Source organism: Prochlorococcus sp. G4PB17, from assembly GCF_059772445.1.
Genome location: NZ_CM186288.1, coordinates 653,231 through 710,901 on the forward strand (window position 1 = coordinate 653,231; position 57,671 = coordinate 710,901).

The 57,671-nt window shown below is 35.0% G+C and carries 59 protein-coding genes and 1 tRNA gene (1 of these 60 cut by a window edge); 36 read left to right on the forward strand and 24 right to left on the reverse strand.

What is annotated here, in order from left to right:
- The first annotated feature begins 440 nt into the window (after window positions 1-440).
- Window positions 441-1,436 (forward strand): ribose-phosphate pyrophosphokinase, encoded by a 996-nt coding sequence (locus tag AC6EJB_RS04205; RefSeq protein WP_498492460.1) that lies wholly within the window; start codon window positions 441-443, stop codon window positions 1,434-1,436.
- 1 nt (window position 1,437) lies between these two features.
- On the opposite strand, the gene pepN is transcribed toward AC6EJB_RS04205, so the two are convergent.
- The 3 genes from pepN to AC6EJB_RS04220 all read right to left on the reverse strand — a co-directional run bounded on the left by pepN (window position 1,438) and on the right by AC6EJB_RS04220 (window position 5,227).
- Window positions 1,438-4,059, reverse strand: coding sequence for an aminopeptidase N (gene pepN / locus AC6EJB_RS04210; RefSeq protein ID WP_498492461.1), 2,622 nt, complete (start codon window positions 4,057-4,059; stop codon window positions 1,438-1,440).
- 33 nt (window positions 4,060-4,092) lie between these two features.
- The gene (locus AC6EJB_RS04215; RefSeq protein ID WP_498492462.1) at window positions 4,093-4,545 is read right to left on the reverse strand and encodes a DUF8650 domain-containing protein; all 453 of its coding nucleotides are present in this window, start codon (window positions 4,543-4,545) and stop codon (window positions 4,093-4,095) included.
- Between the two features lie 124 nt (window positions 4,546-4,669).
- Window positions 4,670-5,227 (reverse strand): hypothetical protein, encoded by a 558-nt coding sequence (locus AC6EJB_RS04220; protein WP_498492463.1) that lies wholly within the window; start codon window positions 5,225-5,227, stop codon window positions 4,670-4,672.
- Window positions 5,228-5,334: 107 nt separating this feature from the next.
- Here AC6EJB_RS04220 and AC6EJB_RS04225 point away from each other — a divergent pair, with 107 nt between their 5' ends.
- The 6 genes from AC6EJB_RS04225 (at window position 5,335) to AC6EJB_RS04250 (ending at window position 12,528) form a co-directional block, all read left to right on the forward strand.
- Entirely contained in the window at window positions 5,335-6,480 is a 1,146-nt protein-coding gene (locus AC6EJB_RS04225; protein ID WP_498492464.1) for a histidine kinase, read from the forward strand.
- 46 nt (window positions 6,481-6,526) lie between these two features.
- Window positions 6,527-6,599: transfer RNA gene (locus tag AC6EJB_RS04230), tRNA-Glu, on the forward strand.
- Window positions 6,600-6,933: 334 nt separating this feature from the next.
- Window positions 6,934-8,112, forward strand: a complete 1,179-nt coding sequence (locus tag AC6EJB_RS04235) for an FAD-binding oxidoreductase (RefSeq protein ID WP_498492465.1) — start codon at window positions 6,934-6,936, stop codon at window positions 8,110-8,112.
- A gap of 171 nt (window positions 8,113-8,283) precedes the next feature.
- On the forward strand, window positions 8,284-9,807 hold the full coding sequence (gene zwf / locus AC6EJB_RS04240) for a glucose-6-phosphate dehydrogenase (protein ID WP_498492466.1): 1,524 nt from the start codon (window positions 8,284-8,286) through the stop codon (window positions 9,805-9,807).
- A gap of 44 nt (window positions 9,808-9,851) precedes the next feature.
- Window positions 9,852-11,159 carry a glucose-6-phosphate dehydrogenase assembly protein OpcA gene (locus AC6EJB_RS04245; protein ID WP_498492467.1) on the forward strand — a complete coding sequence of 436 codons (1,308 nt, stop codon included), beginning with the start codon at window positions 9,852-9,854 and terminating at the stop codon, window positions 11,157-11,159.
- Between the two features lie 13 nt (window positions 11,160-11,172).
- Window positions 11,173-12,528, forward strand: a complete 1,356-nt coding sequence (locus tag AC6EJB_RS04250; RefSeq protein ID WP_498492468.1) for a cobyrinic acid a,c-diamide synthase CobB — start codon at window positions 11,173-11,175, stop codon at window positions 12,526-12,528.
- A gap of 33 nt (window positions 12,529-12,561) precedes the next feature.
- On the opposite strand, the gene AC6EJB_RS04255 is transcribed toward AC6EJB_RS04250, so the two are convergent.
- Genes AC6EJB_RS04255 through folD form a run of 4 tightly spaced genes read right to left on the reverse strand, consistent with a single transcriptional unit; the run spans window position 12,562 to window position 16,384 of the window.
- Window positions 12,562-14,022 (reverse strand): ATP-dependent DNA helicase, encoded by a 1,461-nt coding sequence (locus AC6EJB_RS04255; protein ID WP_498492469.1) that lies wholly within the window; start codon window positions 14,020-14,022, stop codon window positions 12,562-12,564.
- Complete coding sequence (locus AC6EJB_RS04260; protein ID WP_498492470.1) at window positions 14,019-14,534, reverse strand: divergent PAP2 family protein; 516 nt, start codon at window positions 14,532-14,534, stop codon at window positions 14,019-14,021. Before AC6EJB_RS04260 ends, AC6EJB_RS04255 begins: the two co-directional genes overlap by 4 nt.
- On the reverse strand, window positions 14,531-15,430 hold the full coding sequence (crtE, locus tag AC6EJB_RS04265; protein ID WP_498492471.1) for a geranylgeranyl diphosphate synthase CrtE: 900 nt from the start codon (window positions 15,428-15,430) through the stop codon (window positions 14,531-14,533). The genes AC6EJB_RS04260 and crtE overlap by 4 nt, the downstream gene beginning before the upstream one ends.
- A 42-nt stretch (window positions 15,431-15,472) precedes the next feature.
- Window positions 15,473-16,384: a bifunctional methylenetetrahydrofolate dehydrogenase/methenyltetrahydrofolate cyclohydrolase FolD gene (folD, locus tag AC6EJB_RS04270; protein ID WP_498492472.1), complete on the reverse strand. Its 912-nt coding sequence runs from the start codon at window positions 16,382-16,384 to the stop codon at window positions 15,473-15,475.
- Window positions 16,385-16,453: 69 nt separating this feature from the next.
- Between folD and AC6EJB_RS04275 the strand changes: the two genes are divergently transcribed.
- Window positions 16,454-18,541, forward strand: coding sequence for an HDIG domain-containing metalloprotein (locus AC6EJB_RS04275; protein WP_498492473.1), 2,088 nt, complete (start codon window positions 16,454-16,456; stop codon window positions 18,539-18,541).
- Between the two features lie 24 nt (window positions 18,542-18,565).
- Here AC6EJB_RS04275 and AC6EJB_RS04280 read toward each other — a convergent pair whose 3' ends face one another.
- From AC6EJB_RS04280 to AC6EJB_RS04290, 3 genes are all read right to left on the reverse strand, one after another.
- Window positions 18,566-18,955: a hypothetical protein gene (locus AC6EJB_RS04280; protein ID WP_498492474.1), complete on the reverse strand. Its 390-nt coding sequence runs from the start codon at window positions 18,953-18,955 to the stop codon at window positions 18,566-18,568.
- A gap of 56 nt (window positions 18,956-19,011) precedes the next feature.
- Window positions 19,012-19,251 (reverse strand): hypothetical protein, encoded by a 240-nt coding sequence (locus tag AC6EJB_RS04285; RefSeq protein ID WP_498492475.1) that lies wholly within the window; start codon window positions 19,249-19,251, stop codon window positions 19,012-19,014.
- A gap of 88 nt (window positions 19,252-19,339) precedes the next feature.
- Entirely contained in the window at window positions 19,340-20,959 is a 1,620-nt protein-coding gene (locus AC6EJB_RS04290; protein WP_498492476.1) for a 2-isopropylmalate synthase, read from the reverse strand.
- 326 nt (window positions 20,960-21,285) lie between these two features.
- Here AC6EJB_RS04290 and AC6EJB_RS04295 point away from each other — a divergent pair, with 326 nt between their 5' ends.
- Window positions 21,286-22,851: a glycoside hydrolase family 57 protein gene (locus AC6EJB_RS04295; protein WP_498492477.1), complete on the forward strand. Its 1,566-nt coding sequence runs from the start codon at window positions 21,286-21,288 to the stop codon at window positions 22,849-22,851.
- Between the two features lie 3 nt (window positions 22,852-22,854).
- Here AC6EJB_RS04295 and crtL read toward each other — a convergent pair whose 3' ends face one another.
- Together crtL and gyrA are read right to left on the reverse strand one after the other, a co-directional pair.
- Entirely contained in the window at window positions 22,855-24,093 is a 1,239-nt protein-coding gene (gene crtL, locus AC6EJB_RS04300) for a lycopene beta cyclase (protein WP_498492478.1), read from the reverse strand.
- Window positions 24,090-26,708 carry a DNA gyrase subunit A gene (gene gyrA, locus AC6EJB_RS04305; protein ID WP_498492479.1) on the reverse strand — a complete coding sequence of 873 codons (2,619 nt, stop codon included), beginning with the start codon at window positions 26,706-26,708 and terminating at the stop codon, window positions 24,090-24,092. Before gyrA ends, crtL begins: the two co-directional genes overlap by 4 nt.
- Before the next feature lie 252 nt (window positions 26,709-26,960).
- On the opposite strand from gyrA, the gene AC6EJB_RS04310 reads away from it, so the two are divergent.
- The 4 genes from AC6EJB_RS04310 (at window position 26,961) to AC6EJB_RS04325 (ending at window position 29,987) form a co-directional block, all read left to right on the forward strand.
- Window positions 26,961-28,124 carry a GuaB3 family IMP dehydrogenase-related protein gene (locus AC6EJB_RS04310; protein ID WP_498492480.1) on the forward strand — a complete coding sequence of 388 codons (1,164 nt, stop codon included), beginning with the start codon at window positions 26,961-26,963 and terminating at the stop codon, window positions 28,122-28,124.
- Window positions 28,125-28,339: 215 nt separating this feature from the next.
- Window positions 28,340-28,663, forward strand: a complete 324-nt coding sequence (gene trxA, locus AC6EJB_RS04315; protein ID WP_038653576.1) for a thioredoxin — start codon at window positions 28,340-28,342, stop codon at window positions 28,661-28,663.
- Window positions 28,664-28,720: 57 nt separating this feature from the next.
- Window positions 28,721-29,350: an imidazole glycerol phosphate synthase subunit HisH gene (gene hisH / locus AC6EJB_RS04320; RefSeq protein ID WP_498492481.1), complete on the forward strand. Its 630-nt coding sequence runs from the start codon at window positions 28,721-28,723 to the stop codon at window positions 29,348-29,350.
- Between the two features lies 1 nt (window position 29,351).
- Window positions 29,352-29,987, forward strand: coding sequence for an RsmD family RNA methyltransferase (locus tag AC6EJB_RS04325; protein WP_498492482.1), 636 nt, complete (start codon window positions 29,352-29,354; stop codon window positions 29,985-29,987).
- On the opposite strand, the gene petG is transcribed toward AC6EJB_RS04325, so the two are convergent.
- Window positions 29,935-30,054, reverse strand: coding sequence for a cytochrome b6-f complex subunit V (petG, locus tag AC6EJB_RS04330; protein WP_498492483.1), 120 nt, complete (start codon window positions 30,052-30,054; stop codon window positions 29,935-29,937). The genes AC6EJB_RS04325 and petG overlap by 53 nt on opposite strands.
- A gap of 56 nt (window positions 30,055-30,110) precedes the next feature.
- Between petG and AC6EJB_RS04335 the strand changes: the two genes are divergently transcribed.
- From AC6EJB_RS04335 to AC6EJB_RS04385, 11 genes are all read left to right on the forward strand, one after another.
- Entirely contained in the window at window positions 30,111-30,500 is a 390-nt protein-coding gene (locus tag AC6EJB_RS04335) for a c-type cytochrome (protein WP_498492484.1), read from the forward strand.
- The gene (locus AC6EJB_RS04340) at window positions 30,500-31,231 is read left to right on the forward strand and encodes an RNA methyltransferase (protein WP_498492485.1); all 732 of its coding nucleotides are present in this window, start codon (window positions 30,500-30,502) and stop codon (window positions 31,229-31,231) included. The genes AC6EJB_RS04335 and AC6EJB_RS04340 overlap by 1 nt, the downstream gene beginning before the upstream one ends.
- 55 nt (window positions 31,232-31,286) lie before the next feature.
- Entirely contained in the window at window positions 31,287-32,360 is a 1,074-nt protein-coding gene (locus AC6EJB_RS04345) for a serine hydrolase (protein WP_498492486.1), read from the forward strand.
- A 111-nt stretch (window positions 32,361-32,471) separates the two neighbouring features.
- Window positions 32,472-33,560, forward strand: a complete 1,089-nt coding sequence (gene bchI, locus AC6EJB_RS04350) for a magnesium chelatase ATPase subunit I (protein ID WP_498492487.1) — start codon at window positions 32,472-32,474, stop codon at window positions 33,558-33,560.
- Window positions 33,561-34,025 (forward strand): crossover junction endodeoxyribonuclease RuvC, encoded by a 465-nt coding sequence (ruvC, locus tag AC6EJB_RS04355; RefSeq protein ID WP_498492488.1) that lies wholly within the window; start codon window positions 33,561-33,563, stop codon window positions 34,023-34,025.
- Between the two features lie 35 nt (window positions 34,026-34,060).
- Window positions 34,061-34,648: a 5-formyltetrahydrofolate cyclo-ligase gene (locus AC6EJB_RS04360; RefSeq protein ID WP_498492489.1), complete on the forward strand. Its 588-nt coding sequence runs from the start codon at window positions 34,061-34,063 to the stop codon at window positions 34,646-34,648.
- A gap of 42 nt (window positions 34,649-34,690) precedes the next feature.
- A complete protein-coding gene (locus AC6EJB_RS04365; protein WP_498492490.1) occupies window positions 34,691-35,155 on the forward strand; it encodes a SufE family protein in 465 nt (154 codons plus the stop codon).
- A 34-nt stretch (window positions 35,156-35,189) separates the two neighbouring features.
- On the forward strand, window positions 35,190-36,506 hold the full coding sequence (locus AC6EJB_RS04370; RefSeq protein ID WP_498492491.1) for a homoserine dehydrogenase: 1,317 nt from the start codon (window positions 35,190-35,192) through the stop codon (window positions 36,504-36,506).
- Between the two features lie 93 nt (window positions 36,507-36,599).
- A complete protein-coding gene (locus AC6EJB_RS04375; RefSeq protein ID WP_498492492.1) occupies window positions 36,600-36,818 on the forward strand; it encodes a DUF8657 domain-containing function in 219 nt (72 codons plus the stop codon).
- Window positions 36,819-36,860: 42 nt separating this feature from the next.
- Window positions 36,861-38,438: an ABC transporter substrate-binding protein gene (locus AC6EJB_RS04380; protein WP_498492493.1), complete on the forward strand. Its 1,578-nt coding sequence runs from the start codon at window positions 36,861-36,863 to the stop codon at window positions 38,436-38,438.
- Window positions 38,439-38,440: 2 nt separating this feature from the next.
- Window positions 38,441-39,463, forward strand: a complete 1,023-nt coding sequence (locus AC6EJB_RS04385; RefSeq protein WP_498492494.1) for an ABC transporter permease — start codon at window positions 38,441-38,443, stop codon at window positions 39,461-39,463.
- Here AC6EJB_RS04385 and AC6EJB_RS04390 read toward each other — a convergent pair.
- Entirely contained in the window at window positions 39,457-41,052 is a 1,596-nt protein-coding gene (locus tag AC6EJB_RS04390) for an alpha/beta hydrolase (protein ID WP_498492495.1), read from the reverse strand. The genes AC6EJB_RS04385 and AC6EJB_RS04390 overlap by 7 nt on opposite strands.
- Between AC6EJB_RS04390 and AC6EJB_RS04395 the strand changes: the two genes are divergently transcribed.
- Complete coding sequence (locus AC6EJB_RS04395) at window positions 41,037-42,275, forward strand: MFS transporter (RefSeq protein WP_498492496.1); 1,239 nt, start codon at window positions 41,037-41,039, stop codon at window positions 42,273-42,275. The two genes, AC6EJB_RS04390 and AC6EJB_RS04395, sit on opposite strands and share 16 nt — an antisense overlap.
- A gap of 6 nt (window positions 42,276-42,281) precedes the next feature.
- Here the strand turns inward: AC6EJB_RS04395 and AC6EJB_RS04400 are convergent, their stop codons facing one another.
- A complete protein-coding gene (locus AC6EJB_RS04400; protein WP_498492497.1) occupies window positions 42,282-42,650 on the reverse strand; it encodes a DUF2834 domain-containing protein in 369 nt (122 codons plus the stop codon).
- Between the two features lie 133 nt (window positions 42,651-42,783).
- On the opposite strand from AC6EJB_RS04400, the gene AC6EJB_RS04405 reads away from it, so the two are divergent.
- Window positions 42,784-43,626, forward strand: coding sequence for a PfkB family carbohydrate kinase (locus tag AC6EJB_RS04405; RefSeq protein WP_498492498.1), 843 nt, complete (start codon window positions 42,784-42,786; stop codon window positions 43,624-43,626).
- 302 nt (window positions 43,627-43,928) lie between these two features.
- Window positions 43,929-44,291 (forward strand): hypothetical protein, encoded by a 363-nt coding sequence (locus AC6EJB_RS04410; RefSeq protein WP_498492499.1) that lies wholly within the window; start codon window positions 43,929-43,931, stop codon window positions 44,289-44,291.
- A 247-nt stretch (window positions 44,292-44,538) separates the two neighbouring features.
- Here AC6EJB_RS04410 and AC6EJB_RS04415 read toward each other — a convergent pair whose 3' ends face one another.
- The 3 genes from AC6EJB_RS04415 to AC6EJB_RS04425 form a co-directional block, all read right to left on the reverse strand.
- Complete coding sequence (locus AC6EJB_RS04415) at window positions 44,539-44,802, reverse strand: hypothetical protein (RefSeq protein ID WP_498492500.1); 264 nt, start codon at window positions 44,800-44,802, stop codon at window positions 44,539-44,541.
- Between the two features lie 71 nt (window positions 44,803-44,873).
- Window positions 44,874-45,440 carry a pentapeptide repeat-containing protein gene (locus tag AC6EJB_RS04420; RefSeq protein ID WP_498492501.1) on the reverse strand — a complete coding sequence of 189 codons (567 nt, stop codon included), beginning with the start codon at window positions 45,438-45,440 and terminating at the stop codon, window positions 44,874-44,876.
- Window positions 45,441-45,543: 103 nt separating this feature from the next.
- Window positions 45,544-45,723: a hypothetical protein gene (locus tag AC6EJB_RS04425; protein WP_498492502.1), complete on the reverse strand. Its 180-nt coding sequence runs from the start codon at window positions 45,721-45,723 to the stop codon at window positions 45,544-45,546.
- Between the two features lie 205 nt (window positions 45,724-45,928).
- Here AC6EJB_RS04425 and AC6EJB_RS04430 point away from each other — a divergent pair, with 205 nt between their 5' ends.
- Window positions 45,929-46,270 (forward strand): phenylpyruvate tautomerase MIF-related protein, encoded by a 342-nt coding sequence (locus AC6EJB_RS04430; RefSeq protein WP_498492503.1) that lies wholly within the window; start codon window positions 45,929-45,931, stop codon window positions 46,268-46,270.
- Window positions 46,271-46,337: 67 nt separating this feature from the next.
- On the opposite strand, the gene AC6EJB_RS04435 is transcribed toward AC6EJB_RS04430, so the two are convergent.
- Entirely contained in the window at window positions 46,338-46,739 is a 402-nt protein-coding gene (locus AC6EJB_RS04435; protein ID WP_498492504.1) for a thiol-disulfide oxidoreductase DCC family protein, read from the reverse strand.
- A gap of 128 nt (window positions 46,740-46,867) precedes the next feature.
- Between AC6EJB_RS04435 and AC6EJB_RS04440 the strand changes: the two genes are divergently transcribed.
- Window positions 46,868-47,563, forward strand: coding sequence for a hypothetical protein (locus tag AC6EJB_RS04440; protein ID WP_498492505.1), 696 nt, complete (start codon window positions 46,868-46,870; stop codon window positions 47,561-47,563).
- A gap of 82 nt (window positions 47,564-47,645) precedes the next feature.
- Here the strand turns inward: AC6EJB_RS04440 and AC6EJB_RS04445 are convergent, their stop codons facing one another.
- The 3 genes from AC6EJB_RS04445 to AC6EJB_RS04455 form a co-directional block, all read right to left on the reverse strand.
- Window positions 47,646-48,701 (reverse strand): chlorophyll a/b binding light-harvesting protein, encoded by a 1,056-nt coding sequence (locus tag AC6EJB_RS04445; protein WP_498492506.1) that lies wholly within the window; start codon window positions 48,699-48,701, stop codon window positions 47,646-47,648.
- A 179-nt stretch (window positions 48,702-48,880) separates the two neighbouring features.
- Window positions 48,881-49,993, reverse strand: coding sequence for a chlorophyll a/b binding light-harvesting protein (locus AC6EJB_RS04450; RefSeq protein ID WP_498492507.1), 1,113 nt, complete (start codon window positions 49,991-49,993; stop codon window positions 48,881-48,883).
- A 257-nt stretch (window positions 49,994-50,250) separates the two neighbouring features.
- Window positions 50,251-51,297 carry a chlorophyll a/b binding light-harvesting protein gene (locus AC6EJB_RS04455; protein WP_498492508.1) on the reverse strand — a complete coding sequence of 349 codons (1,047 nt, stop codon included), beginning with the start codon at window positions 51,295-51,297 and terminating at the stop codon, window positions 50,251-50,253.
- Between the two features lie 177 nt (window positions 51,298-51,474).
- Here AC6EJB_RS04455 and AC6EJB_RS04460 point away from each other — a divergent pair, with 177 nt between their 5' ends.
- Entirely contained in the window at window positions 51,475-51,669 is a 195-nt protein-coding gene (locus AC6EJB_RS04460; RefSeq protein ID WP_498492509.1) for an LPXTG cell wall anchor domain-containing protein, read from the forward strand.
- A gap of 115 nt (window positions 51,670-51,784) precedes the next feature.
- Window positions 51,785-51,991, forward strand: coding sequence for a hypothetical protein (locus tag AC6EJB_RS04465; RefSeq protein WP_498492510.1), 207 nt, complete (start codon window positions 51,785-51,787; stop codon window positions 51,989-51,991).
- 88 nt (window positions 51,992-52,079) lie between these two features.
- Here the strand turns inward: AC6EJB_RS04465 and AC6EJB_RS04470 are convergent, their stop codons facing one another.
- A complete protein-coding gene (locus tag AC6EJB_RS04470; RefSeq protein WP_498492511.1) occupies window positions 52,080-53,168 on the reverse strand; it encodes a chlorophyll a/b binding light-harvesting protein in 1,089 nt (362 codons plus the stop codon).
- A 252-nt stretch (window positions 53,169-53,420) separates the two neighbouring features.
- On the reverse strand, window positions 53,421-54,485 hold the full coding sequence (locus AC6EJB_RS04475; RefSeq protein WP_498492512.1) for a chlorophyll a/b binding light-harvesting protein: 1,065 nt from the start codon (window positions 54,483-54,485) through the stop codon (window positions 53,421-53,423).
- 475 nt (window positions 54,486-54,960) lie between these two features.
- Here AC6EJB_RS04475 and AC6EJB_RS04480 point away from each other — a divergent pair, with 475 nt between their 5' ends.
- The 5 genes from AC6EJB_RS04480 to AC6EJB_RS04500 form a co-directional block, all read left to right on the forward strand.
- A complete protein-coding gene (locus AC6EJB_RS04480) occupies window positions 54,961-55,206 on the forward strand; it encodes a TIGR03643 family protein (RefSeq protein ID WP_498492964.1) in 246 nt (81 codons plus the stop codon).
- Window positions 55,203-55,334, forward strand: a complete 132-nt coding sequence (locus AC6EJB_RS04485; RefSeq protein WP_498492513.1) for a DUF2256 domain-containing protein — start codon at window positions 55,203-55,205, stop codon at window positions 55,332-55,334. Before AC6EJB_RS04480 ends, AC6EJB_RS04485 begins: the two co-directional genes overlap by 4 nt.
- A gap of 100 nt (window positions 55,335-55,434) precedes the next feature.
- Window positions 55,435-56,925, forward strand: coding sequence for a cryptochrome/photolyase family protein (locus AC6EJB_RS04490; protein ID WP_498492514.1), 1,491 nt, complete (start codon window positions 55,435-55,437; stop codon window positions 56,923-56,925).
- 130 nt (window positions 56,926-57,055) lie between these two features.
- Window positions 57,056-57,499, forward strand: coding sequence for a peroxiredoxin (locus AC6EJB_RS04495; RefSeq protein ID WP_498492965.1), 444 nt, complete (start codon window positions 57,056-57,058; stop codon window positions 57,497-57,499).
- Between the two features lie 14 nt (window positions 57,500-57,513).
- Window positions 57,514-57,671, forward strand: the 5' portion of a protein-coding gene (locus tag AC6EJB_RS04500; RefSeq protein WP_498492515.1) for an FAD-binding domain-containing protein. The gene runs 958 nt beyond the window's last position; only the first 158 of its 1,116 coding nucleotides appear in the window; it begins with the start codon at window positions 57,514-57,516; its stop codon lies off the right edge, out of view.

Sequence of the window (57,671 nt, forward strand, 5' to 3'; positions counted from 1 at the left end):
ATTTTTCTCACTCTTCATTTCCTCTCCCCTTTAAAGCACCCTTTTTTAGGGTGGGCATTCTTATTATGATTTCTTATAATCAAAACCAATCTATGTTTTTCTAATAAGGTAAATTTATTTAACCGAAATCACTCAGAGATTGAGGTCTATCTCCAAATACTTCAAGAAAACTCTTTAAGCCTGTGTATTTTGGAGCAAAATGCTCCTACAAAAGGGTTAATTTAATACAAGAAAAAATATGATTAAAGTTTTCAAAAGGAAACTCTTCAGAATAAAATTCTTCTCATCTGATACCCAAAAAAGCAGACAGGGAAAGGTTTCCTTCTTCTTTTCTCAAAAAATGAGCCCACTTGAGAAATAAGTAAAAAAAGCTTTTTCATGATCATGTAACGAACATAACTGTAGATTGGTAAATATAATTTCTTGCTTGCGGTGGAACCGTGACCAGTTTTATCACTGCAGCACATCCTGAAAATACTAGTCTCACCCATGACACTAATAGGCTCAGATTAATAAGTGGGACATCTAATACTGAGCTAGCAAAAGAGATTGCTTCTTACATGGGCATTACAAATGTCCCTCTTGTGTCCAAAAAGTTTGCAGATGGAGAGTTATATGTCCAAATTCAACAATCAATAAGAGGATGCGATGTTTTCCTAATCCAACCAACTTGCGCTCCAGTTAATGATAGTTTAATGGAGCTGATGATTATGGTTGATGCTTGCAAAAGAGCCTCTGCCAGACAAATTACAGCAGTAATTCCTTACTTTGGTTATGCCAGAGCAGACAGAAAGACGGCAGGTAGAGAGTCAATAACAGCAAAACTAACCGCAAATATTTTAGTTAAATCAGGGGTTGATCGTGTTCTCGCGATGGACTTACATTCAGCTCAAATACAAGGTTATTTTGACATCCCTTGTGACCACATATACGGTTCTCCTGTTTTAGTGGATCATCTATCAACAATGGAGTTTGAAGAGATCGTAGTCGTCTCTCCTGATGTGGGAGGAGTTGCCAGAGCAAGGGCTTTTGCTAAACAAATGAAAGATTCACCTTTGGCCATTATTGATAAAAGGCGATCAGGTCATAATGTTGCTGAGAGCCTCACGGTTATTGGAGAAGTCTCTGGAAAAACTGCAATATTAATCGATGACATGATTGATACGGGTGGAACTATTTGCGCAGGAGCTGAATTACTAAGAAAAGAAGGAGCAAAAAAAGTCATCGCATGTGCATCTCATGCTGTATTTTCTCCACCTTCTTATGAGAGACTTTCAAAACAAGGTTTATTTGAACAAGTTATCGTAACTAATAGTATTCCAGTACCCAAGGAACTCCATTTCTCCCAATTGAAGGTTTTATCAGTCGCTAATATGCTAGGTGAAGCTATTTGGAGAATTCACGAAGAAAGTTCTGTCAGCTCAATGTTCAGATAAATCACTTCAATATAAGTTCAACAACTTCTCTAGTGTTTGAGGATAAATTTGCTTTATTTATTTCTAAAATTGCTTTATGCATTCCTACCTTATTTTGCTCTATGTAAGTTTTCCATTTACTGAAGACTTTAACCATTCTAGAAGCAGTAATGGGATTAATTTTATCTACCTCTATTAATTTTTTAGCCATAAATAAATAACCTTCTCCGTCCTTAGAATGAAAAGATTGAATATTTTTAGCAAAACCTCCTAAAACAGCTCGTATTGCATTTGGAGCTTTCCAATCAAATTTAGAATGAGATAATAATTTTTCAATAGCAAAAATTCCATTCTTGCTCGGTCTTGAGGCTTCATAACCAAACCACGAGTCTAAAACGACAGGATTATCTTGCCAAAGTTCATAAAACAAATTAGAAGCTTCTTCGGTCTCAGAGCTATCAAGTGGCTTTAACGCTTCGAGGGCAGATCTTGCTATGGTCATTGAGGAATTACAAATTGAGTTAACGCAATTTCTTCTTACTTTTTCATCTCCAGTAAGCGTTAAATAAGACCATATAGTTCCTAATAATTTTCTTTCTCCTTTACCCATTGGCCATTCTTGATCAATATTTAAAACTAAATTCTCACACAATATACTTAAATCCTGAAGAGTGTTCGAAGCAATTGCAATTTTAAAGTTTAAAGACTCCTTGTAGACCGATATTGGATTTACTTTCGCAAACAAAGACTCCAATTCTGACAAGCCGGGTAATGTTAAAAGAGTTGCCAAGAAGAAAGGATCATTTATTTCTAAATATTTTATAGACTTTTTAAACGCATCTATAAACTTAACTTCTAATTCATTATTAGCCTGCTTATTGATCCTAAGTTTAATAATTTCACGCATCAAAAATTGACCAGAGTCCCACCTTGTAAAATAATCATTATCATTTCGCAAAAGAAATAAATAGTCATCAATAGATAGATCAGATTGCCAAATAACAGGAGAGGAGAACCCTCGAAAAAATGATACAATAGGGGGGGTTTTACCACTAGATAAAACTTTGATTTTCAAATTATCTTTATTCTTATCTAAGACAAATAATTTATCTTCAATAAATGGTTTTTCCACGTTCTCACTACTATAACAAGAATAAAGAATTGGGATAACCATTTCAACATTTTCATTAGTATTATTACTATCTAATTGCTGCTCAAAAGAAATATCTAAGATCGAATTATTTGGATCCCAGTTTTGATTTATATAAACTTTAGGTGTACCTGATTTATAATACCAATTCTGAAATTTATCAACATCAAAACTAGAATATTTTTTATCAAGACAAGCCCCTTTGATTATTGAATTGATGAAATCTTCCGTGGTTGCCGCTTTGCCATCAAAGGTATTAATATAAACATTAATACCTTTCATAAATTTTTCTTTACCCAATATTAATTGAAGCATTCTTATTAATTCAGCACCTTTCTCATAGATAGTAGTAGTATAAAAATTATCAATAGATACATATTCTTTAGGTTTAACAGCGTGTGAGGTAGGTCCTTTATCCTCAGTGAATTGAAAATTCCTCAAAAATGAAACATCCTCTATTCTTTTTAATCCATAACCATGGAGATCTGAGGTGAAAGATTGATCTCTAAAAACAGTCAAACCTTCTTTCAAAGAAAGCTGAAACCAATCTCGACATGTAATTCTATTTCCAGTCCAGTTATGAAAATACTCATGTGCTATTACACTTTCAATTCTCTCCAATTCTAAATCGGTTGCTGTCTTCGAATCAGCCAAGACTAACTTTGAGTTAAAAATATTTAGTCCCTTATTTTCCATTGCACCCATATTAAAATGTCTTACAGCAACAATTTTATATTCATCTAAATCATATTCAAGTCCATATTTATCTTCATCCCATTTCATTGCTTTCTTTAAAGAATTTATAGCATGTTTTGTATATTTTTCATCGCCACATTCAACGTATATGTTAATATCAATTGATCGACCAGTATTTGTAATATATTTATCAGATACTTGATTAAGTTTACCAGCTACTAAAGCAAATAAATAACAAGGCTTAGGAAAAGGATCTTCCCATATAATCTCATGTCTATTGCTATTATTTTTTACTTTACCTGAGAATTTCTTATTACCATTTGATAATAATATTGGATATAAATGTAAATCAGCCTCTATCCTTACTGTATACTTACTAAGGACATCTGGCCTATCAGGATGATAACAGATATTTCTAAATCCCTCGGCTTCACATTGTGTCGTTAACATTCCAGAACTTAAATATAATCCTTCTAAAGATGTATTATTAAAAGGATCTATTTGAGATTTTATTTTTAATTGAAATTCTGAAAATGGGTAGCTATAAATCACTAATTCATTTTCAGTAAGTTTATATTCATCTGCTTTCAATTCATTTTCGTTTATTGATATTGATAATAATTTAATTTTATTGCCCTTCAGAAAAAGTTTAGAGGGTTCTTTTAACTTAGGTTTGATTATCATTGAAGATTGTACAACAACATATTGCTTGCAAATATTAATATCTAAATATATACTAGAAATAAGAAAAGGATATTCAACATAGTCTGATAGTTTAATAAGTTTTTGAGTAGACATATCAAACAATTTTTGTATTAACTAAAATGAAATTTATTTCTTTTTATTTAATTGTTCTACAGCTTTTAAGAATTTATCCTTATCTTTCTGAGGTACTTGGTCCGGACAAAGTTGAATAGCACCTTCAATGAGTTGTAGATAAGATCCTTGATAAATTTGCTCATTTGTTAATTTTTCATCTCCTATTTCTTTTATTAGACCACCATGCTTTTTTGAAATTATTAATGCAAAATTATTTGAAGCTATTGAAATTGATTTAGGAAAGTCAACTTTAGCTTGCCTTGCAAGACAGAAATAACTGATACCTATTTGCCTGTAAAAATTCATTTCTTCTCCACTTGCAGGAATGAACTTAATCTCATTTTTATTAGAGCTTATTTCACTTGGATTAGATTCTGACTTTATAGAACTATTGCAACTTGACAAAAGTATTGAAGCAAGAAAAATAAACATTGCAAAGAATTTTCTACTTGGAGATTTTGTCATTTTTCTCAAGTGATTTTAGTCCGTAAACATTTGATGCAGTAAAAAATCTATTAAAAATTTAGTACTTGCAAATTTTAAACATAATATTCTATTAAAGAGCATTCTAATAAATTTATTAAGCACTTCAGTTGGGATTCTTAATCCTTATCTCATGATGATTTTCAACTATCTTTAAATTATCTTTGAACCAACTATAAATAGTTCTTGATCTTAGTTTATCCTGATCTATTAAGCGTGTATGTTCTAAAATATGCCAGTCATCATAATTAGACTCAAAAATCAGTTCGTGCTCATCAACTTGTCTTATATTTGATATCCCTGAAGAATCAGATAAATAAGAACAATCTCGAATTAGTTGATGACCTTGAAGATGAGCAGTAATTTCTCCTTCGCTTTTATAAGTTGGTCTTTTAACAAAAAAATCTTTTTCATCTTCACACCACCAATTAAATCGATAGCTTTCAAATTCAGAATCTCTTTTAATTAATTTAGATACATTGATATACATTTCCAAATTAATAGCCTTTTCTTTATCAAAAAAGTATTGTCTTCTAGAATGCCACAAGCCAATATTTCGAGCAAACCATCGCCTCAAATTACTATCATAGTCAATTCTAAGTCTATCAATACCAACGGAAGAGTTTACAGCTCTTTCCCTACCAGATGAATAAGAAACAGCCATTTACCTGGAACGGATAGATTTAAAAGTATTCACTTAATTATTAGCTAATACCTAAAATGAGTCTCATTACCTTAAGGTATGCGTAATTATTTAGATTGCTCGACACTGTGAATAGTGCCGAAGCTAACGATAGACGGCAGTTAAAACTGTTGCTTTTGGCCTCTCGCCAACATCTCTCAAGGGGAGATGTTCGTTCGTTAATTGATTACTTAGAAAGTGAAGATTGTGGGTTTATTGTGACTCTTGAATTATCAGACCCTACTGAAAACCCTGAACTACTAGAGTTATACAGATTAGTTGCAATTCCTGCTTTAATAAAATTAGAACCATCACCTCAACAAATTTTTGCGGGAAGTTCAATTCTTGAACAAGTTAAAACTTGGCTTCCAAGATGGCAGCATGAGGGATTAATAAAAGGTATTGGTGTAAGCCTTAGACCTAAAACATTTGAATCAAAACAAACACAAAAAGAACTTCTCCTAGAGGATGACCTTCTAGTACTGCGACAAGAAAACGAAACACTTACTAATAAAATACATTCTCAAGAAAGTCTCCTAAGAATGGTTGCTCATGAATTGAGAACCCCTTTAACAGCGGCTGGTTTAGCTCTTCAAAGCCAAAAACTAGGTCAAATAAGTATGAGCAAATTTCAAGAAGTACTTAAGAGAAGGCTAGAAGAAATTGAATTACTTTCTAAGGACTTATTAGAAGTCGGGAGTACTCGTTGGGAAACTTTGTTCAATCCTCAAAAAATTGATCTTGCAAATATTGCTGCAGAAGCAATTCTCGAGCTTGAGAAACTTTGGCTTAATCAAAAAATAAAAATCAATACAGATATCCCCTCAGATTTACCTTCTGTTTTCGCAGATCAAAGAAGAATGATGCAAGTTTTATTAAACCTCATAGAAAATGCTTTGAAATTTTCAGAAGACGAAGGTGAAATTTTTATAACAATGCTTCACAGAACAAATCAATGGGTTGAAGTAATTGTTCGCGATAATGGGCCTGGGATTCCACCAGAAGAACAACAAAGAATATTTGTGGATAGAGTGAGACTTCCACAAACTTCTCAGGAGACAATAGGCTTTGGCATTGGTCTTTCAGTTTGTAGAAGAATTGTTGAAGTACATGGAGGAAAGATCTGGGTCGTTTCCAAACCAGGAGAAGGTGCCTGTTTCTATTTCACCGTTCCTGTGTGGCGAGGTCAAAAGAAGGATCAAGAAGTCTTGACGAGTGGCAAGGCGGACCCGTAACTTTCATTTGTGATTGATCAACTATTAGTGATTGATCACCTTATCTGGCCCCATCGTCTAGAGGCCTAGGACACCTCCCTTTCACGGAGGCGACAGGGGTTCGAATCCCCTTGGGGCTATAAAAAATATTTAATTAATTTTTTAAAAATTTTTCAAACAAGATCAATATTGTTTTTTTAGTAACTTTTATATAACTTTTATTGAAAATTATTGAAAATAAAATTTTTTAAAGTTTTTTTTGAAGCCTTACACAAAAATCATAAAGAAGAAGAAAAATAATATTCAGACAACACAAAGCATTTAATTCTTTAAAAACTAGTGAAATAAATCGATTTAGGAGTGCAAATGATCATGTGACGGTCTCAAAAGGTGAACCAACAAATTAGTAATATCATAATAAAACAGCTAAAAGTAACCTCTTCTTGGTAATCTCAGCTTCTAATTTAAGTTTTTATGGCTTACTCAGAGACAAAGGTAGTTCTTGGTGGTCTTGCACATATTCCTATCATCATTGGTTTTTTCTATTTAATACGTAGGCAATATTCATTTGGTGCGATTTTGCGAACTGGTAAAAACGCTTTAAGCGAAAAAGTTCAAGCTAGTCCCGCTGCAAAAGCCGCCCCTGCAAAAGCTGCCCCTGCAAAAGCTGCCCCTGCAAAAGCTGCCCCTGCAAAAGCTGCCCCTGCAAAAGCTGCCCCTGCAAAAGCTGCCCCTGCAAAAGCCGCTCCTGCAAATAAACCTCATGCAGATGTACCAGTAAATACTTATAAGCCAAAGGCACCTTTTACAGGAATAGTGACTGAAAACTATTCAGTACTTAAAGAAGGAGCCATAGGAAAAGTTCAACACATAACTTTTGATCTATCTGGGGGTGATCCAGAATTCAAATATGTTGAAGGTCAAAGTTGTGGAATACTTGCGGCAGGTGAAGATGCTAAGGGGAAGCCTCACAGAGCAAGACTTTATTCAATTGCAAGTACAAGATATGGTGACAACTTCGCAGGAAATACACTCTCATTATGCGTTCGCCAACTTCAATATGAAAAAGATGGTGAAACAATTAATGGAGTTTGCTCAACATATTTATGCAACTTATCACCTGGGGACAAAGTAAAAATTAGCGGGCCTGTAGGGAAGGAAATGCTCCTTCCAGAAGAAGAAGATTCAAACATCATAATGCTAGCCACCGGCACTGGCATCGCACCAATGAGAGCTTATTTAAGAAGGATGTTCGAACCCACTGAAATAGAAAAACATAAGTGGAATTTCAAAGGTAAAGCTTGGTTATTTATGGGAGCACCTAAAACAGCAAACTTGCTTTATGATGCTGATTTTGAGCACTACAAATCAAAATTCCCTGAAAATCTTAGATATACAAAAGCAATTAGTAGAGAACAGCAAAATACAAAAGGAGGCAGAATGTATATTCAAGACAGAGTCCTTGAACATGCTGAAGAAATTTTCAATATGATTGAGAATCCAAAAACTCATATTTACCTATGTGGATTAAAAGGAATGGAGCCAGGAATAGATGAGGCAATGACTACCGCAGCGGCTGCAAAGGGATTAGATTGGTCCGAACTTAGACCTAAACTTAGAAAAGCTGGTAGATGGCATGCTGAGACCTACTAAACAAATAAAAAAGTCTGGAAAGCCATAATTATTAATTACATTTAGTAATTTTTTTCTATATTCAATCAATAAAATCAATTTAACTTTTAATCATTCCACTACTAAAAATGGTGAAATGATTAATGGCTATTTGATTCAATATTTCTCACTTGATTGTCAAGGAAAGTATTAATGAGCATACCAGTAACAAACCCATTAAGAATTGGACTACGGCAAGAGCGAGTAGTACCTCCTCAATGTCTTATTATTTTCGGGGCATCAGGGGATCTAACACATAGAAAACTTGTGCCTGCGTTATTTGAACTCTTTAAACAAAGAAGATTACCCAGCGAGTTTGCAGTTTTAGGCTGCGCAAGAAGACCTTGGACTGATGAAATATTTAAAACAAAAATGGAAGATGCTCTTTCATCTCAGATAAAAGAAAGTCCAAAAGAATGGGAATTATTCTCGCAAAATCTTTTCTATGAACCGGTAGATCTCCAACAACCAGATCACCTAGTAAAACTTGGAGAAAGACTGGAAATAATAGATAAATTGCAAGCAACTCACGGCAACCGAACTTTTTACCTTTCAGTATCTCCCAAGTTCTATGGAAGTGGTTGCAGAGCTTTAGCTGCTGCAGGATTATTGAAAGATCCTAAAAGAAGTAGAGTAGTAATTGAAAAACCTTTTGGAAGAGACTTCAATAGTGCACAGTCACTTAATTCTCTCGTTCAAGGCTGTGCGCAAGAAAGTCAGATATTTCGGATAGATCATTATCTAGGCAAAGAAACAGTCCAAAACATTCTTGTTCTTAGATTTGCTAACACAATTTTTGAACCTATCTGGAATAGAAATTACATTTCCAGCGTTCAAATTACTAGTTCCGAAACAGTTGGAGTCGAAGATCGAGCTGGCTATTACGAATCTTCAGGAGCCCTCAGAGACATGGTTCAAAACCATCTTACTCAGATGCTTGCTCTAACAGCAATGGAACCACCTGGACATTTTGATCCAGAAGCAATAAGGAATGAAAAAGCAAAAGTACTTCAAGCTGCCAAGCTCGCTAATGAAGAGAAACCATGGGAATGCTGTGTTAGAGGACAATATTCAAAGGGAGGTAGTAGTGAATATCCACTACGTGGATATAGAGAAGAACCAGGAGTAAATCCAAATAGCACAACCGAAACATATGTAGCCATGAAGCTCTTCATAGATAATTGGAGATGGCAAGGAGTCCCTTTTTATGTAAGGACAGGTAAACGGTTGGCCAAAAGACTTAGTGAAGTAGTTTTAACTTTCAGAGAAGCTCCAGTTCATCTTTTTGATGCAGCAGGAGGATGTCCAACTTCTAACCAACTAATTCTCAGGATTCAACCCAACGAGGGAGCTGAATTTAGTTTTGAGGTGAAATCACCAGGTTCTGGCATGAGAAGTAGACCTGTAAATATGGAATTTTCCTATGACGAATCCTTTGGTGAGCCTTCAGATGAAGGTTATGTAAGACTTCTTGCAGATGCAATGCTTGGAGATCCAACATTGTTTACTAGAAGTGATGAAGTCGAGGCTGCTTGGCGTTTATATACTCCTCTCCTAGAAATGATTGAAGACTCTCCATGGGAATTACCTGTTTACCCATATGAATCAAGAACATGGGGTCCAACTGAATCAGATTTACTTATTGGTAGAGATCAACTTCTGTGGAGACGACCCTAAAGAAATTAAATCTTAATCTTAGTCCTTAATTTAAATCTAATTAGATGTCTCCTCAATTAACATTACAAACACCTCTTCAACTCCCACCAGCTGAAATCCCCACTTACCTAGATCAACTCTGGTCGCATGATCAGAGAGGAGATAAAGGAGCTAATACATTTTGTTTAATTATCTGGCAACCAGCATGGATTGAACAAAAACTAGTTAGAAGTGGAAAGTTATCAGGACCAATAATTGGAAGTCAACGAATTGATCTTATAGAAGCTGCAAGAAAAATTATTTTAGAAGGAGATCTTCCTAATAGCACTTCACCACTAGATTTTAAAGTTCAATCTTTAATAAGTAACGAAGAATCAACTTGTGAGGTTGAAGACCTTAGGGGGCAACACATCGACACCTCAATTAGTAATCTACAACCACGAAGATTAATAACAATTGCACCAACAATTGAAAAAGAAAAAAATTTAGAAACTTTAGTAGCTGCATATTGCCCTATTCCTGAAGAAGGCGGAGGGAAAACAGCATGTGGCGACGTTATTGTTTTGAGAGGAAATAAAACTGCAATAAATGATGGACTTGAAATAGTAGAGACTCTTGTACCTGATGAACTTCCATCTTGGCTATGGTGGAATGGAAAAATTGACGAGGCTCCGGAATTTCTTCAGGCTCTTGCTTTACCAAATCGACGACTAATTATTGACACTGCATTAGGGGAGCCAAAAGATTGCTTAAATTTATTACTTCAAAGGATTAAATCTGGACAAGCCGTAAACGATCTAAATTGGCTTCGTTTAAGAGGATGGAGAGAGACATTAGCGATGGTATTTGACCCACTGCAAAGAAGAAGTGCTCTTGAGAATTTAGAAAAAATAGATATCGATATTGAAGGATCTCAATCAGTTCAGGGGCTATTGCTTGCTGCATGGATTGCCGATCGACTCAACTGGAAACTTCATAACTGTGTATCTTCAAAAAAAGAACTTTTAAAAGTAAATTTTATTCGTCCTGACAAGACATTTGTTGAGGTTACTTTAACTTCTCTTCCAATAGGAAAGCCAAGTATTAATCCAGGTCAAATAGTAGGTCTAAGATTAATTGCAAGAGCTAATAAAAAACAAAAAAACGATATTTGTGTAATTCTCGCCTCAGAATCTGGGGAATGTATGAGATTAGAAGCCGGGGGCATGGCAAGAATGGAACTTATAGAGCAAGTAGTTCCTATTCAAAAAAGTTCTCTGGAGAATGATGTTGCTCGTTTACTCTCAAGCAGCAGAGGGAGTACAAGTCCTTTGCTTGCAAGTGCAACACCAATAGCGAATAAAATGCTTAATTTAATTAATCAATCCGAATAAAGACCTTCTCTAAATGGCATGCATAATTTCTGCTACTTCGAGTAATAGTGGAAAAACACTTTTAAGTCTTCTTTTAATTTCATGGTTAAAAAGTATAAGCAAAACAGTTCAAACCTTTAAAGTTGGTCCTGATTATTTAGATCCTCAACAACTTTCTGCCGTTTCAGAAAAAGCTTGTAGAAATCTTGATTTAATCCTCTCCGGTGAAAAATGGGTACAAGAAAGTTTTAATCACTTTGGAGGATTAACTGATTTTTCTTTAGTTGAAGGAGTAATGGGATTATTTGATGGTATTGGTAGTAGCTCAAAAGGCAGCACAGCTGATTTGGCAAAAGTTTTAAGCTTGCCAATAGTTCTTATTATTGATGCCAGGGGGAAGGCTGCTTCATTGGCAGCATTGCTAAAAGGTTTTAAAGAACATGATAAGAAATTAAATATTGCAGGAGTTGTTCTAAATAATGTTCAAACTACTAGACATGAAAAAATTTTATTAGAAGTTCTAAATCAAATAAATATAAAATCATTAGGGTGTCTACCTGAATGCAAAGACTTGAATCTTCCAACTAGACATCTTGGGTTGGCGCCAGTTCATGAGATCCTAGATCTAGAACTTAAAATAAAAAAGTGGGCATCAATAGCGAAAAATCATTTAGATATTGAAAGTTTTCAAAAGCTTTTATTATCACCTAAATCCATAGAAACTAAAATTAATTTTTCACCAAAGCACGAGTCAGGTTTTCTTCACCCCATTGCAATAGCTGAAGATGAAGCTTTCCATTTTAGGTATCAGGAAACGAAAGAATTATTAGAAAGTAATGGAATGCCAACTATTACTTGGAAACCTCTTCAGAACGAAAACATCCCAAAGGAAGCAAAGGGATTAATAATCCCAGGTGGTTTTCCTGAGCAACATGCAAAACAATTGAGTAATTCAAAAATCAGCTTAAAATCAGTAAAGGTTTTTGCAAAAAATTTTCCAATATATGCTGAATGCGGAGGAATGATGCTTTTAGGAAAAAGTATATTTGATTTAGAAGGAAGGGAGCATAAAATGTCTGGTGTACTGCCCTTTAAGGCTAAAAAAGGCAATTTAAAGATAGGTTATAGAAAAGCTATAAGTAAAAATAAAAGTCCTATTACATCTCCTGGGAATATACTAATAGGACATGAATTTCATCGTTGGGAAATAATTACTGAAAAATATAATTCAGGAATTAATCCATTATGGGATCTAAGTGGATGGAATATAAAAATAAAAAATGAAGGTTTTTGTAATCATTTAATTCATGCAAGCTGGGTTCATCTTCATTGGGCAAGTTCACCTAAAATTCTAGATAATTGGAAAAGAAGTATCATAGAATATGCTTAAAAAAATTAGTTAATAAAAATGGATTTATAGAACCTACTCTATTAATAATTTATTTAATAGATCTTTATTTTCTTTATTTTTACTATCACCAACAATCCATACTCCTCTACTTGCTCGGCTTACTGCAACGTAAACAAGCCTTCTTCTAAATTCAAGGTCTCTAGGCCAAAAAACATCTGAAGATATGAAAACTTCTCCAAAAGTACTTCCTTGACTTCTATGAATTGTAAGAACAGAAGCAGGACCTAAAGAAGCAAATGAATCCCTAATAAAAAAGAAAAGTTTCCATATTGAAGAATTATTTTTCTTTCCTTTCTCTCTTGCCTGATTACTAAGTTGATTCAAAATAAGGTCTAAATCAATACGAGATTTAGATCCTATTTTAGGTTGTAATCTCAAAGAAAATTCTTTTTGGTCGCATGTAACTTTGGCTATCTGAGACTCAATAATAGGTAAAGAATATTCAAAGTCTTGTTGATTTCCTAAAGAAGCTAAATCAAAACTATTTGGAATTACATCATTCACAATCATTTCTCTGTTAGAACTAATCAAAATATCTGGTTCTTCGCCTATCTCATTTTCATTTAATGATGCATTAGCCATTACAGCCTTACGACTAATCAAGATCTCACCGGGTAAGACTTGATATTGATCGGCCATATCACCATGAATAGCTCTTCTTGCATGAGGAACTAAGTTATCAACAATTCGATTGGTGTAACATAAAAATCTAGCTCTATCATGATCATCTTCCAATGAAGATAAACGTAATGATGACTTTGCTTTTTCCAGCCAATTATTTCTATCTAATATTCCTACACTTCCTTTCTTAGTATTAATAATTGGTATTATTGGTGGTTGATAACAAGGTATTTGTCCTTCTCTAATAATCTTTGCCAATTTGAGAACAGGGCCCTGATGGCGAACAACTTCCTTAAGTTCGGTATTTACAGATCTTTTCATCAGAAAAACTGAGCTATGACTCTCTCCAACTGGTGGAAGTTGAGCTGGATCTCCGACAAAAACTAAACGAGTCGAATTACATCTAGCGCATTCAAGTGTTATCTCCAATAATTTGGAATCAATCATTGAGGCTTCATCAATTAAGACAAGTCCTAAATTCTCCAGAGAGTTCTCGGTTTGATCTGTTTTTTCGCATATTTCAACATCCGCCTGTCTTTTTAACTTAAGTCGAAGCAAACGATGAATAGTTGAGGGGAACCAGGTGGGTTGAATAGATTCATTCCTCAACCCCTCTCTTAAAACTCCTACAGCTTTATGAGTAGGGGCAACTACAGTCCAACAGAGTCTAGCTTCATCAACCTTTTTTAAAAATTTCATCGATAAATATGTTTTTCCGCTACCTGCAAAACCATTCAATACAAAAGGTTTAAAAGAATATGGAGTATTCAACCATTCACAAAATAATTCAAGAGATTTTTCTTGATCACTAGTTAAAACACAACTATCTTCATTAGTTTTTAGTTCTTTCACACAGATACTAATCCCATTATTTGCAAAAGATGCAAAGGAGATCCAAAAAATAAAATTCCTGGCAAAGCGACAGTAGGGCCAAGAAGACTTCCTACTAAAACTTCTATTTTTGTATGCCCCAAAGTTTCCTTTAAAGTAGACTCGGAAGATGATTTATTAGAATCTTTTTTTGAAATCTGATTAACTTTTGCTGCTGTTAAACCTGCCGATCTTCTTATTCCAGAAGCGTCATACATCACAATAAATGCGATTGTTGAAGCCAAAGCAAATAAAGGATCATCAAAACCATTCTGCAGTCCGACTCCTGCCGCTGTTCCTGTTACTAAGGCAGAATGGCTTGAAGGCATCCCCCCTGTTTCTACAAGCACAGATGGACGCCACCTTTGCTTAACAATTAATTCAAATAATAGTTTAGAAAATTGAGCAAGGCCGCATGCAATTAAAGCCCACGCCAACACAGCATTATCAAGAATGTAAACAAAATGAGTCTCAGAAATTTGATTAATATTCATCTATCTCTATTGGTAATGTAATCAGCCAAAGCAAGTAAAGGTTTTGATTTCTCAGGCCAAGGAACAAGGGCATTTTTTGCTTGAGCAACTAAATTATCTGCTCTTTTTCTTGATTCATCCAGACCTAGTAATTTTGGATATGTAGTTTTATCTGCAATTAGATCTTTTCCTGCAGTTTTTCCTAGTATTTCGCTGCTTGCAGTGACATCAAGAATATCATCAATTATTTGAAAAGCTAATCCAATTCCTTTTGCGTAGACAGACAATGCATCCAAAAGCTTTTCATCAGCTCCACCAATTAATGCTCCGCAAGTGACACATGCCTTTAAAAGAGCTCCTGTTTTGTGAAGATGAATATATTCTAAAGTTTCTAAATCAACCTCTTTTCCCTCACAATCAAGATCAACAACTTGGCCACCTACCAATCCAGGTGCTCCTGCAACTAATGAAAGTTCACCAACTACTTTCAAAAGTCTTTCTGATGGCACTCCCTCTGAGCGAATTGATACCATCTCAAAAGCTCTGGTCAAGAGTGCGTCTCCAGCAAGTATTGCTACAGCCTCACCGTAAACTTTATGGTTCGTAGGCCTTCCTCTACGAAGATCGTCATTATCCATTGAAGGCAAGTCATCATGGATAAGAGACATTGTGTGAATCATTTCGATAGCCACTGCTGTAGGTAGGGCTTTTTTGACCTCACCTCCAGCAAGTTCGCAAGCAGCTAAACAAAGTATCGGCCTTAATCTTTTTCCCCCAGCCAAAAGGGAATAGCGCATAGATTCTCTTAATTTCTCTGGCTTTTCAGGGCCCAAAGACGCATCTAGCGCATCTTCAACGAGAGTTCTAGATTTCTCTAGATACTCCGCGAAGTTAAAAGAAGCGATTGCTTCCTGCATGCATAAAATCGATTCTTCTCAATTCTCTCAGGACATTGTGATTCATGGAAGTAAATGACTAATAGTTAAAGGTAATCCACAATGTTTCTGCCACCTATCAACCGTATTTGCTAGAAGCATCGTTACTGTCATAGGGCCTACACCGCCAGGAACTGGAGAAAAAGCCGCAACTTTGTCTTCGATTTCAAATATCTTTACATCTCCACAAAGTTTAGTTTTTGTACTGCCTTGAAAATTTTGCCGCTCATTGGGCAATCTATGTATGCCAACATCGACAACAACACAATTATCGCTAACGTGATTTTTTCCTATTAAATGAGGCTTTCCAGCTGCTACTACAAGTACGTCGGCCTCTCTAGTCAAAGAAGATAAATCTTTAGTTCTCGAATGAGCAACCGTAACAGTAGCATTTGCAGCTTCAAGCATTAAAGCCATTGGCTTGCCAACAAGGATGCTCCTTCCAACTACTACTGCTCTTTTACCTTCGATTTTAATTTGATTGCGCTTTAGCAAAGCCATCACTCCAGCTGGTGTACATGATCTTGGTCCCTTTTCACCTTTTATCAATTTTCCAAGATTCAAAGGGTGTAATCCGTCCGCATCTTTATCAGGATCAATACTGCTAAGCAAGGAAGCTTCATCAAGATGCGACGGTAATGGAAGTTGTAATAAAATCCCATCAACATTCTTTTCCAGATTCAAATTTTTGATTATTTCTACAAGTTCTTCCGATGAAATATCTTCTTTTAAGTGCTTTGCAAAACTTCTAACACCTATTCGATCGCATGCTTTTTCTTTGTAATTGACATAAACTCCACTGGCAGGATCGTTCCCGACCCTTATGACAGCGAGTCCAGGCGAACGTTTCGCAATTTTCAATCCAGATTCGATAGTCTGTTGAAGTATGTGCTCAATTTCTTGAGCAAGTTTTTTCCCATCTAAAATGTTCGTCATAAATAAAATGAGTTCAATTTCAATTTTTGAAATTTTCAAACACAGCGTTAGGCATAGGTGAAAAAGTCTGTGGCTAAATTACCCAGTCCAAAAAGAATTTGGAGAATTTGGTTGGGTAGTCAATCTCCCAGGCGTCCAATACTTCGCTGGTCATCAACTGACAAGTTAGGTCTGCTAATGGTCTGTCTATTAGTAGCAATATTTTCAAGTTATAAGTTACTTGCTGTTCCCGATCTTAAACCGGGAGATCTTGCACCATTTAACGTAATAGCACCGAGAAACGCGACAGTAATAGATACACAGGCTTTAAAGGAAAAGGAAAAAGGACTAAAAGAAGTTTTTGTTCAAGTTATTGATAAAAATCAATCAGATAATTTAGAAAGATTAGTCATACAACAAATCAAACAATTACAAACTTCAAAAGATCCTAGCCTGAGAGAAAGCTTAGATACGATAAAACTAACAATCTCAGAAAGAGACTGGCTAATCAAAACTTCCGATAGTGAATGGAAAGCTTGGGAGAAAGAAGTAAAAAAAGCTTCAAGAAAAATGCTTGCTCAAGGAATTATTAGTACACTTGCACTTGATCAACTAAATGAAGCATCATCACAACAATTAATAGATTTAGGATCAAAAGATTCTCCTAATAGAACATTAGGTACAAAAGTTTTAGCTACTAGTTTTTATCAAAAAAATAATTTAAAAGTTGATTTATCAAAAACAAATATTTTAGTTGAGAATTTAATTAATCAAGAGAATATTAATAAAATAAAAGTCAAGAAAGGAAGCCAAATCACAAAAAAAGGACAGTTAATAAGTTCTCAAGAGTTTGATATTTTAGAGCATTTCAACAAAGTCAGTAGAAGTCCCAGACCAATAAAATGGCTGATAACTTTTTCTGAGGCTTTGGGATGTTGTGGTTTACTTCTTATGATCATGAGAAGAGAAAAACCAAGGCTTGAAGCTAGACATGGTTTGCTTTCTTTAACTTTATTATTTGTAGTTCAATTATCTAAAGATTGGCTGGGGCCACTAGCAAGTCCATTGCAATTAATATTACCTCCTACACTACTTCTGTCTCAAGGTATAGGTACAACGACATCATTAGCCTGGATGGCCGCGGCAAGTCTAATTTGGCCAACATCTCTTGATTTATTTGGTGATATTAGATTAATAATTGCTTGTATAGCTGGTTCTTTTGTTGCATTTTTAGGCAGAAAGATGAGAAGCAGAGCTCAAGTTCTTCAAATAGCTATTTTTATACCTTTTGGGGCTTTATTAGGACAATGGTTTATCTTTAATCAAATAATAAATGAAAAAAATATAGAATTTAATGGCTTACCTTATGACCCTAATTTTCTTTTTAATGAAGCACTTATAATAAGTACAATGCTAATGGTAACAATACTAATTATTCCTATTTTGGAGAATACATTTGGTTTACTTACTAGAGCAAGATTAATGGAGCTGGCTGATCAAGAGCGTCCTTTACTTAGACGTTTATCTAGAGAAGCACCAGGTACCTTTGAGCATACTTTAACAATTCTAAGTCTCGCAGAGGAAGGTGCAAGAGTAATAGGAGCCGATGTTGACTTAATAAGAACTGGAGCTCTTTACCATGACGTAGGAAAACTACATGCCCCAAATTGGTTTATTGAAAACCAACAAGATGGAATAAACCCACATGAAGAAATTAAAAACCCATACAAAAGCGCAGATATTCTTCAAGCCCATGTGGATGAGGGATTAAAGCTTGCAAGAAGATATCGTCTTCCATCAGCAATCGCTGATTTTATTCCAGAGCATCAAGGCACATTAAAAATGGGGTATTTCCTTCACAAAGCAAGAGAGACTGATCCTTCTGCCTCTGAAAAACGTTTCAGGTATAAAGGACCTATTCCTCATTCAAAAGAAACTGGAATTCTAATGCTTGCAGATGGCTGTGAGGCAGCATTGAGATCTCTAGATGCTTCTTCCTCTGATAGTGATGCATGCAAAACAGTTAGAAAAATAATTCAATCTCGTCAGATTGACGGCCAATTAAATGAAAGTAGTTTGACCAGAGCAGAAATAGAAATAATCCTTAGGGCATTTGTTTCTGTATGGAGAAGAATGCGTCATAGACGATTAAAATACCCAAGCTTTAATTCAAGGTAAAAATCTAATTTTTAAATTATTTACTTAAAGCCTAATTCTTCTATGCCCCCTTCTACACCAATAAAGCAAAGCTAATAAATTAAGCAAGGCAATAAAAAGCGATAATCCGCTAATACCAAAAAAATCATTAACTCTAATTAGTCTAATTATTCCATAAGGCAAAGTTCCAGATAGGGTCATAGACAAAGCAACTATTGATAAGATTACACCCCAACCTCTTTGTGCAAAGAGACCTGCTGATGCAACAATTCCCGTAACAGCGGCGGGCCAAGCAAGACTTATTGCGATAGTAATATTGACTGCTTGAAGAGGAGGTCCAGATCCAACAACAAAAGCAATAAAAGGAATTGCAAGTGTATTCGAGATCAAACCAAACCAAGTGAGCGTCCAGTAGCCGCGCATTCCTGAACCCATTTTTAAAAAAATATTCTCTGAAAAAAAATCATAAAGATTATTGTTAATAATTTATTTTATGCGGGAGAAGTTTGTAAACAATTAGAGGGATAACAAACCGTTCTCCAAGTTCCATTCCCTGTAAGCACTTCTACGCCAATACCTCGATCTTGAATCGTGCAAGTTAACCCTTGCCCATCACACCAAACCTTTGCTGCCAATAGTGCAGCATCAATACTTTCATAAGGAGCATCAAGGACATGATGAGGAGATCCATCTAGTCCGGTCAGTCGATAAAGGTTTCTTTTTAAACTCATTTATGTGCACATATCAAATCGTCACACTAAATATTAATCTTTTAATTAGATCCTTGGTGAACTTTTCAAAAAATATTTACGGAACGCTTCAGACTCCTTTTTCTTCAACCTGAGCGAGCTCATGTTGTGGATGAATAGAATTCCTTCCCTCGGAAGCCACCAACCTATTAAGAGCATTTATATAAGCTTGAGCAGCGGCAACAACTACATCAGTGTCAGCAGAATGTCCAGAGAAGAGATTTCCGTCTCTTCTTATTCGTATAGTTACTTCTCCCAAAGCATCTATTCCTTCAGTAACAGATTTTACAGAGAATTCAATCAACTCATTTGGTTCTTCAGTTAGAGAATCCAATGCCCTTACCACGGCATCAACAGGTCCTGTGCCTGATGAGACAGCTGTCATTTCCTCACCTTCTTCTCCAACCACTGTCACTGTTGCAGTAGGAACTAAAGATGTTCCACAACTGACTTGGACCAATTTCAATTGGAACAAAGCTTCTGGAAGTTGAACTTGTTCGCTTACAATTGCTTCTAAATCACGATCTGTTATCTCTCTTTTTCTATCAGCTAGATCTTTGAATCTAGCGAAAGCATCATTTAGATCTTCTCTATTTAAGTCATATCCTAGATCCTCTAACCTTGCTCGAACTGCGCTCCTACCACTCAATTTTCCTAACGAAATTTTATTGTCAGATAACCCAATCGTTTTTGCATCAATAATTTCATAGGTAAGCCTATTTTTTAGTACACCATCTTGATGGATGCCAGATTCATGGGCAAAAGCATTCGCTCCAACAATTGCTTTGTTTGGTTGAACGACCATACCAGTTAGATTTGAGACCAAACGAGAGGTCTTTGTTATTTCCTCTGTTCTTACTGCTGTTAAAGGAGTTGGAGATTCAGAAGACCTTCCAAAAAACGGATTAAAATATGACCTTCTTACATGAAGAGCCATTATCAATTCCTCTAAAGCGGCATTGCCTGCTCTTTCTCCTATCCCATTAATAGTGCATTCAAGCTGTCTAGCTCCATTCTTAACAGCTTCAAGGAAATTTGCTACGGCAAGTCCTAAGTCGTTATGCCCATGAACAGAGAGAACTGCTTCATTTATATTTGGAACATTTTTATTGATATTTAATATCAAATCTCCAAATTCAGATGGTGTAGTGTAACCAACTGTATCTGGAATATTAATCGTATTAGCACCTGAAGATATGGCTAATTCAATTATTTCATACAAAAAATCCAAATCACTTCTTGCAGCGTCTTCGCATGAGAATTCGACGTCGTCAACAAAACCTTTGGCATAGGAAACCATCTCAGGGACAATATCAAGAACTTCTTTTCTAGATTTCCTCAACTTATGTTCGAGATGTATATCACTTGTTGCAATAAAGGTATGAATTCTTTTCTTTGGAGCTGGAGAAATTGCATCTGCACAAGCCTTAATATCTGTTTTCGAGGCCCTTGATAATCCACAAATAATAGGACCTTCCTCTCCTCCTACTTGCTCAGCTATTTTCTGAACTGCTGCAAAATCACCAGGACTTGCGAAAGGAAATCCTGCCTCAATAACATCGACACCCAACCTTGCCAATTGTTGAGCTATCGCTAACTTTTCTTCTAAATTAAGACTTGCACCAGGGGATTGTTCTCCATCCCTTAATGTTGTGTCGAAAATCAAAACTCGGCCTGGATCCTTGGCCATAAGATAAAATATATAAAATTTTTAGACCTTTTCAAGATCTATTAAGAATTAAATTAAATTATAGTATAAATAAATCAAATTTTCACCAAAACTATTAAGTTTATAATTACTTAGTTCATAGTTTTATACTTTTAATTTTTGAAATAGTAAAAAATAAATCCTTACAACCTAATTCAAATTAAAAGAATCAAAGTAATAAATTAAAATTTAATTATTTTTATTGCCTAATTTTACTAGATTTAGGATATTACTTAAAGTTGATCTTTTCTCGAGCGACTAAAGAGTATAAGTATTCAAGGAACAAATCCAACTATGTGGAAGTTTTAATGACTAAAGGCAATCTCGCCATAGTCCTACATGCTCATCTACCTTATGTCAGATCGGAAGAGCCAGGCTCTCTAGAGGAAGATTGGTTCTTTCAAGCCCTTGTGGAATGTTACCTACCACTTCTAAAAGTACTTGAAGATGCCTCTAGATCAAACAATCAAGAACCTAAAATAACTATTGGGCTTTCTCCTACTTTACTTTCCCTTTTGGAAGACGAAGTATTAAAAACTCGCTTTAAAAAATGGGTAGAAATAAGGCTTGAGGTTCTCAACTCATCGAAAACAGAAAATATAAAAGCAGCGATTCACCTAACGGATCATTTAAAACATCAACTGGCAAGTTGGCAAAAGTGCAGAGGAGATTTAATTGGTAGGTTTGAGAAATTACAAACATCAGAAGTAATTGATATTCTCACTTGTGCAGCTACTCATGGTTATCTTCCACTTTTAAGAGAAAACCCTGAAACTGTAAGGGCGCAATTAAAGACTGCTGTAAGAGAACATCAGCGCCTTTTCAAAAATTCACCTTTAGGTATTTGGTTACCGGAATGTGCCTATTACGAAGGCTTAGATGAAATCATGGCTGAATCAGGTCTTAGATATGCTGTTCTAGACGGTCATGGCTTATTAAATGCAGATCCAAGGCCTAGATATGGATTATATGCCCCTATATGCACTAGGAAAGGAGTAGCTTTTTTTGGTAGAGATAGTGAATCAACTCTTCCAGTCTGGTCTGCAAGTGATGGATATCCAGGTAATCCAAATTACAGAGAATTCCATAGAGATTTAGGCTGGGATTTATCAATCAAAGAACTCAAGAAGATAGGACTTAATGAAAAAAGACCACTTGGAATTAAGCTATTTAGAATAACATCAAAACATACATCCTTAGAAAACAAAAAACAGTATGACCCTGAAGTTGCACAATTAAGTATTGAGAAAGATGCAGAGAATTACCTAATTAGTAGAAAAAAACAACTTATAAAACTTGAAGAATCAATGCGAATAGATCCTTTATTAATAGCTCCTTTTGATGCAGAACTTTTTGGACATTGGTGGTTTGAAGGGCCCCAATTTCTCTCACAATTATTTATCAAGTCTGGCAAGTTAGGTATTAAATTAATCACTTTAAAAGAGGCTCTTCAAATAAAAACTCAAATACAATTATGCAATCCATCCCCATCAAGTTGGGGACAAGGCGGTTTTCATAACTACTGGTTAAATGAGTCAAACGCATGGATTGTTCATGAATGGAGTAAAGCTGGAAGAGAAATGGTAAATATTTGTTCAAAGGGTATACAAAAAGAATCAAATATCAAAATTATTAAACAAGCTGGAAGAGAACTTCTTTTGTGTCAATCTTCAGATTGGAGTTTCATTCTCAAAGCAGGTACAACGACCGAGCTAGCAAGAGAAAGAATAAATTTGCATATAAAGAGATTTTGGATGTTAATTAATTCAATTAAAGATAATAAAATTATTGAGCCAACTGCCTTAGAAGAGATTGAAAAAGAGGACTGTATATTCCCTCTAATTTCTCCTATAGATTGGAAAAAGAAAATTTAAATTCTACCTCTCTTTTTTAATTATTAAGCCAAGCATCCCAAATCTAACTCTTAATGGTGCAATAGAAAATAATTTGAGCATAACAATAAAGAGACGTGGCAAAGGGAGAGTATTAGTTAAATATCCATACCAGTCTTTTTTGGGTAATTTAAAAAAGGTATCAAAAAAGATTCTTAACAGAGACTCATCAAAACTCATTAGTCGTTGAAGCCCAAACTGATAGAGACGATGTCTTTGTACTAATTCATTTGTCCAAAGGGTTTGCCATCCTCTTCTAGCTATCTGTGATGTAGGAATAAGTGGATCCTTTTTTATTATTTTTGCCACCTCCTTTGCCAATGAAGGAGCTCTTCTCAAAAGGCTCCCAACCATATATCCAGATGCTGGGTGCACCATACTTGCCGAGCCACCAAATGCCAAAAGAGGCTGGTTTCTATAAGGCAATGGCAAATTCATTGGAAAAAGACAATGTTCTTCATGGATTATTTCCTCAATTTGAATTCCTCTACTTAATAATCTCGAATTCAATCTTGCTTTTAATGTTTCAAATGAAACCGGAGGTGAACAAGCCAAGGATGTTTCCTCAACAAAAAAACTTCCATCTCCCAAGTCCATTGCATAAAGAAAAGAGGGTGGCTCGTTCAATTGATCTGAATTCAAATGGTCTGGCCTAAAATCCATTAGTACAAAACGATTTTGCTCAACAGGTGCGGAACTAAATTTCCCTACAACTCCATAAGCAGCCTGTTTAGCAATCTCATCATGCTCTGGCCTCTTTATAAAAGGGGTTTTGTGACCACTAGCATCAATTACAAGTCTGGCGTGATATTTTTTTCCAGAAGCACAAATGACTACAGTTTCTTTTTCGCGGAAATTTATTTCTTTTACTGTCTCAACTTGCCAAGAAAGTCCATCACATTTCTCAAGTAGTGCATTCTGAAAATTATCTAAATTAAAAAGTCCATAATCAAGTGAGTGATTTGTACAAAGATTGCCGTCATTACTTAATCCATCACCAAAAAAACTAACAGTATCTTTCCACCTATATTTCAAAAGTTCCTGCATATTTAGAGACTCAAGTTCAGAAGCCCAGATTCCATAAGTATTGGGCCAAGGTTCTAAAGGGGAATTTGAAGCTATTGCCTGAACATCAAGTCCTTGCTGAACTAATTCAGAAGTGATGCAAAGAGCAGCAGGCCCTGCTCCCATAACTAAAACATCAGCACATTTAAGATATTTCAATTTTCTGTCATTGGATCAGTATTTATAGGTTGTTTAGTTGAAAATGATTCTTTTATCTCTTCATCACTAATTTGTTCTGGAGGAACTAAAACCACCTCAGATAATTTGTCGCCTTCATCAAGTTTCTGAATTCTTACACCAGTTGCAGCTCTTGATTGTTGAGAAATTTTATCTGCACTGGTTCTAACGATGACTCCTTTTTCACTTACTAATAATAATTCTTCTCCTTTACCTAAAACCCTTAATCCAACAAGTTCATCTCCATCTTTTCTAAATTTTATTGCTCTTAAGCCCATGCCTGCTCTTTTTTGCAATCGAAATTGAGTAACAGGAACTCTTTTACCTAAACCACTTGCAGATGCGACAAGGACCCAAGGGCCATTTGATACTGATGATTCATCTTCGAGTTCCTCTTCTTCACTTTTATCGACATGATCTGCTAACTCAGTCGACAAAACATCCATGCTTACAAGAGAATCGCCCGACTTCAAATTCATTGACCTAACTCCTCTTGCAGTTCTACCTAAAGAACGTAATTCTGAATCATTTAATCTAAAATGTATCGTCATTCCATTTTTTGAGCCAATCAAAACACTATCGCCAGCTTCAGCCAAACGAACCCAAGTCAACGCATCACCATCCTCCAAACCTATTGCAATTAATCCGTTTGCTCTGATTTTACTGAAAGCCGAGAGAGGTGTCCTTTTTATGAATCCACCTCTTGTAAGCATCAACAAATAGTTTTCATCATCAAAAGAACTTACTGAGAGCAAAGAAGTAATAGCCTCTTCTCGTGGTATCGGGAGCAATTGAACAATAGGCGTACCTTTTGCAGTTCTACTACATTGGGGAACTCTGTAAGCGGGAAGCGCATAAGCGACACCTCTATCACTAAACAAAAGGAGGCTATCGTGATCGTTACAGCTTATAAATTTCTTAACTTCTTCCTCTCCTTGGCTTCGAGTTCCTGCTTTTCCTCTGGTTCCTCGACTTGTTGCCTCAAATTCGTTAACAGGCATCCTTTTTAAGTAACCAGTCTCAGTCAACAAAACTACTGATCTTTCGTTTGCAATTAAATCAATATCCTCCAGCCCTCCTCCAAGATCAAGAATTTTTGTTCTTCTAGGAAAATCATATTTCTCTTTAAGTTCATTTAACTCTATTTTAGTTAACTCAAATACCCTTTCTTTCCTATTTAAAATATCTTTTAAATCTATTATTTTTTTAACCAATTCCTCATGCTCAAGTTTTATTTTATCTGCCTCTAAGGCGGTAAGTCTTCTCAACTGCATCTGCAAGATTGCATCAGATTGAATTTCTGTTAAGCCATGAAGTTCTTGTAATTTATTCTTGGCAGTGGCAGAATCAGAAGCAGCTCTAATAAGTCTAATAATTTCATCAAGCTGATTAAGAGCCAATAACAAACCTAATAATATATGATCTCTATTTTCTGCCTTTTTCAAAAGATATTTAGTTCTTTTTTCAATAGTTTCTACCCTAAAATCTAAAAACACTTGTAACATTTTTTTAAGTGATAATATGACAGGCTCACCATTAACCAATGAGAGCATATTAGCACTAAAATTTGTTTGCAAAGGTGTGAGTTTAAATAAATTATTTAAAACAACTTGAGGGTATGAATCTCTTCTTAGTTCAACAACAATTCTCATTCCATCTCTATCGCTTTCATCCCTAATATCTGCAATTCCTTCAAGTTTTTTGTCATTTACCATATCAGCTATTCTCTCTATCAACGCTGCCTTGTTTGTTTGATACGGAAGTTCAGTAATTATCACTGCATCTCTATCAGGTCTTCCTGGATTTGCAATTGTTTCTATTTCAGCAACACCACGCATTGTTATGGAACCTCTACCAGAAAGATATGTTTCCCTAATTCCACTACGACCAAGTATCTGACCACCAGTAGGAAAATCTGGTCCTTTGATTATATTCATTAACTCTTTTTCTTCCAATTCAGGATTAGAAATTATAGCCATCAACCCATCTATTAATTCAACCAGATTATGGGGAGGTATGTTTGTTGCCATACCTACAGCTATTCCTGAAGAGCCATTTAATAACAACTGAGGAATTCTTGCAGGCAAGACAGTTGGTTCTTGTTGAGATCCATCAAAATTATCTGCAAAATCAACAGTTTCAGATTCAATATCTTCAAGCAAGCTGTCAGTCGTTAAAGATTTCAATCGGGATTCTGTATACCTCATCGCTGCAGGTGGATCATTATCAACAGATCCAAAATTCCCATGCCCATCAATCAAAGGCATTTGCATTGAGAAATCTTGAGCCATCCTTACCAAAGCGTCATATACAGCTGTATCGCCATGGGGATGGTATTTACCTAAAACCTCTCCAACCACACGTGCACATTTCCTGTATGGCCTATCACTAGTTAGACCTAATTCGTACATTGCATAGAGAATTCTTCGATGAACTGGTTTAAGTCCATCTCTCGAATCAGGCAAAGCTCTACCAACAATTACACTCATCGCGTATTCCAGATAGGAACGCGACATTTCGTTTCTCAAGTCAGTCTGGATGATCCGATCATCGGATTCCCCGGGACCAGCGCTATTAGGTCCCAATGGATCAGCCATGTAAAAGGGTTTTACCAATTATAAGAACATCTCAGCATTAAGAAACCTTTTAAAGTAAATAACCATATATATGAAAGTAAATCACCTCAAATCAGCTCACAAATAACAAAAGCAAGAAATATTTTTCATAAGGGCATATTTTCTTGAGAGTCTCAATCGAAAAAAAACACAAAATCTTGATTATCTATTCCCAACATTTGCTCAATTTGGCCCTTCAGTTGGTAGTTTGACGAGAACTTATTAAATTTATGTGTGAATATTCAACTAGGACGCACCAAAACTGTTCGCAGAGCCTACGGAATCGATGAAATTGCATTGGTCCCAGGCATAAGAACAGTTGACCCTGAAATCACTAAAACCAATTGGGCTATTGGAGGAATTGAAAGAAATATTCCAATTATAGCCAGTGCCATGGATGGTGTGGTCGATGTAAATATGGCAATAGCCTTGTCAAAGATAGGTGCACTAGGTGTTTTAAATCTTGAAGGGGTTCAGACGAGATATGAAGATCCTGAGGAAGTTTTAAAGAAAATCCGATCAACCGGAAACAAAGATTTTGTTCCTTTAATGCAAGAAATTTATAAACAACCAGTAAAAGAAAAATTAATTTTAAAAAGAATTAGAGAAATAAAAGAAAGTGGAGGGATTGCGGCTGTAAGTGGAACACCAGTAGCTGCAATTAAATTTAGAGATTTGATTAAAGATTCAGGAGCGGACTTGTTTTTTCTTCAGGCAACTGTTGTTTCTACAGAACATCTTGGAAAAGAAGGGAATGAAAATCTTGACCTTTATGACCTTTGTGAAAATATTGGTATTCCTGTTGCGGTAGGTAATTGCGTTACCTATGAAGTTTCTTTGAAGTTAATGAGAGCAGGAGCCGCAGCTGTGATGGTTGGTATAGGGCCTGGAGCAGCATGTACATCTAGAGGAGTACTAGGAGTTGGAATCCCTCAAGCAACTGCGATTTCTGATTGCTCTGCCGCAAGGGAGGACTTTCAAAAAGAAACCGGTAAATATGTTCCAATCATTGCTGATGGCGGAATTATTACGGGTGGTGATATTTGCAAATGTATAGCTTGTGGAGCCGACTCAGTAATGATTGGTTCCCCGATAGCAAGATCTCAGGAAGCTCCTGGCAAGGGTTTTCATTGGGGCATGGCAACTCCAAGTCCTGTCCTTCCAAGAGGCACAAGGATTAAAGTTGGCACGACAGGAAGTTTGGAAAGCATTATTTGTGGCCCAGCAATTCTGGATGATGGAACTCACAATTTATTGGGGGCACTCAAAACATCTATGGGAACTCTTGGAGCAACAAATATCAAAGAAATGCAGAAAGTTGAAGTGGTTGTTGCTCCTTCTTTGTTAACAGAAGGCAAGGTGTACCAAAAAGCACAACAACTTGGAATGGGTAAATAAAGATACTGAAAGATTTCAGAATTAAATCCACGGGCTAGAATCGGGTAGTGAGAGCCTATGCTCTTGCACTCCTCACACACAAAAATGCCCGACTTGGTCGGGTTTTTCTTATTCAATTAATACGAAAAAATATACAAACTTCGTTTAAAAATGGCAGGAAACCTTTTAATTGGCAAAATACAATTGTTATGATCTAGTTCTTAAGACTTCAAGGTATGTCCACAGCTTCTGCCGTAACTGATTCCTCCTTCGAACAAGAAGTCCTCCAGAGCGACGTACCAGTTTTGGTTGATTTTTGGGCGCCTTGGTGTGGCCCTTGCAGAATGGTTGCACCAATTGTTGAAGAAATCTCAAAAGATTTCGAAGGGAAAATAAAAGTTTTTAAATTAAACACTGATGAGAACCCTAATGTTGCAAGTCAGTATGGAATTAGAAGTATTCCGACTCTAATGATTTTTAAAGGCGGGCAAAAAGTAGATACTGTTGTCGGAGCAGTTCCGAAAGCGACCCTATCTGGAACAATTTCCAAACATCTTTAATTTCAAATAATCCAATTTAGTTTTAAAGATCAATCAAATGGTTCCTAAGTAAGTCCAATGACAAAAATTGGATTAATAGATTATGGGATGGGTAATCTTTTTTCAGTACAGCAAGCTTTTAAAAGGCTTAATCAGCCGTTGAATTTTGTTTGTGATAAAAAAACCCTCAAATCTTGTGATGCTTTAATTCTCCCTGGAGTAGGAGCTTTTGATCCAGCGATGACCAATTTAAGAAATACAGATTTAATTCCTTCAATAATTAATTGGGTAAATGATGGCAAGCCTCTTCTTGGGATTTGTTTGGGATTACAGCTTTTATTCGAGAGAAGTGAAGAAGGAAATTTAGAAGGTTTAGGACTTATTAAAGGGAATATTCGTAGATTACCCGAAGAAAAAAATGAAAGAATTCCTCATATAGGTTGGTCTCCCATAAACAAAAAAAATGAATGTCCTATCTTAGAAAATCATCCTGATTCTAATTGGATGTATTTCGTGCACTCATTTTCAGCATGTCCTTTAGAACCAAAAAATATCGTAGCCACAACAAAATTTGGTAAAAGTGAAGTTACATCAATTGTTTGGCATAAAAATACTGGAGCATGTCAGTTTCATCCTGAAAAATCTGGAATTGCAGGCCAGAAACTTATTTTCAATTGGATTAATTGGTTGAAAAAAACTAATTATTGATTTGAAAGGAAAACTAAAACTTATTTCAGGACAAAGGATAGAAAGTCCGTTAAATCAAGATACAAGACCTACTACCTCAAAAGTAAGAGAGGCCATAATTAATATTTTCGGGAACAAGCTAAAAGAAGCGAGTTGGTTAGATCTTTGTAGTGGAAGTGGGGCAATGGCATGTGAGGTTCTTCAAAAAGGCGTAAAAAGAATCCTTGCAATTGAAAAGCAAAGATCCACAGCTCAAATATGCAAAAAAAACCTTACAAACATATCGAATGCACTAGGCCATCCTTTTCATATTGAAGTCAAATGCATAGAAATTATCTCATTTCTAAAAAAGGGGCCAAAAAATAAAAAAATAGAATTTGTTAAAGATTCTCCAAATTCTGAACAAAGGTTTGATTTTATTTTTCTTGATCCTCCATACAACTCCGAATTGTATGAAATATCTCAAGAACTTTTACTGTCGAAGCAATGGATTAAAAAAACATCAACATTAATCTGCGAATGCTCGTCAAGGTCACTACCAAGAATACATAATGGATGGGAATTAAATAAAGAGAAATTTTATGGAAACACTTCTCTTCTTATTCTTACTCCCAGTCAGGCATTGAACTGCTTCGACGATACTGATTCCATGCACTAACAAAAAGACCTAATAATGTTATTGGAATTAGTCCAAGAACAATCCCACATAGGAGTGGCTCAATCATTTGAACGCATTTTTCATAAACTCTAGGAACAATTCTTTCATGTCAAAGAGGTATTAGTGAATACTCCGTCATCAAAAGCATTAATAAATCAGAAACAAAAGATTAGCTCTTGGCGAATCTTTTTCTTATCCCTTGCAACTTTTCTCTTGCTCAGCTTTCTGTGGTCAATAGGAAGCTTTAAAAAAGATCCTTTCATAACTGAAACTTTATCGATTCAAGGTGAGGCTTTATCTGGAAGCAAATTATTCAAAATCAATTGTGTTGGTTGCCATGGAATTTCCGCTCAAGGGTTTGTAGGGCCAGACCTTCATGAAGTGACAGAAGAATTAAGTGATAAAAAGATTATTAATCAAGTTATTCGAGGTTTAACGCCACCAATGCCAAGCTTTGAAATTGAGCCCAAATCAATGGCTGATCTCTTGGCATATATGCATTCGTTAAATTAATGGTGGAGACAAACAAGAATCTAAAGATAGTACTAGTTGAGCCTGCAGGAGAACTCAATGTAGGAAGCGTTGCAAGACTATGCGAAAACTTTCAAGTAAATGAATTAAGGTTAGTTTCTCCGAAATGTGATTATCTAGCTGAAGAAGCAAAAAGGATGGCTGTCAGAGGATTAAAAATACTAGAAGAGGCAAAAATATATAAAGATCTAAACTCAGCACTTTCGGACTGCTCAAGAATTATTGCTACTTGCGGGAGAAAAGATCATGGAGAAATTCCTCTTGCATCAAATAAAGACGCACTTTATTGGGCACTTGAATCAAAAACAGGCGAAAAAATAGCTTTAGTGTTCGGGAGAGAAAGTCGAGGGCTATCAAATGAAGAGCTTTTAAAGGCAAATAAAGTAATTAGTCTTAACACAAATAAAAATTATCCATCACTAAATCTTTCACATGCAGTAGCAATTATTCTTCATCAATTTAATGATCTTGATTTGCTAAAACCTAATAAGACAACACGTAGACCTGCAAACATAATTAAATTAGAAGATTGCATTAATGATGCTGGTGATCTATTACTTGATATAGGTTTCTTGATGAAAAATACGTATAAAGCTAAAATTAACAAAATCAAAAAATTACTTTTGCGAGCAGAAATAAACGATGATGAAGTTGCCTTAATACGAGGGATAATAAGTCAAACAAGATGGGCAATTAAAAATAAAAATGATTAATTAAAATAAAAAGCTACAATAGATTAGAAAAAATTTATATTATTTGATCTATAAAGTGAAAATTTATCTCAAAGTAATAACGAATATATTTTTAACAAGCATAAGCTTATCAGTTTTACTTGGTAGTACGCTACGAATTATTGGTCCAATTTATCATAGTAATAAAATAAATAGAACAATAAATATATCCGGCAAATCAAGAAGGTCCATTGATAAAGAATTACTTACTAAAAAATCAGACTTGTTATTATTTCATGCTAATAAGATAAAAAGATTTGAAAGACTGAAAGAACTATCTAGCAAGTGGGAATATCTTATTTCAAAAAATCCAGATCTTGATGTTAGTTGTTTTTTCATATCCTTAGATAATAAACAATATGCGGAAATAAAATCTGATATCAAATTACCTGCAGCAAGTAGTATTAAAGTCCCAATTTTAATTGTTTTACTGAAAATGTTAGATAGAGGAGAAATATATTGGGATGAGAAACTTCCTCTTACAGAAGATACTATTGGAGGCGGAGCAGGTTGGATGGCTTATCAAGAAATTGGTGAAGAATTTCCTATTTTCGAAGTAGCTACTGAAATGATTAGAGTTAGTGATAATACAGCAACTAATTTACTAATAAAAAGAATAGGAGGATTAAAAATTATTAATCAAAAATTAAAAGAAATCGGGCTAAAAAATACACAAATTAATAACTTGCTTCCTGATCTAAGTGGAACAAATTTTACAACTACGGAAGATCTATCTTTAGCAATAGCACTTGTAGATAGTGGCTATTTACTTAATGTTATTTCCAGAGATATTTTCAGAGAAATTATGCAAAAGTCAAAGACTAATACTTTAATTCCTTCTGGAATTTTGAGAGGACTAGGCAAAGAAACTAAAGACATTGATTACCATCTTTCACTAAAAGGCTATTCAGTTCAAAATAAAACTGGTGACATTGGGATCTCATATGCTGATACTGCACTAATTCAAACTCCCGACAACTCAAGGGCTTTTGCATCTTTCATTGTCAAAGGTCCATTTAACGACCCAAGGTCACCTGAGTTGATAAGAAATTTATCTGCCGAGTTGACCCCTTTTTTAATGCAAGAGCGAAAATCAAGTAATCCTAAGTAGATTTTTTAGGGACTTTATAAAAGGGTTGCTTTTCATTATCATTTTTTTTTTGGACTTTATGAATCGAAAGAGACCTGCTTATGAAACAATCTTGTAACCAGTAATAAGAAAGTGAGTTCAACTAGAAAACGCAGAGTTTTTCCATTCACAGCAGTGATTGGACAAGAAGAAATGAAGCTAGCGCTTCTTTTAAATGTTATTGACCCGAGAATTGGTGGCGTGATGATAATGGGAGATAGAGGTACTGGAAAATCAACAACAATAAGAGCACTTGCGGATCTTCTGCCTGCCATTGAAGTCGTTGAAGGTGATCCCTATAACAGCTCGCTTAATGATCCAGACCTTCAAAGCAATGATGTCAGAGAGAGAATAGAGAGTGGCAGTGATATTCAAAAAAGCGAGAAACAAGTACCAATGGTTGATCTTCCTTTGGGAGCCACTGAGGACAGACTTTGTGGAACTATTGATATTGAAAAGGCTCTTAGTGAAGGTGTTAGAGCTTTTGAGCCAGGTCTTTTAGCAAAAGCTAATAGAGGCTTGCTCTATGTTGACGAGGTGAACTTATTAGATGATCACCTTGTTGACGTTCTTCTTGACTCTGCTGCTTCAGGATGGAATACAGTTGAACGTGAGGGAATTTCTATTCGCCATCCTGCACGTTTTGTATTGATTGGATCAGGCAACCCTGAGGAAGGGGAATTAAGGCCTCAGTTACTTGATCGCTTTGGAATGAGCGTAGAAGTAAGAACTGTAAGAGACGCAAAACTTCGCGTTCAGGTTGTTGATCAAAGAACAGCCTTTGATAATAATCCTGAAACTTTTAGCAACTCAGTTCAAGGAAATCAAGATTCCCTTCAAAACAAAGTTGTTGCTGCTCAAAATTTACTTAGCGAAGTCACTATCGATGAGGATCTGAGACTAAAAATATCAGCTGTTTGTGGTGAATTAGACGTTGACGGGCTTAGAGGTGACATTGTGACGAATCGAGCCGCCAGAGCCCTTGCAGCATTTGAGGGGAGAAATGAGGTCACAGAAGAGGATATTGCTCGTGTTGTCTCTACAGCATTAAGACATAGACTTCGGAAGGACCCTCTAGAACAAGTTGATTCTGGAGATAGAGTCATAAAAGCTTTTTGCAAAGTATTCGAAAGAAGTGAGACTGATGATCTATCTGAATTTGAATTATCTACAATAAATTAAGTGAGAATAATTGGAATAGATCCAGGTCTTGCAAGAGTAGGTTATGGGATTATTGATGTAGTAGAAGGAAAGAAAACCATGCTTGATTGCGGAATTATCGAAACAAAATCAACGCTAAGAGAAGAAAAAAGGCTTTTAGAAATATCAAATGATTTAGGGGAAATTATAAGTAAATGGGATCCAGATTCAGCAGCAGTAGAAAAATTTTTCTTCTATCGATCAAGTACCACAATAAGCGTTGTTCAAGCTCGTGGAGTAATAATGATGACGTTAGGTAAGCACAATCTTTCAATAAAAGAATTTCCACCAATGCAAATAAAACTTGCTGTGACAGGTTATGGACATTCAGATAAACAGGAGGTACTTCAATCAGTAATGGAAGAACTCAATATTACTTCTCCGCCAAAACCTGACGACGCTGCAGATGCTCTGGCAATTGCTCTCACCGGAATATATCTTCAATAGTTAATCTATTTAAAAATATAACAATTTATATAAAAATGCAGGAAAATAATAAATTTAGAAAGGAGATTAAAAGACATGAATATACTTCAATCCGTTGCTCTAATTCATCTTTAACTCATGAAAAAATAAAGTCCAATGTCAAATCATCATTACAAATTCTTCTAAAGAGATATCATCACGAAAATAAATATATAGGGATTTATTGGCCATTAAAAGGTGAAGTGGATATAAGATTTATTAAAGGAATCAGTAAACATAAAACTGCCTTACCATCTAGTTCCAAAATCAAAGGTATAAGCTATCATCATTGGTCAGACAATAAACTAAAGCCTGATTCAAATGGAATTCCTGCACCAACTGGAGAAAATGCTATAAAACCCAGTGATATTTCATTTCTATTTATACCGGCAATAGCTATCGATGAAGAAGGATACAGATTAGGTTACGGTGGAGGTTACTTTGATCGTCTTCGTCAAAAAGATTTATGGATTTCAATACCATCATTTGTTGTTATTAGTAGTAATTGCATATCTAAAAAACCTTTACCTAGAGACGAATGGGACTTGCCATTTAACGGTTGGATCAGCGAAAATGGTCTACATCAATTAGAACCAACTAAATAATTAGCTAGAGTCTAAGATAAATCAAATATTTGATCTGAAGAGGTGACTAAAATCAAAGAGAAATCTTTCATTAATACTTATGGAAGTGATTCATTAGATAATCTTATAGAGCGTCTGCAATCAACTTCAGATCCCAAAAGGCGGTATGAATATATTTTATGGCTAGCTAAAAGTTTGCCAATTTTACCTGAAGATCTTCACCTTGAAACGACAAAAGTAAAAGGATGCATATCAGAGGTATATGTTCTTGGAGTACTACAAAATGGGAAGATTCAATGGAAAGGGTATTCAGACGCTCTCATAACAAAAGGATTGCTGGCTTTTCTCGTGAAAGGGTTAAATGATCTCACCCCTTTTGAAGTACTCTCAGTAGATGAAAAGTTCATTGAGATGACAGGACTAAGCAAAAGCTTGACACCATCAAGAGCAAATGGTTTTCTCAACATTTTCTTAAAAATGAAAGCCCAAGCAAAAAATCTCTCCTCAATAAGCTCTGATACTAAATAAATAGAGTTTTCAAAAAATTATCGCCTAATTAAAAATGAAAAAAATTGGTATTGGTTTAATTGGCTTAGGTACAGTTGGTCAGGGTGTGGCAAATATCATAAACAGCCCAAATGATAGGCATCCATTAGTTGGAGAACTTGAACTAGTATCTGTTGCAGTAAAAAATCTCCAAAAACAAAGAGACATATCCTTCCCAAATTCGATTCTCACTACAAACCCAATTGAGATAGTAAATAACCCTAATATTCAAATAGTTGTTGAAGTGATGGGTGGCATTGAGCCAGCAAAATCATTAATCATCCAAGCAATAAGATCAGGTAAATCTGTTGTAACGGCAAATAAATCAGTAATCGCAAGGTATGGAGAGGAGATAGCAAATGAAGCAAAGGCTGCTGGAGTTTATGTACTTATAGAAGCAGCAGTAGGAGGAGGAATTCCAATTATTGAGCCTTTAAAGCAATCTCTTGGAGGGAATCAGATAACCAAAGTAAGCGGAATAATTAATGGAACAACTAATTACATTCTCTCAAGAATGGATAAAGAAGGAGTTAATTACGAAGATGTTTTAAAAGATGCTCAAGAGCTTGGATACGCAGAAAGTGATCCAGCCGCTGATGTAGAAGGATCAGATGCAGCTGATAAGATTGCAATTCTAAGTGGTCTTGCCTTTGGTGGAGCAATTGATCGAGCTAAAATACCAACCACTGGAATAAATAACCTAGAAGCTATAGACGTTAATTACGCTAGAAAATTAGGTTATGGAATTAAGCTTTTGGCAATATCAGAGAAGGACAAATCTCAATCAGCAAATAAAAATAGTCAGCCTCTATCTATTTGGGTTGAGCCAACTTTGGTACCCGAAGAAAATCCATTAGCAGGAGTTCATGGAGTTAATAATGCCATCCTTGTAGAAGGAAGTCCTATTGGCCAAGTAATGTTTTTCGGGCCAGGAGCAGGATCCGGTCCAACTGCCTCAGCCGTTGTTGCCGACATACTAAATATTGCTGGTATTCAGGCAATGAGCGAAGACAGGAGCCTTAACTTAGATCCTCTTTTGTCAGCGAAAGGCTGGAGAAATTGCCACGTTGCTCTAGAGAATGAAATAACTAAAAAAAATTACATCAGAGTAATTGCAGAAGATACCCCTGGAGTAATTGGACAAATCGGAACGATTTTTGGAGAGAAAAAAATATCAATTGAATCAATTGTGCAATTTGATGCAAGTAATTGTGAAGCCGAAATAGTAGTTATTACTCACAGAATTAAGCAAGGTCTCCTAGAAGAGGCTCTTTGTGATATTAGAAATTTGCAACAAGTAAAAAGAATTGCAGCATCAATGGGTTGCCTTTAGCTAACGAAAACTAGTCAAATTCAAATTAAGTTGCTAATTATGTAATTAAGTAAAAAGAAATTATTACTTTAAATTTCTTTTCGAAACAAAGCCATGAATTCTTCTAAAACCATAATTAAAAAGGCTAGAAAAGAAATTGAAAATAATATTAACCAAGGAGATTGTGTTTATCTAAAGAATCAAGAAGAACTTTTTCAGGTATTAGGGATAGATAATGCGTACGAAAAATGCTGGGTTAGAGAATGGCCCCTCAATCCAAATGGATCACCGGTTTTCGAGATATCAATTAAACAAATAAATCCAAATCAATAAGTTTTTAGCTAATAAAAATAATTTTTTTAGAAATATATCCGAATGTTAAAAATAAGTAATTTAAAAAATATTATAAAATTATCAAGTATTTTCTTCTTGATTTTGCAGTCATCCTGCGTTCAGGTGAAGAAAAGAGAAAATATTATTGTAGCAAGTGCAGGAAAAATCGAATCCCTTGATCCTGCTCAAGCAAATACTCTTAGAACATTACAAATATTAAGTGCTCTTGGAGATACTTTATACAAAATAAATAATGAAGGAAATCTTTCTCCAAATCTAGCTAAAGATTTACCAGAAATAAGTCAAAATGGATTATTTATAGATATTCCACTAAGAGAAAATATTTCTTTTCATGATGGAAGTATTTTCAATGCTAAGGCTATGATGTTTAGCCTAAATCGTTTCATGAAAATAGGTACATTAAATTACCTGTTAAATGAGAAAATTGATGATATTGAAGTCAAAGAAGAATTTCTACTAAGAATAAAATTAAAAAAGCCATCTAGTTCTATAAAAAGTCTTTTAACATCAGTCAATCTTACACCTGTATCTCCTAATTCATATTCAAAATACAAAGATAAATTTAATAATAAAAGTTTTATAGGTACTGGGCCATATTATTTAGAAAATTTCAGTTCTAATCAGCAAGTAATCAAACCTTTCAATAATTATTGGGGTAAAAAACCTCTAAATAAAGGAATAGACTTTATAAACTATAGCAATTCTAGTACCCTTTTTAATGCAATTAAAACGAAAGAAGTTGATGTTCTAATTTCAAATTCGATAGATGATATACAGCGTATATCATTAAATAATATGGTAACAAATAAAAGACTTAAATCAGGAGAAGGGAAACCCATAGAAATTGGATTTATCACTTTGAAAAGTAACACATTGCCCTTCGAAAATAAAAAGATTAGAGAAGCTTTATCATATACAATTGATAGAGACTTAATTAGTAAGCAAGTTAGTTTTGGTACTAGAGAGCCATTAAGATCAATAGTGCCACCACATTTACATAAAAAAGAATTTTGGCCATGGCCAAAATATAATCCTAATCAGGCAAGATATTTATTAAAGAAGGAAGGCTACTGTGAAAACAATATTCTTAGCATTCCATTAACATTTAGATCTAATGTTCCTGCAGATAAGTTACTTGCTCTTACATGGAAAGATCAAATAAAAAGAGATTTATCTGATTGTATAAAAATCAAGCTAAATGGGGTAGAATCAACAACAGTTTACAAACAACTTTCAGAAGGTTCTTTTGAAGCAGTCGTATTAGATTGGACTGGAGCATATCCTGACCCAGAAGCATACTTAACTCCCTTATTAAGTTGTACTAAAATACAGAATCATACTTGTCTTAAAGGAGAAGCTGTTTTCAGTGGTAGTTTTTGGGGCAATAAACAAGTACAAGAACTTTTGGAGAGAAGCGAACAATTAGAAGGTGTAAATAGATTAAATACTTTAATAAAAGTTGAACAATTTGCAGCGCTGGGAAATTCCTACTTACCAGTTTGGCTAGTCAAGCCTAAAGCTTGGTCATTAACAGATATCAGTGAACCAGAATTCACAAGCAATGGATTAATCATTCTTAAAAAATTAAAGAGAGATTAATTTTGTCAACTAATAAGGAACTTTGTAAATATATCTTATCGAGATTAGCTCTTTTACCAATTATGCTTTGGATCATTTCAAGCTTAGTATTTATATTATTGAGAATTGCACCAGGTGACCCGGTAGATGCAATTCTAGGAACTCGAGCGAATGAATTAGCACGTGAGACTCTAAGAATTAAACTTGGATTGGATAAACCTTTAAGTAATCAATATATTGATTACTTAAGTAATTTAATGCATGGAAATTTAGGAATTTCACTAAACACTCAAGAACCTGTAAAAGTAATTATTTCTAAAGCACTTCCTGCAAGTATTGAACTAGCAATATTTGCAATATTAATAGCATCTTTAATTGGTTATTTAATTGGTTTTTTAGGAGCAGTTAAACCAGAGGGAAAGATAGATTTTATTGGAAGGATTTTTGGAATTGGCACATATGCTCTTCCTCCCTTTTGGGCGGCTATGTTATTTCAAATAATTTTCGCTGTATTGCTAGGCTGGTTCCCTATTGGTGGAAGAGTACCACCTGGTTTAATAGCTCCTACTTCAGTAACTGGGTTTTTAATTTTAGATAGTATTTTAAATAAAAACATTGACATGCTTTTTAGTTCTATTAAACATTTAATATTACCTTCCTTCACTCTAGGAATATTATTAAGTGGAATATTTAGTCGCTCCCTAAAATTAAATTTAGAAGAAATCTTAAAAAAAGATTATATCGATGCTGCAAAAAGCAGAGGAATCAAAGAGTCTAGAATATTAATTAATCATGCTTTACCAAATACACTTCTACCAATATTGACAATTACGGGGTTAACTGTTTCTTCTTTAATTGGTGGAGCACTGTTAATTGAAATAACATTTTCATGGCCTGGCATTGCTCTAGGCCTTCAAGAGGCTATCAACCAAAGAGACTATCCTGTAGTGCAAGGTATAGTTGTTACCATATCAAGCATTGTTGTCATGATTAGTGTTGGAATTGATATCGCTATTGCATACATTGATCCAAGAGTCAGCTACTGAACTTTTATAAGTTTTTCTATTAAAGACTTATCCAAAATATGAAACTTAAGCTCACCCTTCGTTAAATTGGTTTTTGAAGGAATTGATTTTTTTTCTTCAAGTATTTCTAAGAAGGTTATTATCTCAAAAGCCAATAGGCTCTGAACGGAAAGAGGATGATAACCCACAATTGATTCTCCTAGATTAAATAAATCCTTTCCTTCTGCCTGATTTATCTGTCCCTCAACTCTAATAGGAGAAAAATGACTTGCTCCTTCAATTAAAAGAACTCTGCTCAATTGGCTTGAACTTATAGATAGAAATAATCCTAACTGCTCACTAATAGATGGTGTAACCAAATCAAAAGTTCCTCCTGTTAGGAAAAGAGGGACATTAATTTGATTATTTAAATTCTTTTGCCACAAAAAACTACCAAAGCTATTCATACCAACAATAGCTGAAAGATTTTCAATATTTTTTCTATTTGGCAAATTAATATCTGCGAGCTGACATTGTAAAAGTGAAGATAAATTCGTAAGAGAAAGATTATCAAGTACCTTCTGACATCTATTTTCAAGTTGATCATCTATTTTTGCGCCCGAAGCCAAAATAGCGGTGAGAGATCCTAAAGAATGTCCCATCAAGATCACATTATCTGCTGAAATATCAATCTTGCCTATCTTTTTCGCTTGAAGAGCACTATGTAAATCTTTCAAACGATCAGGAATAACTTCAGCACCTGGAAGAGGATGTTTTCCTTTTAATAAAGCTTCTAGTGAAGATGAATCACTACCTGGATGATCGAGAACAACAACAGGCCAACCATTATGACTAAGACTTCTTGCAAGCCAACTAAAATGGTTAGGGTCGCCACCCAAGCCTGGCATAAACAAAACCCAATTTTTTCTAGTTTTTTCTCTTAAAGAAGGGTTCCATACTTCTAACTTTAAAGGCTCGTTTCGATGCGAAACAAGTAATGGAATCAACTCATACTCAGTCTCTTTGATCTCAAACTTAGAGATTTTTCTTTCCTCTCTCGGGCTTGAAATCTCATTAAGTGAAACCAAATCAGAGATTAGTTTTTGTTGTTTTTTTAATTCACTCCTCCAATTATTAGCTACTTCAATCCATCCATCCAAATCAATATGAATTGCTTTCACTGCAAGTGAATTAAGAAGGTCAAGGGTTGTCACCTCATCTTTTTTATTTAAAAGATTTTCAAGAGTATCAAGGACACTTTCACCAGAACTATCTTCATCCATAAGAATTAGATCACTAACTTCATCAAGTAATTTTCGACCCGACCAACTTCTCAAAATTTGTCTAGCCATACTTTTATCTCTTACTAAGGGGGTATTTAAAAACTTTGCCAAACCCTTCCTTTCCTTAAATCCAAGTAAATTAAGCCAGCTGGCTAATTCTGAATTTGCTTGCTCCTCACCATTACTCCAGTCAATCAATTCTTTGATAGATATTGGAAGAGACATTCCATCAAAATGAATTTCAAATCTTTCTGCAGCTTGAAGTCTTGTATAGATGAAGTTAGGAGCTAATAAGCTTCCAACTGTCCCAAGAACAACTAATTTTTTGATAAATGAATTTAGTCTCAACTTCTAATTTTAGAAATTATTGGGAGAGATTCCCTGTTTCCCTAAGAGTAATCATAAAGGCTCGATTGTGGACAGCGATAGGTGCAGGCGGGGTATTGTATTTAAGTCCAATAATTTTTAATAGTTTAGGTTTTACAGCTGAACAAATTGGAAGTGGGATCACAACTGCAGCATTAGCTGGAATAACTACAAGATTTGGCACAGGCTATTTCCTTGATAAAAACTTTAGCTATAGGGAAGCAATTAAAATTGCTTGCTTAGTTGCGACATTGTCTGATTTTATCCTCTTTTTTTCTCAAAATTATTTTGATTATCTTTCTGGACAGTTTTTCTTAGGAGCTGCAGCTGGGGTTTATTGGCCTTCTGTAGAATTAGCAGTCCCATCCAATTGTGAAAATACAATCAAATCAAGTGAAGGTTATGCACTTGCAAGAAGTGCTGATGCAATTGGAATTACTATAGGAGTTTTATTAGGGACAATTGGAACATTTATAGAATTCACGAGAGTAATATATTTCATAGATTTTGTTTGCATGATATATATATTTTTTATTCTTATGAATAAACTAAAGATAGTAAGAAAGGATATACAAATAAAGGAGGAAATTCTTATAAAAAATATATTTAAAAAGTCTTTGCAATTGAATAGTATAAAATGGATAATAGATTTAATTCCTTTATTATCAATAACTCTTTTTGTAACAGGGGTAATGACTTTATTACAAAGTATTCTTCCATTAGACTTGGTAAATGGTGGAATAGCAAGACCGCCACTAATAGAGCAAAAAGTAGCCACACTTGTTACAATTAAACTTATTTTACTTGCAATTTTTCAATGGCCCGTTGGTTATATCTTAAGGAATAAAAAATCATCCTATAAATTCAGAATATGCTTAATATCCTTACTAATTGGATTTGTTTTACTATTACTTTCTAGTTTCCTACTAAATGGATATTTGTTAATACTTATAGCCTTTTTTCCACTAACAATCGCTTTATGTATATTCCTCCCTTCTGCATCAGACGCAATTATAAAATCTTGTCCAATAAAATATCGTGGCTCTGCAATAGCCTTATATTCGCAGTGTTTTGGCATTAGCGCCCTAAGTATTCCTTGGATGGCTGGGAAATTAATTGATAAATACGATACAGCTTTTCAATTATGGTTAATAGTTAGTTTTGTTTGTATATTTTTAATTCCTATTTGTAAAAGGATCAAATAAATAATATCAAATATTTAAATTTATTTTATCTCTATTCAATTCTTCAATTCTTAATTCTCTTAAGAATAAAAATAGAGGTGCAGAAAAAGCGAAAGCAATTGTAAATGTAGCTAAGATTACAATCCATAAATTTTTCATCTCTAATCTATTCGATTCGGAAATTATCCAAACCAAGATTGCTGTAGAGCCAATAAAAAGATCTCTAGATAAGGACTGAGAAGCTGGATTATTATTAGCTAATTCTATAAATAATTGTATGTCAAAAGAGGGACCATAACTTTTAGCAAATTCGATATTAGCTAGAGTGGGCAATATAGCCCCAAGCAAAGCCAATAACAAGTAAGCCCATTTAAACCAGTTAATTTGTTTTATCATAGTAAAGTTTTAATTTAATACAAAATAATATATCAGAACAATTTGGTATTCTTCTTATTTTATGAATAAAATACTTTTTAGATTTACCAATTAAATCAACAAACTATATTAAAGGAAAGATCGTTTATTAAGAATGCAAAATTACTCACCTAGAAAAATATTTAAGCTGCCAAAACTTAAATTAGCTGTTATTGGTCACATTGAATGGGTAACATTCTTAAAAGTTGATCAGCTTCCATTGGCTGGTCAAATTTCACATGCAAAAGATTCCTTTGAGGAAGCTGCAGGAGGCGCTGCGGTAGCCGCTGTGCAAATGGCTAGAATAACAAATGGTCCTGTTGACTTGATAACATCATTGGGAAAAGATGATTATGGTGAAAAATGCTACGAAAGGCTAACTAGACTTGGTTTAAATTTAAAAGTAGCATGGCGCGAAAAGCCCACAAGAAAAGGCATTAGCTTAATTAGCAAAGATGGTGAGAGAGCAATTACTGTTATTGGACAACGATTACAACCCAATGCAGCAGACGATCTCCCTTGGAGTGATATGAAAAATTACGATGGTATTTTTGTGACCGCTACTGATGAAGAAGGTTTAAGACTTGCCAGAAAAGCTAAATTTCTTGCGGCTACGCCACGAACTGGGAAAAAAACACTAACATTTTCAAATGTCAAGATAAATGCTTTAATCGGCAGCGGCCTTGATCCTGGTGAAAGAATAAATTACGAAGAGCTATCCCCAAAACCAAATATATACATAGCTACAGAGGGGAAGTCAGGGGGTATTGTTTATCCTAAAAGACAAAGGTATAAATCAACGAAACCAAGCTCAAAAGAAATTGATAGCTATGGATGTGGCGACTGTTTTGCTGGAGCAGTTACTACTGCTCTTTCAGCAAAACTGGATTTAGATCTAGCGATTAACATAGGTGCATATTATGGAGCTGAGTGCTCAACACATTACGGACCTTACTAAAATGCAAGAAAAAAATATAAACAAATCTTCAATAGAAACTAATAATTCAGTTATAGATAATTTCATAATCGTCTTATTTTCAATAATTACTCTTTTTCTTGAATCAATAATGATTATTGTCAGTTTTTTTAAAAAGGGTATTTTTAAAAAAGAGATACTTTCCAAGAAAACTGACCTAGGTTTCGATTTAATAATAAAAAGAAAATAAAATATTAAAATAAAATATTTAATCTCAGATTTTAAACTAACTAGCTTTATTTCTTTTAAGTTGCTTTAATTGCAATAGAAGTAAATTAAGCGTAGTGAAACTAATTCCAATATTTTTAGCAATAATTTCTATGTACATATTTTTAACCGTAAAAAAAAGAAAAGGATTATCCAATCGTAAAACTTTAATAGAGAGATTTAAGCAAAGGTTCAAAAATATAAATGTTCGTAGAAAAAGAATATCTGAGGAATTTAATAATTCTCTTTTACTTGATCCTTATAAGAATATCCCTTTAGGCACATGGTATTCAGAAAATGAATTAAGAGAAAAAGCAGATATTCATAGGGCAAGACTAAGCAAGTTTGGTAAATCAAAGGTAAATGGACAGATGCTATTTTTAGGGCCAAAGGGAGGAATATATAAACTAAGTGATGATGGCAAAAAAATTTATGTGTAAACCTTAAAATACTCTAAAAGAAGGAAATTAATAAAATCAAATTATTGCTAAAATCCACTTGTAAAATTGGTTAATTTAAATTGTATTTATACCTAATGGTCTCTTTTGGAGAATTGGAATTATCTAACCTGACATTTTGGAGCCTTGTAAGTATTACTGTATTATTTGTCATCTCGTTTATTTTATCAACAATTCCTCTTACCAAAAACATACAGCGCAAAAAGAAAGTTCCTCAAAAGATTGAACATTAAGCAGCCTGCTTATACTCTGAAAAATCTCTATTAGCCCAATGGCCTTTTTTGATAGAAAGATGAGCTAACACTTCATTCTCTCTATCCTCCATCAAGGGTTTAGAATTGGCGTCATTAAATACTTGATTTGAGATTTCACCAGAAGATAACTGAGAAAGTTTTTTTTGATATTTAAGAGCAAGATTTTCAATAGAAAACCCTTTTGGATCAGTGCGATGAGGCCAAAAAAATTTCAAAACAACATAAGTCTCTTTTCTCAAGAAACCCAAAAAAAACAGAATTGCAACTAATTTATATTTTTCATAACAAAACAGTTTAGATATTCAAAAGACTAAGTTGCTGGCATTGCTGGTTTATATGAATCTTTTTCTCCTACACATTCAAGACTTTCCCTTGTAGAGACCCCTGTTATTGGATTAACTCCGTCTGCAATTTTACAAAGGTTCCTCTGATCTTCGCTATCAAGAATTGCAAAAGTAAAATCAGCTCCATCAATTTTAGCGCCTGCAAAACTGCTACCAGAAGCAATCATATTAACCAAAACTGCATTTCTAAGATCAGTTTTCTGAAAATTAACTCGATCTGAAAGAGTATCTGTAAGATCAATCCCATTAAGATTGGAACCTTTTAAATCTGACAAAGTTAATGTTGTTCCATGAAGGTCAACATCACTAAAATCAGCATCCCTTGCTACTGCACCTGCTATCGAAGATAAGTGCAGATCCTCTCCGTGAAAGTTAAAACCAGTTATGTCAGAGCGGACATAGCTTGGAACTTCATCACCAATTCCTTTTGTAGCAACATTTGCTCCAGCAAAAACTGGATTTATCCCAAAAAATATAACTAATAAACTCAATGCTAAATTGATTATTTTGAAGGTAAATCGATCAAAATTCATGATTAAAAATGAAAATCCATCTGTTTAAAGCAATTATCCATCTTCTTTAAGTGAAATATGTACATTGATAAGACAATTTAATGTATTAGGACTTTCAAGACTATTACAAAAGAGGTTTACCAGAAATAAATTCATGCATAACAGGATTCATCCAATAAAAGCCCACAAATAACATTACAAATAAATTAAAAATCAGCAAAGCTCCTCCCAGTAAAAAGGTTTGATCATTTGAAGTATTAACTTCTGCAGTTTCTTGTGCTATCGCTTGTAAATTCTGATTCATTTTTCTGAAAAAGACCAAACCAAGTTACTAGAAAACAAAAAGAAATGAGGCCCTAACTGAAAAATTAACGTGATCTTTCTATTTTTTTAAGATTTGAAAAATATTTCGATTGATAACTTTTGATTCACGGTGCTTGAATCTTTCTATGTTTTTAAAAATCAACCTACCAATAGAGAATTAAAATCTGTAAAAAATTGATTCTCTTATGCCATTCATTCAAATCAACACTTCCTCCAAAAGTTTTGTAGAAAATGAAGATTTACTCCAAAAAGATATTTCAAAAATGGTCGCTAATTTAACCAAAAAACCTGAAAATTACGTAATGACGATGATCCAAAGAGATTCCAAGATGACATTTGCTGGGTCCGATGAGCCGTGCTGTTTTATAAAGGTTAAATCAATTGGCTCACTAAACCCTTCCTCGATGAGCAAGTCTTTGTGCGAGTTAATTGCATCTAAAACCAATATAAATACAAATAGGATCTATATAGAATTTTTCGACGTTAAAGCCTCAAATTGGGGTTTCAATGGTTCAACATTTGGATAATAAATTTATTATTTTTTTTAATTAATGCTAAAAATATTTAAATTAAATTAACTAACTATTCATATAACTAAGAGAGTTCACAACCCTTTTCCGCACATAACTTTTCAATAGAAGGTCGGAAAGTTAGTTTTAATCTATATTTTGCCCATATCCCATAAATAGACTCAATAAATTTATCAAAAATAGGGATTTTTGTAGGAGCATAAATCCAACCTAAACCAATCAAACTATAAGCCTCTTGAAAAACTTTAATATCCTTAATTAATGAACCATCACTTTTTAAAGCATGGATTCTCTCCATCGCCTGTTTATAATTAAAACCGTATTTAAAATCTAAATAAAAATCAGAACTATTAATGTCAATAAATCTTAGATATCCCTTTTGATTTCTTGATTCCAAAAAATCAACCTCTCTTTTACATAAGGGGCATTCCCCATCAAAAAAAATAGTGAGTTTGACCGTATTCATAAAAAATTTCAATACCTATAAGGGTTTAAATTTAAGAAGGAAAAGCTATATTCGTTGGTCAATGTAAATAAACACTTGTTAGCATCAAAAATAAGAGCGATCTTAATGATATCTAACTGATAAAAAAAATGGGTCCACTATTTATTTTCATATTATTCTCAGTTTTACTTGTTTCCGCCTTACTTTTCTTCAACAAAGGGGAGAAAGCTCAAGAGATTAAAACCATTCTCAAAGAAATATACGAAAATTTTAAAGAACTCTTCTCAAATTTCAAAAAGCTTTTTTTGGTAATTAAAGAACTAATTCAAGCAAAATTAGATCAAGACCCAACTCAACTGAAAGATGAATCAATAGAGTCGAAACCTGGAGCAATCGCGGGAACTGAATTAACCGCTGAGCCTGAAGCTATCTCTGAACCTGAAGTAATCCCTGAGCCTGAAGTAACCCCTGAGACTGAAGCTATCTCTGAGCCTGAAGTAACCCCTGAGACTGAAGCTATCTCTGAGCCTGAAGTAACCCCTGAGACTGAAGCTATCTCTGAGCCTGAAGTAACCCCTGAGACTGAAGCTATCTCTGAGCCTGAAGTAACCCCTGAGACTGAAGCTATCTCTGAGCCTGAAGTAACCCCTGAGACTGAAGCTATCTCTGAGCCTGAAGTAACCCCTGAGACTGAAGCTATCTCTGAGCCTGAAGTAACCCCTGAGACTGAAGCTATCTCTGAACCTGAAGTAATTACTGAACCTGAGATCTTCCCAACCAGCGAAATAGAGAAACCTTCTGAAGATTCAATTTATGAAAAGAATATTGATATAAAAACGGAGTAATTTTTAATTAAATATTTTTTTCCAATAAAAAGCCTCATCAAATTTGATGAGGCTTTTTGATTGAAATTTGAGATTGAATCTACTAACTCTCAGTTGTTGCGAGAGAAGCTACTGATCCAACCACACGACGGAAGTCAAAGCCCATGGCTCTAAGAGCATGCCAAATGTGACCTTGAATAAAGAAAAACCCAAAGTAATAATGAACATTTGACAATGCTGCTCTAGTTGTATGGCCTAAAAACGCAGTGCTATCTGAGACATCCCCTGTGTCTACCCAATAAGGAGAAATTCCAAATTTCAAAGCCAAAGGCTCTCCATACCAATCAATTGGATAAACAGTTGTATTTTGTGCACACCAGAATGCAGCAACAATTGCCATCCAGCCAATACCAGCAAGAGACCATGAAAGAACTGCTTCTGCTGAAAGCAATCCTTTACCTTTGAATTCAGTGTATTCGCCTAGTTGTTTTGTAGCTATGTGCCAGGCACCACCACTTATTTGAACAAATGCTAAAAATGCATGTCCGCTCATTACTTCTTCAAGACTGTCAATGGTTAGGAAGTCGAACTGATGCCCGTAAACCATTCCAAAATCACCATATCCAGGGAAGATTGTTCTGATTTCACCTATGGCTGGGTCATAAATTCCATGCCATCTTGCCCACTCTACGAACCAAATATTTGCAACACCAAAGAAAATCAAATGATGTCCAAGAATGAAAGTCAAATTATCTGGGTTGTCCCACTCTAATTTGAATTTCCTAGTGGTAGGGATGGGACCATCTTTCAGGTCCGGATCAAATAAGAGTGAATGAGCTAATCCAGCAGTTCCATATACAGCTGAGAAAATCAAATGGAAGATAGCAATTGTTGCTACGCCAGCTCCAGTCCAGACTCCAGCTTCATCAAAGCCAAGTCCAAGAGAGGCAAGATGTGCAAGAAAAATGGAACTTTGATGTCCCATTGGTATTTCTGGGTTGTAACGCGCAAGCTCCCACAGGGTACTTCCACCTGCTGCAAAGCAAATTAGGCCTGTGTGTCCGATATGTGACCCGATGAATCGACCAGCGCGATTGGTCACCACAGAATTGCCAACCCACCACCCGTAGGTGACGTCTGGGTTTCCGTAGGTCTGCATAATTAAGGAATTAAAGTCGAAATTTTGGGTACCTTACACTTTTTAGAATTGTTTTTACCAGAATAGTTAGAGGTCTTTATAGGTCTCTCTCATTTTTTACAAAATAATCTCTTTTTACAAGAAAAAAAGGCAAAAAAATACCCTCCTAAAGGGAGGGATATTTTTGTTTTTTTTTTAATCTATCTTGGAGCTCTTCCATTGAATCCAGCGCCTTCAACCCTGACTGTTGCGCCTTCAGTATTACCAATTGCTTCGGAAACCTTCTTAAAGTCGAATCCTAAAGCACGTAAAGCATGCCAGAAATGACCCTGTAAGAAGAAAAATCCAAAGTAATAATGAACATTAACTAAAGCAGCTCTCGTTGTATGACCAAAGAAAGCTGTTATGCCAGTGCTATCAGCTGTATCTATCCAATAAGGTGCAACTGAGAACTGTAACTTCAAAGGCTCACCAAACCACTCAATTGGATAAACGGTTGTATTGGTAGCAGCCCAGAAAGCTGCAACAATTGCCATCCAACCAATACCGGCAAGAGACCATGAAAGAACAGCCTCAGCGGATAGCAATTCAGCTCCTTTGTACTTACTCCATTCACCAAGTCTCTTGTCTTCCCATTGAGTTGAACCTGCAACCATATGAATAGTTGCGCCGGTCAATTCTGCAAAAGCAAGAAATGCATGGCCACCCATTACATCTTCGAGACTATCAATTCCGATGAAATCAAATTGACGACTCCATATCATCGTCAAATCTAGATTGTAATTAACCTGTCTTACTGCACCAATAGCTGGATCATATATGCCATGAATTCTTGCCCATTCAACAAAGGCTATACAAGCCATTCCAAAGAAAAATAAATGATGGCCCAGGATAAACGTCTGATTATCTGGATTATTCCATTCCAATTTAAACTTTCTAGCTCTTGGAACTTCGCTGTCTGCAACATCAGCCTCAAAATAAACTGCATGCAATAAAGCACCACCCCCGTAAACCATTGACAAAACCAAGTGAACAATGGCTACGGCTGCAACACCAACACCAGTCCAAGCTCCAGCCTCGTCAAAACCTATGCCAAAGGCGGCAAGATGCCCCAAGAATAAGGAGCTTTGATGCCCCATAGGGATTTCTGGGTTGTAGCGAGCAAGTTCCCAAAGGGTACTTCCTCCAGCCGCGAATGCGATCAAGCCTGTATGCCCAATATGGGAGGCGATAAATCGACCAGAACGACTTGTGACCACAGAATTACCAGCCCACCACTCGTAAGTAACGTCTGGATTTCCATAGCTCTGCATAATTTCTAAGCGAATCAGGGAAATATGGGTGCAGATTACACTCTGTTCAATTGATATGTGCAGAATAGTTAAAGGTCGTTATGTTTGAAATTCTTTTTTCCAGATATAAAAGGGACGTCAATTCTTATTAGCTTTATCAAATCAATGCTTCTCAAGAATTAAATACACCAAAAGAAAAAAATTTTTATACAAAAAAAGAAACAAAAAAAAAGAGAGGATTAAATCCTCTCTTTATAAAATCAATTTTTTTAAGACAATCAGTAAAGCTGAGCAGGAAGAGGCTCTTTTAGCACTTTCTTAAAATCAAATCCCATTGCTCTTAAAGCATGCCACAAATGACCTTGAAGGAAGAAAAATCCAAAGTAATAATGAACATTTGCTAGAGCAGCTCTAGTGGTATGACCAAAGAAAGCTGGACCTCCTGAAAGATCAACACTATCTATCCAATAAGGTGCAATACCAAACTTCAAGATCAATGCTTCCCCGTACCAAGCTTCTGGGTAAACAGTAGTGTTCTGTGCACACCAGAAAGCTGCAACAACTGCCATCCAACCAAGTCCTGCGCAGGAGAAAGAAAGAATTGCTTCAGCAGAAAGAAGACCCGCTCCTTTGAACTTTGTATATTCTCCAACTTGCTTGGTAGCGATATGGAAAGCACCACCAGTGATTTCTAAGAAAGCCAAGAAAGCATGGCCACCTAGAACATCTTCAAGGCTATCGATAGCCAAGAAATCAAATTGATGATTCCAAATATTGGTCAGGTTAAGGTTGTACTCAACTTGTCGAACAGCTCCTAATGCTGGGTCATAAATTCCATGAATTCTGGCCCATTCAACGAACCAAATACATGCAACACCAAAGAAAAGTAAATGGTGACCAAGTATAAAAGTCTGATTATCTGGGTTATCCCATTCAAGCTTAAACTTTCTAGCTTGAGGAACCTCGGAATCTTGCATATCGCCTACGAATAGCACTGAATGCAATAAGCCACCGGCTCCATAAACCATTGATAGAACCAAATGCACGATGGCTATGGAAGCGACACCTGCTCCTGTCCAAGCACCAGCTTCATCAAAGCCGATACCAATTGAAGCTAAATGAGCAAGAAAGATAGAACTCTGATGTCCCATTGGAATATCAGGATTGTATCTTGCAAGTTCCCAAAGGGTACTTCCACCTGCTGCAAAGGCTATTAAGCCAGTATGAGCAATGTGCGCAGCAATGAATTTACCTGATTTGTTTGTAACCCCAGCATTTCCAGCCCACCAACCATAGGTGACATCCGGGTTTCCGTAGGTCTGCATGATTTAAGAATTTTGGCGTAATACGGTGATCACACCTTACAGGCAGGTGAATTCAAAAACTACCAATATTCATAAGGCGTATAAAGAAGTAGTAAAGTTTTTTTTCTTCAAATTCGCTTAAACCCCAACTAAACTAGGTTTTCATGGAAATACTCAAGAAAAATTTAAATATAAAAAATGAAATCTGCTTTACAACTTGAATTACAAGACCTACATGGACTTCCGTATTTTGCGACAATAATTTGGTTTGTTCTGCTTGGCGTTTCACTATTAGCAATAGTTTTTTATCTTCTTAAAAAAAAGTCCAAGTTCAAAGATAACGCTAATAATGATTTCCCCGCAGAGAAAAAATCTCGTCCAAAAGGGTTTTAAATGACTAAGAAAAATTTGTTTTTCATTGTTGGTTCTCAAATTAATGTAATATCCTCAAACACGGGTTTGGCATAGTGGCCACCTGGGTTAACTATAAAAACAATTTTTTTACTCAATGATTGATTTTTCTCACCTTCTTGATTTTGCCACTCAACTTCCACACCCATCAGATATTGGTTTAATCAAACCATCCGGTGGATTTAATATAGTCGCAGCTCTTTGTGGACTTGGAGCAGTCTTTGGAGCGTCTCAATTCTTCTACTATTCTGATGATTCAAAAAGAATCGATCCTTGGGCTAAGCCTGAAAACTACAAAAACTAAATAAAGTTCAGCCCCCTTTAATTTTTTTCATAAAAAAGAGTCTCGTCAAAAAACGAGACTCTTTTTTTATGCTGAAAGACTCAGATAATCAATCAGTAAGAGTAACTCTTGCTCCATCAAGATTACTAATCGCATCAGTAACCTTTTTAAAATCAAATCCTAAAGCACGTATTGCATGCCATAGGTGTCCTTGAATAAAGAAGAAACCAAGATAGTAATGCACATTTGCAAGCCATGCTCTTGAAGTATGGCCACTAACAACACCAGTCATGTCAGCAGTATCAATCCAATACGGAGAGATCCCAAACTTAAGGGCTAATGTTTCTCCATACCAAGCCTCAGGGTAAACAGTTGTATTGGTTGCGCACCAGAAAGCGGCAATAATTGCCATCCAACCAATACCAGCAAGAGACCATGAGAGAACTGCTTCAGCAGAAAGAATATTCTTTCCTTTGAATTCTGTGTATTCTCCAACCTGCTTAGTAGCGATATGGAAAGCACCACCTGTGATTTCAACAAATGCTAGGAAAGCATGACCTCCCATTACATCCTCAAGACTGTCAATAGACAAGAAATCAAACTGATGATTCCATATATTAGTCAAATTGAGGTTGTACTCAACTTGTCGAACAGCCCCTAAGACTGGGTCATAAATTCCGTGAATCCTTGCCCATTCAACAAACCAAATACATGCAACACCAAAGAAAATCAAATGATGCCCAAGAATAAAAGTTTGATTATCTGGGTTATCCCATTCAAGTTTGTATCTGGATGCCTGGCGATGCTCAGGACGATCATCTGCCCACAAACCTGAACTATTTTGAGTGTCTTCACTAAAAAGAAGTGAATGCAAAAGCCCAGCCCCTGCATAAACCATTGAGCAAATTAAATGGAATACACCAATAAAAGCAATTGATGTTCCATCGAACACTGTTCCAGTTGGATCAAAACCAATACCAATAGAAGCAAGATGCGGAATGCTAACCATTCCTTGATGACCCATTGGTATATCTGGGTTGTATCTAGCGAGCTCCCAAAGTGTGTTTGCACCCGCTGCGAAACAAATCAATCCTGTATGAGCAACATGCGAGCCGATAAATCGGCTTGACTTATTTGTTACGACAGAATTACCAACCCACCACCCGTAGGTGACGTCTGGGTTTCCGTAGGTCTGCATAGTTGAGGAAATTGAAGTCGAAATTCGACCTACCTTACATTTAGTGCAATAAATTTGCTTGAAATCGTAAAAGGTCTTTATTTAATGAACAAAAACAATGAATAATCAAGCTTTGATTATTCATTGTTTTTCCTTAAAAAGCACCTAAAAATTGGATTGGAGAATCTTTGTTAGGTAAATCAATTTTTTAAACAAATAAAAGCCCCGTAAAAATTACGAGGCTTTATGTGAAGTATCGGTTAATTAAATGAATTAGCCGTTAAGCGTAACTTTTGCGGTATCCAAGCTCGCAACAGCATTTGTAACTCTCCTGAAGTCAAAGCCTAATGCTCGGATTGCATGCCACAAATGACCTTGTAAAAAGAAAAATCCAAAATAATAATGGACATTAGTTAATGCAGCTCGTGTGGTGTGACCAGCAAATGCAGTGCTATCACTTACATCTACCGTGTCAATCCAATAGGGAGATATACCAAACTTCAAAGCCAAAGGCTCTCCATACCAAGCCTCGGGATAAACAGTTGTATTGGTTGCGCACCAGAAAGCTGCGACTATAGCCATCCAACCAATACCGGCCAAAGAGAAAGAGAGTACAGCTTCAGCAGAAAGGATATTCTTACCTTTGAATTCTGTGTATTCCCCAACCTGTTTTGTAGCTATATGGAATGCGCCCCCTGTAATTTCAACAAATGCTAGGAAAGCATGGCCTCCCAAAACATCTTCAAGATTATCAATGGCCAAGAAATCAAACTGATGATTCCATATATTGGTCAAATTAAGGTTGTACTCAACTTGTCGAACTGCTCCTATGGCAGGGTCGTAAATTCCGTGAACTCTTGCCCATTCAACAAAAGCAATACAGGCAACACCAAAGAAAATAAGATGGTGACCAAGAATGAATGTCAAGTTATCAGGATTGTCCCATTCAAGCTTGAATTTTTGTGTAGTAGGTCCTGGCCCATCAGCCAAATCTCCATCAAAGAGAAGAGAGTGAGAAAGAGCTCCACCTGCATATACAAGCGAAGCAATAATATGAACTATTGCTACTGAAGCAACATTAGCTCCAGTCCAAACGCCTGCATCATCAAATCCAATTCCAATAGATGCAAGATGAGCAAGAAAGATAGAACTTTGATGCCCCATAGCGATAGAAGGATCAAACCTGGCCAACTCCCAAAGAGTGCTAGCTCCCGCCGCAAATGAAATCAGGCCAGTATGACCTGCATGAGCTGCAATAAACTTTCCAGCACGGTTAGTAACCCTAGAATTACCAGCCCACCACCCGTAGGTGACATCTGGATTTCCATAGGTTTGCATATGAAATTAGGGGGGTATATATATTTTATAGATTACAAGTTAGTAGACTTTTTAACTATATAAAACCAAAAGAAAAAGCCTATGATTAATAATTTAATATCATTTTATACGTGGGCATAAGTAAAACTTAACAATCAGATTAGTAGTTAAAAATACAAAAACATAGATTGGATAAGTTTTACATTTTAAACAATGAAAAAAGATAAGTTCTGCTTAAGTACAATCTTAAGTCTTTAATTACTGGAAGAGCGCAAGCGCTCTTCCAGTGTTGACAGAAAAAAAACTTCGACTTCAATTCCCATCAACAAATCTGTCATAACAAAAATCAATCCTAAGTGCGAGAACAAATAATTCTTTTAATGCATCCAAAACAAATTGATTGAAAATGTCTTTTCATAAATCCCAATAAATATTAGGGATTAACGTACATACAGCGATAGAAATTACAGTTAAAATAATAAAAAAAATTTTAAATATCATACCAAAAAATCTAAAATCTAATGAGATTGATCGCATTGTCGAAATGGCCTGGGAGGACAGAACACCTTTTGAAGCTATCGAATTTCAATTCAACCTCAAAGAGAAAGAAGTTATTAAGTTAATGCGCTCAAATTTAAAAACATCTTCTTTTAAAATGTGGAGAAAAAGAGTTTCTGGAAGGAAATCAAAGCATGGATTCTCTGATCAGATAACAAGGTTCAAGTCACCAAACCAAAAGTGAAAATCAAATTAATAAAAAATTGTCCAACTTGCCTAAGAGATTTTCAATGGAGAAAGAAATGGGCTAAAGATTGGGAAAATGTCATTTACTGCTCAGAAAGATGTAGAAGAAGAAAAAATCAAAAATAATTATATTGATTAATTTTTCGCACTTTAAAAAGATTCCAGTTATTTTAAATTTACTTCTTAAGGGTTTTCTGAGAAGTAACAAATTTATTAGTAAAGTAAGATGAGAAAAATATTCCTGATTTTTCCAAATCAATTATTCAAAATAAAAAAACAATTTTCTGATGTCAGACATATTGCATTAATACAAGACAGCTTATTTTTTGGTTGTGATTCTCAATGGCGACAAAAATTTCATCGTCAAAAAATAATTTTTCACAAAGCAACAATGGATTCTTACGAAGAAGATCTAAAAAGTCGTGGCTTTAATGTGATTTATATAAAGCATAAAAGAGAAACAAAAACTGAAGACAATCTCAAATCCCTTGCAGAAAAAGGTTTTAATTATTTTATTACATATGAAGCATTTGATTGGTCTCTAAAAAATAGAATTAATGATTTCTCCTTGAGAAATAATATAAAGTTGGAAATAAGAAAAAATGATATGTTTATCACTTGTAAAGATATATCTGATGAAATCCTCAATCAAAAGAAAATTCATGGAATGCAGAAATTCTATAAGTTACAAAGACAAAAGCTAAATATTCTTATTGAAAAAGATGGTTCCCCAACTGGGGGCAGTTGGAGTTATGACAAAATGAATAGAAAGAAGCTTCCAAATTCAATTAAAATTCCAAGACTCCCAACTTTAAAAGCAAACAATTTCATAGATAAAGCTAAGAAAGAAGTTGCTAATAATTATAAGGACTATTTTGGAAGCACGGAAAAATTTAATTATCCAATTTCTCATGAAGATTCTGAAGAATGGTTAGAAAATTTCTTTGTTGAAAGATTTAATTTATTTGGCGATTATGAAGATGTAATACATTCAAATCAAAGGACACTTTGGCATAGTGTTCTTTCTCCATTAATTAATTCAGGTTTGCTCACTCCAAAACAAGTAATAGATAAATCTTGGGATTTTTATAAATCAAATAATATTAGTATAAATTCCTACGAAGGCTTTATTAGACAAATTATTGGCTGGCGTGAATTTATCCTATTAATGTATAAACGAAATAGCTTAGAGCTCAGAAATGGAAACTTCTGGAATTTTGAGGATAAACCAATACCATCGAGTTTTTACACTGGTCAAACAGGAATAAGGCCTCTAGATAACTCAATAAAAAATATTCTAGAAACCGGATATGCGCATCATATAGAAAGATTAATGATAGTTGGAAATTTAATGCTTTTATGCAGATTCCATCCAAATCAAGTATATAAATGGTTTATGGAATTATTCATAGATTCATATGATTGGGTTATGGTTCCAAATGTTTATGGAATGAGTCAATTTTCAGATGGAGGACTATTTACAACTAAACCATATATTTCAGGATCTAATTATATTCGAAAAATGTCTAACTATAAATCTGATGATTGGTGCTCAACTTGGGATAGTCTTTTTTGGACATTTATTGATGACTATAAAAATAAGTTCAAGGATCAATTCCGATTATCTATGATATTAAGAAATCTAGAAAAAATGGATGCTAATAAAAAAATGAATCACAGACGTAAGGCTAATGAGTTTATTTCTAAACTAACTTAACAACTAAAAACTAGATAATGAGAAGAATCAATTCCTATTATTTTTGCCTAGGTGTTGTTTTTACGCCAAAGTAGAGCTCTCAAAAACAAAAGATTTTATTATAATCAATTTTTTATTTGACAGAGTGAAGCTGAAAATTGGTGATAAGATTCCACTTTTTTCTTTGAAAGATCAAAATGGAATTATCAGAACACCAAATAAACTAAACAAGTCTCTGGTTTTGTTTTTTTATCCAAAAGACGATACCCCAGGTTGCACCATCGAAGCTTGTGGCTTTCGCGACAAATATGATCTTTTTAAAATTTTAGGGGCTGAAGTGTGGGGAATAAGTAATGGTAGCAGCCAAAGTCATCTTGGGTTTGCAAATAAAAATAAACTTCAGTATCCATTACTTTGCGACGAAAATAACATTCTTAGAAAGCAATTTGGAGTGCCAAAAAAACTAGGATTGATTGAAGGAAGAGTAACCTATATAATAAATTCCAAAGGAGTAATTAAACACATATTTGAAGACCTTTTAAATGGTCCAGCACATATAAAAGAGGCTATAAAAGCATTAAAGAAAATCCAATGAGAAAACAATAAAAAATGAATATTTTTAAAGAGGCTAATAATATATTAGACAATTTTATTATTAATAACCTTGCTTCATACCACAAACTAAGAAATTACGATTACGGAATCGAAAACAGAACTAATGTTTCTCTAATTTCTAAATACACATCTCATAGAATCCTTTACGAATA

What these genes read in the sequence shown, in the direction of transcription:
- pepN (WP_498492461.1), bottom strand. Translation starts at nt 4,059, where the DNA reads ATGTCTACTCAAAAACTTATTAAACTATCAGACTATGTTGAATATCCT.
- AC6EJB_RS04215 (WP_498492462.1), bottom strand. Translation starts at nt 4,545, where the DNA reads ATGACAAAATCTCCAAGTAGAAAATTCTTTGCAATGTTTATTTTTCTT.
- AC6EJB_RS04220 (WP_498492463.1), bottom strand. Translation starts at nt 5,227, where the DNA reads ATGGCTGTTTCTTATTCATCTGGTAGGGAAAGAGCTGTAAACTCTTCC.
- AC6EJB_RS04235 (WP_498492465.1), top strand. Translation starts at nt 6,934, where the DNA reads ATGGCTTACTCAGAGACAAAGGTAGTTCTTGGTGGTCTTGCACATATT.
- zwf (WP_498492466.1), top strand. Translation starts at nt 8,284, where the DNA reads ATGAGCATACCAGTAACAAACCCATTAAGAATTGGACTACGGCAAGAG.
- AC6EJB_RS04245 (WP_498492467.1), top strand. Translation starts at nt 9,852, where the DNA reads ATGTCTCCTCAATTAACATTACAAACACCTCTTCAACTCCCACCAGCT.
- AC6EJB_RS04250 (WP_498492468.1), top strand. Translation starts at nt 11,173, where the DNA reads ATGGCATGCATAATTTCTGCTACTTCGAGTAATAGTGGAAAAACACTT.
- AC6EJB_RS04260 (WP_498492470.1), bottom strand. Translation starts at nt 14,534, where the DNA reads ATGAATATTAATCAAATTTCTGAGACTCATTTTGTTTACATTCTTGAT.
- crtE (WP_498492471.1), bottom strand. Translation starts at nt 15,430, where the DNA reads ATGCAGGAAGCAATCGCTTCTTTTAACTTCGCGGAGTATCTAGAGAAA.
- folD (WP_498492472.1), bottom strand. Translation starts at nt 16,384, where the DNA reads ATGACGAACATTTTAGATGGGAAAAAACTTGCTCAAGAAATTGAGCAC.
- AC6EJB_RS04280 (WP_498492474.1), bottom strand. Translation starts at nt 18,955, where the DNA reads ATGGGTTCAGGAATGCGCGGCTACTGGACGCTCACTTGGTTTGGTTTG.
- AC6EJB_RS04285 (WP_498492475.1), bottom strand. Translation starts at nt 19,251, where the DNA reads ATGAGTTTAAAAAGAAACCTTTATCGACTGACCGGACTAGATGGATCT.
- AC6EJB_RS04290 (WP_498492476.1), bottom strand. Translation starts at nt 20,959, where the DNA reads ATGGCCAAGGATCCAGGCCGAGTTTTGATTTTCGACACAACATTAAGG.
- AC6EJB_RS04295 (WP_498492477.1), top strand. Translation starts at nt 21,286, where the DNA reads ATGACTAAAGGCAATCTCGCCATAGTCCTACATGCTCATCTACCTTAT.
- gyrA (WP_498492479.1), bottom strand. Translation starts at nt 26,708, where the DNA reads ATGGCTGATCCATTGGGACCTAATAGCGCTGGTCCCGGGGAATCCGAT.
- trxA (WP_038653576.1), top strand. Translation starts at nt 28,340, where the DNA reads ATGTCCACAGCTTCTGCCGTAACTGATTCCTCCTTCGAACAAGAAGTC.
- hisH (WP_498492481.1), top strand. Translation starts at nt 28,721, where the DNA reads ATGACAAAAATTGGATTAATAGATTATGGGATGGGTAATCTTTTTTCA.
- petG (WP_498492483.1), bottom strand. Translation starts at nt 30,054, where the DNA reads ATGATTGAGCCACTCCTATGTGGGATTGTTCTTGGACTAATTCCAATA.
- AC6EJB_RS04340 (WP_498492485.1), top strand. Translation starts at nt 30,500, where the DNA reads ATGGTGGAGACAAACAAGAATCTAAAGATAGTACTAGTTGAGCCTGCA.
- AC6EJB_RS04360 (WP_498492489.1), top strand. Translation starts at nt 34,061, where the DNA reads ATGCAGGAAAATAATAAATTTAGAAAGGAGATTAAAAGACATGAATAT.
- AC6EJB_RS04370 (WP_498492491.1), top strand. Translation starts at nt 35,190, where the DNA reads ATGAAAAAAATTGGTATTGGTTTAATTGGCTTAGGTACAGTTGGTCAG.
- AC6EJB_RS04375 (WP_498492492.1), top strand. Translation starts at nt 36,600, where the DNA reads ATGAATTCTTCTAAAACCATAATTAAAAAGGCTAGAAAAGAAATTGAA.
- AC6EJB_RS04380 (WP_498492493.1), top strand. Translation starts at nt 36,861, where the DNA reads ATGTTAAAAATAAGTAATTTAAAAAATATTATAAAATTATCAAGTATT.
- AC6EJB_RS04395 (WP_498492496.1), top strand. Translation starts at nt 41,037, where the DNA reads ATGAATTTAGTCTCAACTTCTAATTTTAGAAATTATTGGGAGAGATTC.
- AC6EJB_RS04400 (WP_498492497.1), bottom strand. Translation starts at nt 42,650, where the DNA reads ATGATAAAACAAATTAACTGGTTTAAATGGGCTTACTTGTTATTGGCT.
- AC6EJB_RS04405 (WP_498492498.1), top strand. Translation starts at nt 42,784, where the DNA reads ATGCAAAATTACTCACCTAGAAAAATATTTAAGCTGCCAAAACTTAAA.
- AC6EJB_RS04420 (WP_498492501.1), bottom strand. Translation starts at nt 45,440, where the DNA reads ATGAATTTTGATCGATTTACCTTCAAAATAATCAATTTAGCATTGAGT.
- AC6EJB_RS04425 (WP_498492502.1), bottom strand. Translation starts at nt 45,723, where the DNA reads ATGAATCAGAATTTACAAGCGATAGCACAAGAAACTGCAGAAGTTAAT.
- AC6EJB_RS04430 (WP_498492503.1), top strand. Translation starts at nt 45,929, where the DNA reads ATGCCATTCATTCAAATCAACACTTCCTCCAAAAGTTTTGTAGAAAAT.
- AC6EJB_RS04435 (WP_498492504.1), bottom strand. Translation starts at nt 46,739, where the DNA reads ATGAATACGGTCAAACTCACTATTTTTTTTGATGGGGAATGCCCCTTA.
- AC6EJB_RS04440 (WP_498492505.1), top strand. Translation starts at nt 46,868, where the DNA reads ATGGGTCCACTATTTATTTTCATATTATTCTCAGTTTTACTTGTTTCC.
- AC6EJB_RS04445 (WP_498492506.1), bottom strand. Translation starts at nt 48,701, where the DNA reads ATGCAGACCTACGGAAACCCAGACGTCACCTACGGGTGGTGGGTTGGC.
- AC6EJB_RS04450 (WP_498492507.1), bottom strand. Translation starts at nt 49,993, where the DNA reads ATGCAGAGCTATGGAAATCCAGACGTTACTTACGAGTGGTGGGCTGGT.
- AC6EJB_RS04455 (WP_498492508.1), bottom strand. Translation starts at nt 51,297, where the DNA reads ATGCAGACCTACGGAAACCCGGATGTCACCTATGGTTGGTGGGCTGGA.
- AC6EJB_RS04460 (WP_498492509.1), top strand. Translation starts at nt 51,475, where the DNA reads ATGAAATCTGCTTTACAACTTGAATTACAAGACCTACATGGACTTCCG.
- AC6EJB_RS04465 (WP_498492510.1), top strand. Translation starts at nt 51,785, where the DNA reads ATGATTGATTTTTCTCACCTTCTTGATTTTGCCACTCAACTTCCACAC.
- AC6EJB_RS04470 (WP_498492511.1), bottom strand. Translation starts at nt 53,168, where the DNA reads ATGCAGACCTACGGAAACCCAGACGTCACCTACGGGTGGTGGGTTGGT.
- AC6EJB_RS04475 (WP_498492512.1), bottom strand. Translation starts at nt 54,485, where the DNA reads ATGCAAACCTATGGAAATCCAGATGTCACCTACGGGTGGTGGGCTGGT.
- AC6EJB_RS04490 (WP_498492514.1), top strand. Translation starts at nt 55,435, where the DNA reads ATGAGAAAAATATTCCTGATTTTTCCAAATCAATTATTCAAAATAAAA.